At 36.2% G+C, this 57,671-nt stretch carries 59 protein-coding genes, 1 other RNA gene, 2 pseudogenes, 1 riboswitch and 1 other annotated feature (1 of these 64 running past the window's edge); of the genes and pseudogenes, 16 read left to right on the top strand and 46 right to left on the bottom strand.

What is annotated here, in order from left to right; all coding sequences use genetic code 11:
• The 3 genes from hpf to GSM_RS00385 form a co-directional block, all read right to left on the bottom strand.
• A protein-coding gene (gene hpf / locus GSM_RS00395) for a ribosome hibernation-promoting factor, HPF/YfiA family (RefSeq protein ID WP_003688830.1) crosses the window boundary here: on the bottom strand, nucleotides 1–414 show its 5' portion. It extends 132 nt beyond the left edge of the window; only the first 414 of its 546 coding nucleotides appear in the window; its start codon is at nucleotides 412–414; the stop codon falls past the left edge of the window.
• A 116-nt stretch (nucleotides 415–530) separates the two neighbouring features.
• Nucleotides 531–1,223, bottom strand: coding sequence for a ComF family protein (locus GSM_RS00390; protein ID WP_003688832.1), 693 nt, complete (start codon nucleotides 1,221–1,223; stop codon nucleotides 531–533).
• The gene (locus tag GSM_RS00385) at nucleotides 1,195–2,550 is read right to left on the bottom strand and encodes an ATP-dependent helicase ComFA (RefSeq protein ID WP_003688834.1); all 1,356 of its coding nucleotides are present in this window, start codon (nucleotides 2,548–2,550) and stop codon (nucleotides 1,195–1,197) included. The genes GSM_RS00390 and GSM_RS00385 overlap by 29 nt, the downstream gene beginning before the upstream one ends.
• Between GSM_RS00385 and GSM_RS00380 the strand changes: the two genes are divergently transcribed.
• Nucleotides 2,514–3,230 carry a YigZ family protein gene (locus GSM_RS00380; protein ID WP_003688836.1) on the top strand — a complete coding sequence of 239 codons (717 nt, stop codon included), beginning with the start codon at nucleotides 2,514–2,516 and terminating at the stop codon, nucleotides 3,228–3,230. The genes GSM_RS00385 and GSM_RS00380 overlap by 37 nt on opposite strands.
• 62 nt (nucleotides 3,231–3,292) lie before the next feature.
• Here the strand turns inward: GSM_RS00380 and GSM_RS00375 are convergent, their stop codons facing one another.
• From GSM_RS00375 to groES, 4 genes are all read right to left on the bottom strand, one after another.
• Nucleotides 3,293–4,396 carry a glycosyltransferase family 4 protein gene (locus GSM_RS00375; RefSeq protein ID WP_003688838.1) on the bottom strand — a complete coding sequence of 368 codons (1,104 nt, stop codon included), beginning with the start codon at nucleotides 4,394–4,396 and terminating at the stop codon, nucleotides 3,293–3,295.
• 123 nt (nucleotides 4,397–4,519) lie between these two features.
• Nucleotides 4,520–6,349: a potassium transporter KimA gene (gene kimA / locus GSM_RS00370; RefSeq protein ID WP_003688840.1), complete on the bottom strand. Its 1,830-nt coding sequence runs from the start codon at nucleotides 6,347–6,349 to the stop codon at nucleotides 4,520–4,522.
• 526 nt (nucleotides 6,350–6,875) lie between these two features.
• Nucleotides 6,876–8,501 (bottom strand): chaperonin GroEL, encoded by a 1,626-nt coding sequence (groL, locus tag GSM_RS00365; protein ID WP_003688842.1) that lies wholly within the window; start codon nucleotides 8,499–8,501, stop codon nucleotides 6,876–6,878.
• Nucleotides 8,502–8,538: 37 nt separating this feature from the next.
• On the bottom strand, nucleotides 8,539–8,823 hold the full coding sequence (gene groES / locus GSM_RS00360; protein ID WP_003688845.1) for a co-chaperone GroES: 285 nt from the start codon (nucleotides 8,821–8,823) through the stop codon (nucleotides 8,539–8,541).
• Between the two features lie 175 nt (nucleotides 8,824–8,998).
• Here groES and GSM_RS00355 point away from each other — a divergent pair, with 175 nt between their 5' ends.
• On the top strand, nucleotides 8,999–9,631 hold the full coding sequence (locus GSM_RS00355; RefSeq protein ID WP_003688848.1) for a CPBP family intramembrane glutamic endopeptidase: 633 nt from the start codon (nucleotides 8,999–9,001) through the stop codon (nucleotides 9,629–9,631).
• 41 nt (nucleotides 9,632–9,672) lie between these two features.
• Here GSM_RS00355 and GSM_RS00350 read toward each other — a convergent pair whose 3' ends face one another.
• The gene (locus tag GSM_RS00350) at nucleotides 9,673–10,326 is read right to left on the bottom strand and encodes a redox-sensing transcriptional repressor Rex (protein WP_003688849.1); all 654 of its coding nucleotides are present in this window, start codon (nucleotides 10,324–10,326) and stop codon (nucleotides 9,673–9,675) included.
• Between the two features lie 235 nt (nucleotides 10,327–10,561).
• On the opposite strand from GSM_RS00350, the gene GSM_RS00345 reads away from it, so the two are divergent.
• Together GSM_RS00345 and GSM_RS00335 are read left to right on the top strand one after the other, a co-directional pair.
• Nucleotides 10,562–12,499, top strand: coding sequence for an ABC-F family ATP-binding cassette domain-containing protein (locus GSM_RS00345; protein WP_003688851.1), 1,938 nt, complete (start codon nucleotides 10,562–10,564; stop codon nucleotides 12,497–12,499).
• A 288-nt stretch (nucleotides 12,500–12,787) separates the two neighbouring features.
• Nucleotides 12,788–13,486, top strand: coding sequence for an NUDIX hydrolase (locus tag GSM_RS00335; RefSeq protein WP_010077670.1), 699 nt, complete (start codon nucleotides 12,788–12,790; stop codon nucleotides 13,484–13,486).
• A 209-nt stretch (nucleotides 13,487–13,695) separates the two neighbouring features.
• Here GSM_RS00335 and tsaD read toward each other — a convergent pair whose 3' ends face one another.
• From tsaD to GSM_RS00315, 4 genes and pseudogenes are all read right to left on the bottom strand, one after another.
• Nucleotides 13,696–14,736 carry a tRNA (adenosine(37)-N6)-threonylcarbamoyltransferase complex transferase subunit TsaD gene (gene tsaD, locus GSM_RS00330; protein ID WP_003688855.1) on the bottom strand — a complete coding sequence of 347 codons (1,041 nt, stop codon included), beginning with the start codon at nucleotides 14,734–14,736 and terminating at the stop codon, nucleotides 13,696–13,698.
• Nucleotides 14,729–15,316: a ribosomal protein S18-alanine N-acetyltransferase gene (gene rimI / locus GSM_RS00325; protein ID WP_003688856.1), complete on the bottom strand. Its 588-nt coding sequence runs from the start codon at nucleotides 15,314–15,316 to the stop codon at nucleotides 14,729–14,731. The genes tsaD and rimI overlap by 8 nt, the downstream gene beginning before the upstream one ends.
• A pseudogene (gene tsaB, locus GSM_RS13770) lies at nucleotides 15,291–16,015 on the bottom strand (tRNA (adenosine(37)-N6)-threonylcarbamoyltransferase complex dimerization subunit type 1 TsaB). The gene rimI and the pseudogene tsaB overlap by 26 nt, the downstream one beginning before the upstream one ends.
• Nucleotides 16,016–16,230: 215 nt before the next feature.
• Nucleotides 16,231–16,761 carry a folate family ECF transporter S component gene (locus tag GSM_RS00315; protein WP_003688860.1) on the bottom strand — a complete coding sequence of 177 codons (531 nt, stop codon included), beginning with the start codon at nucleotides 16,759–16,761 and terminating at the stop codon, nucleotides 16,231–16,233.
• Between the two features lie 37 nt (nucleotides 16,762–16,798).
• A riboswitch (THF riboswitch) is annotated at nucleotides 16,799–16,895 on the bottom strand.
• 668 nt (nucleotides 16,896–17,563) lie between these two features.
• On the opposite strand from GSM_RS00315, the gene GSM_RS00310 reads away from it, so the two are divergent.
• The 4 genes from GSM_RS00310 to GSM_RS00295 all read left to right on the top strand — a co-directional run bounded on the left by GSM_RS00310 (nucleotide 17,564) and on the right by GSM_RS00295 (nucleotide 21,316).
• Entirely contained in the window at nucleotides 17,564–18,364 is an 801-nt protein-coding gene (locus GSM_RS00310; protein WP_235720319.1) for a hypothetical protein, read from the top strand.
• A gap of 279 nt (nucleotides 18,365–18,643) precedes the next feature.
• Nucleotides 18,644–19,414: a phosphosulfolactate synthase gene (gene comA / locus GSM_RS00305; RefSeq protein ID WP_003688864.1), complete on the top strand. Its 771-nt coding sequence runs from the start codon at nucleotides 18,644–18,646 to the stop codon at nucleotides 19,412–19,414.
• Nucleotides 19,414–20,070, top strand: coding sequence for a histidine phosphatase family protein (locus tag GSM_RS00300; RefSeq protein WP_003688866.1), 657 nt, complete (start codon nucleotides 19,414–19,416; stop codon nucleotides 20,068–20,070). The genes comA and GSM_RS00300 overlap by 1 nt, the downstream gene beginning before the upstream one ends.
• 271 nt (nucleotides 20,071–20,341) lie before the next feature.
• A complete protein-coding gene (locus tag GSM_RS00295; RefSeq protein WP_003688868.1) occupies nucleotides 20,342–21,316 on the top strand; it encodes an asparaginase in 975 nt (324 codons plus the stop codon).
• 126 nt (nucleotides 21,317–21,442) lie between these two features.
• On the opposite strand, the gene GSM_RS00290 is transcribed toward GSM_RS00295, so the two are convergent.
• From GSM_RS00290 to GSM_RS13765, 13 genes and pseudogenes are all read right to left on the bottom strand, one after another.
• Complete coding sequence (locus GSM_RS00290) at nucleotides 21,443–22,186, bottom strand: acyl-[acyl-carrier-protein] thioesterase (RefSeq protein WP_010077667.1); 744 nt, start codon at nucleotides 22,184–22,186, stop codon at nucleotides 21,443–21,445.
• 16 nt (nucleotides 22,187–22,202) lie between these two features.
• The gene (rsmI, locus tag GSM_RS00285) at nucleotides 22,203–23,096 is read right to left on the bottom strand and encodes a 16S rRNA (cytidine(1402)-2'-O)-methyltransferase (protein WP_010077666.1); all 894 of its coding nucleotides are present in this window, start codon (nucleotides 23,094–23,096) and stop codon (nucleotides 22,203–22,205) included.
• Nucleotides 23,093–23,437 carry a DNA replication initiation control protein YabA gene (locus GSM_RS00280; RefSeq protein ID WP_010077665.1) on the bottom strand — a complete coding sequence of 115 codons (345 nt, stop codon included), beginning with the start codon at nucleotides 23,435–23,437 and terminating at the stop codon, nucleotides 23,093–23,095. Before GSM_RS00280 ends, rsmI begins: the two co-directional genes overlap by 4 nt.
• A 14-nt stretch (nucleotides 23,438–23,451) precedes the next feature.
• Complete coding sequence (gene holB, locus GSM_RS00275) at nucleotides 23,452–24,447, bottom strand: DNA polymerase III subunit delta' (RefSeq protein WP_010077664.1); 996 nt, start codon at nucleotides 24,445–24,447, stop codon at nucleotides 23,452–23,454.
• A gap of 11 nt (nucleotides 24,448–24,458) precedes the next feature.
• Nucleotides 24,459–24,788, bottom strand: coding sequence for a cyclic di-AMP receptor DarA (gene darA / locus GSM_RS00270; protein ID WP_010077663.1), 330 nt, complete (start codon nucleotides 24,786–24,788; stop codon nucleotides 24,459–24,461).
• 25 nt (nucleotides 24,789–24,813) lie between these two features.
• Nucleotides 24,814–25,452, bottom strand: a complete 639-nt coding sequence (gene tmk, locus GSM_RS00265) for a dTMP kinase (RefSeq protein ID WP_010077662.1) — start codon at nucleotides 25,450–25,452, stop codon at nucleotides 24,814–24,816.
• A 79-nt stretch (nucleotides 25,453–25,531) separates the two neighbouring features.
• Nucleotides 25,532–25,771 carry a YaaL family protein gene (locus GSM_RS00260; protein WP_010077661.1) on the bottom strand — a complete coding sequence of 80 codons (240 nt, stop codon included), beginning with the start codon at nucleotides 25,769–25,771 and terminating at the stop codon, nucleotides 25,532–25,534.
• A gap of 14 nt (nucleotides 25,772–25,785) precedes the next feature.
• On the bottom strand, nucleotides 25,786–26,385 hold the full coding sequence (gene recR, locus GSM_RS00255) for a recombination mediator RecR (RefSeq protein WP_010077660.1): 600 nt from the start codon (nucleotides 26,383–26,385) through the stop codon (nucleotides 25,786–25,788).
• Between the two features lie 30 nt (nucleotides 26,386–26,415).
• Nucleotides 26,416–26,730, bottom strand: coding sequence for a YbaB/EbfC family nucleoid-associated protein (locus GSM_RS00250; protein WP_029327320.1), 315 nt, complete (start codon nucleotides 26,728–26,730; stop codon nucleotides 26,416–26,418).
• A gap of 34 nt (nucleotides 26,731–26,764) precedes the next feature.
• The gene (dnaX, locus tag GSM_RS00245; protein ID WP_010077658.1) at nucleotides 26,765–28,477 is read right to left on the bottom strand and encodes a DNA polymerase III subunit gamma/tau; all 1,713 of its coding nucleotides are present in this window, start codon (nucleotides 28,475–28,477) and stop codon (nucleotides 26,765–26,767) included.
• 68 nt (nucleotides 28,478–28,545) lie between these two features.
• An RNA gene (ffs, locus tag GSM_RS14615) (signal recognition particle sRNA small type) lies at nucleotides 28,546–28,632 on the bottom strand.
• 41 nt (nucleotides 28,633–28,673) lie between these two features.
• Complete coding sequence (gene tadA, locus GSM_RS00240) at nucleotides 28,674–29,162, bottom strand: tRNA adenosine(34) deaminase TadA (protein ID WP_029327319.1); 489 nt, start codon at nucleotides 29,160–29,162, stop codon at nucleotides 28,674–28,676.
• Nucleotides 29,163–29,179: 17 nt separating this feature from the next.
• A pseudogene (locus tag GSM_RS13765) lies at nucleotides 29,180–29,789 on the bottom strand (class I SAM-dependent methyltransferase).
• Between the two features lie 194 nt (nucleotides 29,790–29,983).
• Here GSM_RS13765 and nrdH point away from each other — a divergent pair.
• Genes nrdH through nrdF form a run of 4 tightly spaced genes read left to right on the top strand, consistent with a single transcriptional unit; the run spans nucleotide 29,984 to nucleotide 33,723 of the window.
• The gene (nrdH, locus tag GSM_RS00230; RefSeq protein ID WP_010077655.1) at nucleotides 29,984–30,214 is read left to right on the top strand and encodes a glutaredoxin-like protein NrdH; all 231 of its coding nucleotides are present in this window, start codon (nucleotides 29,984–29,986) and stop codon (nucleotides 30,212–30,214) included.
• Nucleotides 30,211–30,591: a class Ib ribonucleoside-diphosphate reductase assembly flavoprotein NrdI gene (nrdI, locus tag GSM_RS00225; protein ID WP_010077654.1), complete on the top strand. Its 381-nt coding sequence runs from the start codon at nucleotides 30,211–30,213 to the stop codon at nucleotides 30,589–30,591. The genes nrdH and nrdI overlap by 4 nt, the downstream gene beginning before the upstream one ends.
• Entirely contained in the window at nucleotides 30,563–32,740 is a 2,178-nt protein-coding gene (gene nrdE / locus GSM_RS13760) for a class 1b ribonucleoside-diphosphate reductase subunit alpha (RefSeq protein ID WP_419181921.1), read from the top strand. The genes nrdI and nrdE overlap by 29 nt, the downstream gene beginning before the upstream one ends.
• Before the next feature lie 23 nt (nucleotides 32,741–32,763).
• On the top strand, nucleotides 32,764–33,723 hold the full coding sequence (gene nrdF / locus GSM_RS00205) for a class 1b ribonucleoside-diphosphate reductase subunit beta (protein ID WP_010077652.1): 960 nt from the start codon (nucleotides 32,764–32,766) through the stop codon (nucleotides 33,721–33,723).
• A gap of 163 nt (nucleotides 33,724–33,886) precedes the next feature.
• Here the strand turns inward: nrdF and mprF are convergent, their stop codons facing one another.
• From mprF to GSM_RS00120, 17 genes are all read right to left on the bottom strand, one after another.
• Nucleotides 33,887–36,472: a bifunctional lysylphosphatidylglycerol flippase/synthetase MprF gene (mprF, locus tag GSM_RS00200; RefSeq protein WP_003688880.1), complete on the bottom strand. Its 2,586-nt coding sequence runs from the start codon at nucleotides 36,470–36,472 to the stop codon at nucleotides 33,887–33,889.
• 143 nt (nucleotides 36,473–36,615) lie between these two features.
• Nucleotides 36,616–36,984 carry a 50S ribosomal protein L7/L12 gene (gene rplL / locus GSM_RS00195; protein ID WP_003688881.1) on the bottom strand — a complete coding sequence of 123 codons (369 nt, stop codon included), beginning with the start codon at nucleotides 36,982–36,984 and terminating at the stop codon, nucleotides 36,616–36,618.
• 45 nt (nucleotides 36,985–37,029) lie between these two features.
• The gene (gene rplJ / locus GSM_RS00190; protein ID WP_003688883.1) at nucleotides 37,030–37,533 is read right to left on the bottom strand and encodes a 50S ribosomal protein L10; all 504 of its coding nucleotides are present in this window, start codon (nucleotides 37,531–37,533) and stop codon (nucleotides 37,030–37,032) included.
• A 27-nt stretch (nucleotides 37,534–37,560) separates the two neighbouring features.
• Nucleotides 37,561–37,699 (bottom strand) — a sequence feature (ribosomal protein L10 leader region).
• Between the two features lie 59 nt (nucleotides 37,700–37,758).
• The gene (gene rplA / locus GSM_RS00185) at nucleotides 37,759–38,448 is read right to left on the bottom strand and encodes a 50S ribosomal protein L1 (protein ID WP_003688884.1); all 690 of its coding nucleotides are present in this window, start codon (nucleotides 38,446–38,448) and stop codon (nucleotides 37,759–37,761) included.
• 101 nt (nucleotides 38,449–38,549) lie between these two features.
• Nucleotides 38,550–38,975 (bottom strand): 50S ribosomal protein L11, encoded by a 426-nt coding sequence (gene rplK, locus GSM_RS00180; protein WP_003688885.1) that lies wholly within the window; start codon nucleotides 38,973–38,975, stop codon nucleotides 38,550–38,552.
• Between the two features lie 114 nt (nucleotides 38,976–39,089).
• Complete coding sequence (locus tag GSM_RS00175) at nucleotides 39,090–39,824, bottom strand: alpha/beta hydrolase (protein ID WP_003688886.1); 735 nt, start codon at nucleotides 39,822–39,824, stop codon at nucleotides 39,090–39,092.
• 22 nt (nucleotides 39,825–39,846) lie between these two features.
• Nucleotides 39,847–40,398, bottom strand: a complete 552-nt coding sequence (gene nusG / locus GSM_RS00170; RefSeq protein WP_003688889.1) for a transcription termination/antitermination protein NusG — start codon at nucleotides 40,396–40,398, stop codon at nucleotides 39,847–39,849.
• A gap of 131 nt (nucleotides 40,399–40,529) precedes the next feature.
• Nucleotides 40,530–40,697, bottom strand: coding sequence for a preprotein translocase subunit SecE (gene secE, locus GSM_RS00165; RefSeq protein WP_003688890.1), 168 nt, complete (start codon nucleotides 40,695–40,697; stop codon nucleotides 40,530–40,532).
• Between the two features lie 12 nt (nucleotides 40,698–40,709).
• The gene (gene rpmG, locus GSM_RS00160) at nucleotides 40,710–40,859 is read right to left on the bottom strand and encodes a 50S ribosomal protein L33 (RefSeq protein WP_003688892.1); all 150 of its coding nucleotides are present in this window, start codon (nucleotides 40,857–40,859) and stop codon (nucleotides 40,710–40,712) included.
• A gap of 54 nt (nucleotides 40,860–40,913) precedes the next feature.
• Entirely contained in the window at nucleotides 40,914–41,450 is a 537-nt protein-coding gene (locus GSM_RS00155) for an NYN domain-containing protein (protein ID WP_003688897.1), read from the bottom strand.
• A gap of 2 nt (nucleotides 41,451–41,452) precedes the next feature.
• Nucleotides 41,453–42,202 (bottom strand): 23S rRNA (guanosine(2251)-2'-O)-methyltransferase RlmB, encoded by a 750-nt coding sequence (gene rlmB / locus GSM_RS00150; protein WP_003688899.1) that lies wholly within the window; start codon nucleotides 42,200–42,202, stop codon nucleotides 41,453–41,455.
• 1 nt (nucleotide 42,203) lies between these two features.
• A complete protein-coding gene (locus GSM_RS00145; RefSeq protein ID WP_003688900.1) occupies nucleotides 42,204–42,608 on the bottom strand; it encodes a Mini-ribonuclease 3 in 405 nt (134 codons plus the stop codon).
• Entirely contained in the window at nucleotides 42,601–44,022 is a 1,422-nt protein-coding gene (gene cysS, locus GSM_RS00140; protein WP_003688902.1) for a cysteine--tRNA ligase, read from the bottom strand. Before cysS ends, GSM_RS00145 begins: the two co-directional genes overlap by 8 nt.
• Before the next feature lie 322 nt (nucleotides 44,023–44,344).
• Complete coding sequence (gltX, locus tag GSM_RS00135) at nucleotides 44,345–45,829, bottom strand: glutamate--tRNA ligase (protein ID WP_003688904.1); 1,485 nt, start codon at nucleotides 45,827–45,829, stop codon at nucleotides 44,345–44,347.
• A gap of 127 nt (nucleotides 45,830–45,956) precedes the next feature.
• The gene (locus GSM_RS00130; RefSeq protein ID WP_003688906.1) at nucleotides 45,957–47,084 is read right to left on the bottom strand and encodes a PIN/TRAM domain-containing protein; all 1,128 of its coding nucleotides are present in this window, start codon (nucleotides 47,082–47,084) and stop codon (nucleotides 45,957–45,959) included.
• 21 nt (nucleotides 47,085–47,105) lie between these two features.
• Nucleotides 47,106–48,476, bottom strand: coding sequence for a DNA repair protein RadA (gene radA / locus GSM_RS00125; protein ID WP_003688908.1), 1,371 nt, complete (start codon nucleotides 48,474–48,476; stop codon nucleotides 47,106–47,108).
• Nucleotides 48,477–48,559: 83 nt separating this feature from the next.
• Nucleotides 48,560–49,096, bottom strand: a complete 537-nt coding sequence (locus GSM_RS00120; protein ID WP_003688910.1) for a dCTP deaminase/dUTPase family protein — start codon at nucleotides 49,094–49,096, stop codon at nucleotides 48,560–48,562.
• Between the two features lie 103 nt (nucleotides 49,097–49,199).
• Here GSM_RS00120 and GSM_RS00115 point away from each other — a divergent pair, with 103 nt between their 5' ends.
• The 3 genes from GSM_RS00115 (at nucleotide 49,200) to GSM_RS00105 (ending at nucleotide 51,599) form a co-directional block, all read left to right on the top strand.
• Nucleotides 49,200–49,493: a GNAT family N-acetyltransferase gene (locus tag GSM_RS00115; protein WP_003688912.1), complete on the top strand. Its 294-nt coding sequence runs from the start codon at nucleotides 49,200–49,202 to the stop codon at nucleotides 49,491–49,493.
• A 13-nt stretch (nucleotides 49,494–49,506) separates the two neighbouring features.
• On the top strand, nucleotides 49,507–50,190 hold the full coding sequence (rpiA, locus tag GSM_RS00110) for a ribose-5-phosphate isomerase RpiA (protein WP_003688913.1): 684 nt from the start codon (nucleotides 49,507–49,509) through the stop codon (nucleotides 50,188–50,190).
• Nucleotides 50,191–50,264: 74 nt separating this feature from the next.
• Nucleotides 50,265–51,599, top strand: coding sequence for a C1 family peptidase (locus GSM_RS00105; RefSeq protein ID WP_003688916.1), 1,335 nt, complete (start codon nucleotides 50,265–50,267; stop codon nucleotides 51,597–51,599).
• 199 nt (nucleotides 51,600–51,798) lie between these two features.
• Here GSM_RS00105 and GSM_RS00100 read toward each other — a convergent pair whose 3' ends face one another.
• The 4 genes from GSM_RS00100 to GSM_RS00085 all read right to left on the bottom strand — a co-directional run bounded on the left by GSM_RS00100 (nucleotide 51,799) and on the right by GSM_RS00085 (nucleotide 56,288).
• Nucleotides 51,799–52,473, bottom strand: a complete 675-nt coding sequence (locus GSM_RS00100) for a 2,3-bisphosphoglycerate-dependent phosphoglycerate mutase (RefSeq protein ID WP_003688917.1) — start codon at nucleotides 52,471–52,473, stop codon at nucleotides 51,799–51,801.
• Nucleotides 52,474–52,796: 323 nt separating this feature from the next.
• Nucleotides 52,797–53,996, bottom strand: coding sequence for a C40 family peptidase (locus tag GSM_RS00095; RefSeq protein WP_003688919.1), 1,200 nt, complete (start codon nucleotides 53,994–53,996; stop codon nucleotides 52,797–52,799).
• 367 nt (nucleotides 53,997–54,363) lie between these two features.
• Complete coding sequence (locus tag GSM_RS00090; RefSeq protein ID WP_003688920.1) at nucleotides 54,364–55,329, bottom strand: DMT family transporter; 966 nt, start codon at nucleotides 55,327–55,329, stop codon at nucleotides 54,364–54,366.
• A 14-nt stretch (nucleotides 55,330–55,343) separates the two neighbouring features.
• Nucleotides 55,344–56,288 (bottom strand): AEC family transporter, encoded by a 945-nt coding sequence (locus GSM_RS00085; RefSeq protein WP_003688922.1) that lies wholly within the window; start codon nucleotides 56,286–56,288, stop codon nucleotides 55,344–55,346.
• 206 nt (nucleotides 56,289–56,494) lie between these two features.
• On the opposite strand from GSM_RS00085, the gene GSM_RS00080 reads away from it, so the two are divergent.
• Nucleotides 56,495–57,652, top strand: a complete 1,158-nt coding sequence (locus GSM_RS00080) for an LCP family glycopolymer transferase (RefSeq protein WP_003688924.1) — start codon at nucleotides 56,495–56,497, stop codon at nucleotides 57,650–57,652.
• Nucleotides 57,653–57,671 lie beyond the last annotated feature (19 nt).

Raw genomic sequence — 57,671 nt, 5'->3', positions numbered from 1 at the left:
TTCGCTATCCATTGGTTTTAATGAGAAATGTTTGGAACGAACAATGTCAAAACCATTCTCAGTTTCCTCAGTATCATTTTTTTCTTGGACATTATTATTGAATCCTTTTTCACGTGACTTGCGATTAATTTTAGTTTTATGCTTGCGAATTTGACGTTCTAGCTTATCTGTCACTAAGTCAACACTGGCGTACATGTCAGGCGATGTCTCCTCGGCTCTCAGTACAAGATATGGTAATGGGATGGTAACCTCAACCTTGGCGGTCTTATCGGAATAGACCTTCAAATTTACATGAGCTGTCGAGTTAGAAGTATCTTCAAAATACTTTTCTAATTTAGTTAGTTTCTTTTGAACATAACTTCTGATTGCCTCTGTGACTTCGATATTTTCTCCACGAATATTGTACTTAAGCATAACAAACCTCTCCTTTCACAACTCAGCACCATTACTCGCTAAAATACATCAACGAACAAAGATATGCTAACTTTATTATAAAAGAAAACGTTACAATTAACAAATATTATCTCTAACTATCTTGCAAGTGTAATTGATTTTATTTTTTTGGCACCTGCATCCTTCATTATTCTTGCGGCATGATACAAGGTACCCCCTGTTGTATAGATATCGTCAAGCAACAATATGTTTGCCGCTTCTATTTCTACCCGTTTATTGCTATTCAGTACAAAGGGCTGTCTTCTCCGTAAACGTTCTCGTCTATTCAGTTTTGATTGCTTTATTTTCTCATCATTTCTAACTGCAAGCAGTTCCGTAAACGTTAAACCTGAAAACAATGCTTCTACTTGATTAAACATCCTTATCTGAAAACTTTGTTTAGAAAGTGGGACTGGTACAAACAACCATCCTTTACCATATTTCTTTTGAACGATTTCTTTTAATTCTCCATTAAAAATATTTGAATAATAGTAGTCTCCCATAAATTTAAATTTTTCAAAATATTTCTTCATCAACTCGTTATACTCATACAATGCAATATTTCCTAATAAGTCACTATATTCGCTTCCCCATTTTCTGCAGTCAATACAGGTGTCTTCTTTGTTCATTTTTCTTCCACAACCAGGGCATCTAGGATAATTGATTAATTCAACAAGGTTATTTTGGCAATTTTTGCAAAGAAATTTTTTCTTTAGCTGCTGTAGGGAAAGTACCCATTCAAGATCAAAATACTCATTAATTCTATTCTGGCACATCAAACAGTAACTCATTTTTTATTTTCCTCCCTTTCAGGTTAAGCAAAATAATCTGTTTTTTCGCATTAACAACGGTCTTTTTTTTACGACTACATAGAAAAATTGCGTCACCATCAGGTTCTTGTGCACTTCTGCCAACTCTTCCAGCAATTTGGACAAGAGATGCACTGTTAAACAACTCATCATCTGCACCCAATACTAAAATATTCAAACCAGCGAAAGTCACACCACGCTCAAGAATAGTTGTAGTTACTAAATATTGAAATGTCCCATCTCTCATCTTTTGAACTTTTTCAATTCGTTCCTTATCAGCTGAAAAAACTGTTTCTCCTTCACACCTGCCATTAATAAATTTTTTAATTACCACAATCACATCCCTTAAAAAATCAATTTGCGAAACAAAGATTAGAAACGGTTCTTTATTATCAGTCCAAGAATTTATAATCTTCTTGAGCTTATTACAAATTTTTCCACTTTGTAATTCCTTCATCCAATTTGCTCTTATAATTATCTTTGGAACAGGCAGCTCGTGTCCGTGGTATCTTGAAGGCAGATAACCAACTTCTAACTTTTTCCGCCGAACTTGTTTCATTAATGAATGAGTAGGAGTTGCTGTTAGCATAATTAGTGAACTTACAGATTTTCTAGCTGAGTTAACTGCATTCATTAGCATCACATCGTTTTTAAATGGGAAAGCATCAACCTCGTCAATAATGAGCATATCAAATGCACCTTTAAAACGTAATAACTGATGTGTAGTACAAATTACCAATTGTGTATATTCGTATTTTTCAGCCTGATAGCCATGTAAAAGAACCATTGTCACACATTCAAACGCTGCTTTTAATCTTGGATGCAGTTCATTGCAAACATCAACGCGCGGTGAGGCAATACAAACTCTTTTGCGTTTCTTAAAAGCATCGGCTAAACTCGCAAAGAGTATTTCGGTTTTCCCAGCACCAGTTACCGCCCATAATAAAAAATCCTTGTTGTCTCGTTGAATCTGAACTATTTTATTCGAACATCTCAATTGATTTTTAGACAGTTCTCCCTTCCAAGTCAATGGATCAGAGATATCCAAAAAAAGATTTGGTTCCTCTATCGTGTATAATATATGTTGTGTTGTAAGTCTTCCCAACATTATGCATGCAGGACAATAGTATTGTTGATTAGGTAAAAAAGCTCGTTCCTTTGGAGTTTTCTGTCCGCATCTATTACAAATTATTATATCCTTTTGTACTTCTAATGCAGCTTTTTTGGTAAACAAATCTCCGCCCTCAACTATAACTTGATTTGTTTCCCTTAATGCTACCCATCTTCCAAAGAAATCTTTTTTCTGCATTACCTCACCCCTCATCAAAAAATAAATACGCAAAGGAGTCGATTAACATCGAAAGTTACTTAACAATTGGGCAAGAAAATTCTGCTGACTTAATAATCAAGAAATCCACTTTTATCTGTAGTGTTGCGCGCACAGATACTGAGCAGGATGCACAAAAATTTATCGAAAAAATCAAAAAACTTAACCCAAAAGCAAACCACAATTGTTTTGCCTATGTAATTGGTTCCAAAAATGATGTTCAAAGACAAAGTGACAACGGAGAACCTTCAGGAACTGCTGGTGTTCCAATTTTAAACGTACTTCTAAAGACAAATGTTCGAAATACAACTGCTGTAGTAACAAGATATTTTGGCGGTATAAAACTTGGAACTGGTGGATTAATTAGAGCATATGGACAAGCAACGACATTGGCACTTAACAACGCAATTGTTTTGATAAAACCACAAAATATTACTGAAATAACAATCAGCTATTCCCAACTTGGGCGCTTTCAAAATTTTGCTGCCGAAAATCAATTAGTTATTGATTCTATTTCTTATCAAGAAAACATTCAGCTTTCTTTCTTAACAGAACCTTCTGAAACATCTACAAATTTATCCAAAATAAAAGACTTGCTTAATGGCCAGGTCACATTCAGACCAAACGGAACAAAATATATTGAAATACCACAAAACAAATAAAAAGGGAATCTTGGACAAAGTATTTCTCCTTGCCAAAGACTCCTATTTTTTAACGATAATTATCATTTCTTTTTTTTAGATGAAAACTTGTGTCCTTCTATCTTCAAGATTTTTCCTATCCAATTCAATACAGGTCTTCTCTCAGGTCCGACTAGCCCGATTGATTCCACAAACAATTCGAGTCCCAACAATGTTGCAATGGTCAACAAGATTGACCCCCCCAAGTTAGAAAGCGGATAAAGCAGTGAAATCATCGAAAAGATAAGTGCTATCCCATATATTACCAGAACTGTCTGTGTATGCGATAGTCCCATTTCCATTAATCTGTGGTGCAAATGGTGCTTATCAGCCTGCGCAATTGGTTTTTTATTCAAAAAGCGGCGCAATATTGCAAAAACAGTATCGGTAATTGGAACGCCAAGTATTATCACTGGAATAATTATTGAAATAAAAGTTGCATTCTTGAGCCCATAAAGAGAAAAAGTCGAAATCATAAACCCAATAAAAAGAGCTCCAGTATCTCCAAGATAAATTTTAGCCGGATGGAAATTATATGGTAAGAAGCCTAATAAGGCTGCCACCAGCATAAAAATCCAAACTGAAACATACGTACTTGTAACCGTCAAGAAGAAAAAGCCTGTAATCCCCGTCGTAAACAGAGCAATCACTGATACTCCGGTAGCAAGCCCATCAAGACCATCAATCAAATTGACCGCATTAGTAATAGCTAAAATCCAGATTAAAGTAACCGGCAGACTTAGAATTCCTAAATCGAGCGTACCCAAAAAAGGGAGTGTCAGTGTCGTCATTCTGATATTCGCAAAAAAATAAATCACTAACCCCGCAATTGTTATCCCCAATATCTTCTGTTTGGGCTTAAGTTCAAAAATATCATCGATTATACCTGTCAAAATTATTACACATTCAGCTGCTAGAAGTGGCCAAAATTGACTACTAGGATATTCTTTTCTTAAAATAAATATATTTGTTATATTAAAGGCCAAAAAAACTGCAAGGCCCCCCATTGTCGGCATTGGTGTTTTGTTGACACGCCTAGCATTCGGATTATCAACCGCGCCTATTTTGAAAGCCAATCGTCTAATAATTGGTGTCAAAAAAAACGAAAATGCCAGTGTTGCCAAAAAAGACGCAACAACTATATACATACGCCGTCCTCTTTCTTTTTCTTTAATAAATTAAAGAAGAGCTTAATTATCTACTAAAATTATAGAACCACTCTCGGTCATTATAACATAAACCCATATAGCTTTAATAGAGTCACATAAAGTCTACTTTTTTAGATGATAACTATACGTTGACACAATAATATTTTCACGCGAATTCAACACAGCACGCAACCTTAAACTGGTCTGATTGTGTAAAATGTTTTGCCATGGTTTACGCGGTACAAATTGCGGCACTAGGACTGTCATTGAATAATTCTTTTCAGCTGAGTTTTTAGCAATAACATCACAGAAGCGTAAAACAGGTGTTGCTACCGAGCGATATGAAGAATGCAAATCAACAAAACGTACATCTGGAAATGACTCCTTGAACTCCTTTGCAGTTTCATGTTCTTTTTTTGGATTCTCATCAAATGAAACATGCATTGCAATTACATAATCACCTATTGACCTTGCATAATTGATAGCTCCCGTCGTTACATGCGTTACTGAACTTACAAGGACAATTACAGTTGAGCCATCATAATCATGGAGTGTAGCCTCTTCACTCAAACGTAATTGAGAAGCAACCATGATGTAATGACTGTGAATTTTTTGAAATGCAAATAACAGAACTGGCATAATTATCAAATATGGCCATACATTTTGAAAATGCAGCAAGAACAAGAATACAACTAAAAGAAATGAAATGATTGTTCCTAACAAATTCACGAGTGCGTTCAAAATCCAATTTTTTCCTTTTTCCCTAAACCAATGGATTATCATTCCTGATTGAGAAAGTGTGAACGGTACAAAAACACCAACTGCATACAATGGAATCAGCAAGTTAGTCTGCCCATGAAAAATCAATATTAAGACAATCGCTCCAACTGCAAGCGAAATAATTCCATTTGAATATGCTAAACGGTCTCCCTTATCCATGTACATGTGAGGCATAAATTTGTCCTTTGCCAAATTATAAGCCAATATTGGAAAGGCCGAAAAACCAGTATTGGCAGCGACTGCCAGTATCATAGCTGTTGAGAATTGCAGTAAATAATAGAAGATTCCCTTACCAAAAACTGCTATCCCAATTTGAGACAGAACAGTTTCTTTAGTACTGGGAAGTACACCCAAGTAATAACTAAGGAACGTAACTCCTGTGAAAAATACACCTAAAATCAATGCCATCAAAGCTAATGTATTAGCGGCATTTCTTCTTTTCGGTTTTTTAAAGTTCGGGACTGCATTACTAATAGCTTCAACACCTGTCAAGGAAGATGATCCAGCAGAAAACGCTTTGAGAAATAGAATCAAAGACATTCCTGGAACAGCCCCGCCTATCGGTGCAGCAGCATTGTATTGAATTTTATTTGTAACAATATTGAATAGTCCCCATGCTAGCATCGAAACCAGAATGGTAATGAACAAATAAACTGGGAACGTCAAAAAAGAAGCCGACTCACGCATGCCACGCAAATTCAAAGTCATAATAAACAAAACAATGATAATTGAAATTGCGATGCTGTGCTCCCTTAAGTATGGAATAGCTGATGTAATAGCCTCAGTCCCAGAAGTTACAGAAACGGCAACAGTCAGCATATAATCAACCAGCAGCGAACCACCTGCAACTAGACCAACAGGTGTTCCCCAGTTTTTTGTTGCAACAATATATGCCCCACCACCGGATGGATAAGCATGGATAATCTGTCTATACGACAAGGTTATTGCAAACAATAGAATCAGGACAATTCCAGCAGCTGGTAAAGCATACCATGTAGCTGCAGCAGACAAAACTACTAGAACCGCTGTAATTTGTTCAGTTCCGTAAGCCACTGAAGACAATGCATCGGAAGATAACAGAGCCAAAGCCTTGAATTTTGTCAGCTGTTGATTACCTTCATCCGTTGTTTTTAAAGGCTTTCCAATTAATAATCGTTTTAAATAGTGCCACATTTAATTTCCCCTCTTTGATGACTAAGATAATCAAATTCTATGAAATAGCATCATTTTACTATCTGCTAATTCCCTATTAAAACAATTTATCACACTTTACATTCAGTTGCACCTTAAAATCAATACCAATCTGAATTTGAGCATACTTTCAGATGCATCAATAAATAAATTAGTATTCTTTCTTATACGCTTTATTTTCCATTTTTAACTACTCTAGCAAGCAAGAACTCGGTACAGATTTAGTATTTTACTCAATAAAACTTTACTTAATTATTTCAAAAATAAATATACCAAAATTCGTTTTTCACAATAGAAATTAGTAATGTAACATATGTCGGATGTCGGAAAAATTTAAGTGCTAACAAGGAATTACAAACATTGTGTGTGGATGATTTCCTACCAGTAAGTCAAGATTAGATGAAAAATTTTGGCTTATGAAACAATTCTGCACGTAATAAACAACGGAGCTAGGTCAAAAGTTAACTTTTAACCTAGCTCCGTTATTTATTATTTAATAATGTATTTATTACATCATTCCGCCCATGCCTGGTGCAGCAGGTGCGGGAGCAGCAGGTGCCTCAGGTGCTGGTACATCAGCAACAACAGCTTCTGTAGTCAGCAACAAAGCAGATACACTTGCCGCATTTTGCAAAGCAGAGCGTGTTACCTTAGTTGGATCGACTATTCCTGCCTTTACCATGTCAACCCATTCACCAGTAGCGGCGTTGTAACCAATACCTTGTTTCTGTGATTTCAGCTTTTCAACAATTACAGATCCTTCAAGACCCGCGTTTGCAGCAATTTGACGAACAGGTTCTTCCAAAGCACGTTTAACAATATTGATACCTGTTTGAACATCGCCTGTTTCCTTTAATTCAGCCACTTTACCAATGACATTAACTAATGCTGTACCACCACCAGAAACAAATCCTTCTTCAACAGCAGCTCTAGTAGCATTTAATGCATCTTCAATGCGGTACTTACGTTCCTTTAATTCTGTTTCGGTTGCTGCACCAACTTTGATTACAGCCACACCTCCAGCAAGTTTAGCAAGACGTTCTTGTAACTTTTCACGATCAAAATCTGAAGTTGTTTCAGCAATTTGCTTCTTGATTACGTTTACACGCTCAGCAATTTCTGACTTGTTGCCAGCACCCTCAACAATAGTTGTCTTTTCTTTTGTGACAGTAATCTTGCTTGCAGAACCGAGCTGATCAACCGTTGTGTCCTTCAATTGTAGACCCAAGTCCTCTGTAATAACTGTTGCACCAGTCAACGTAGCAATATCTTGGAGCATTTCCTTACGACGATCACCAAAGCCAGGAGCCTTAACGGCAACGACATTGAATGTTCCACGAATCTTGTTCAAAACGAGAGTAGGCAATGCTTCACCATCAACATCATCAGCAATAATCAATAATGGACGGCCTTGCTCTACAATTGATTGTAAAAGATTGAGAATCTCTTGGATATTTGAAATCTTTTTATCAGTAATCAAGACGTATGGATTATCCATATCAGCTTCCATCTTATCATTATCTGTAACCATATATTGTGAAAGATATCCACGATCAAATTGCATTCCTTCTACAACATCCAATGAAGTATCAATACCTTTTGATTCCTCAATTGTGATAACACCATCGTTTCCAACTTTCTCCATTGCATCGGCAATCAACTTACCAACCTCTTCATTAGCTGAAGAAATTGAAGCAACTTGAGCAATATCACTCTTTGATTCAACTTTATTTGACATCTCATGCAATTCATCAACTGCAGCTTTCGTTGCTAATTCAATACCGCGACGAATGCCCACAGGATTTGCACCAGCAGTCACATTCTTCATTCCTTCTGTAACAATCGCCTGTGCTAATACGGTAGCAGTTGTAGTACCATCACCTGCAATATCATTTGTCTTTGAAGCAACTTCCGCAACAAGTTTTGCTCCCATATTTTCAAAATGATCTTCAAGCTCGATTGCTTTTGCAATAGTTACACCATCATTTGTGATTGTTGGTGAACCGTAAGATTGTTCCAAAACAACATTTCTTCCTTTTGGACCAATTGTTGATTTAACTGTATTTGCTAACTTGTCAACACCTGCAAGCATCTTTGAACGAGCATCTTCTGAAAATTTAATTTCCTTTGCCATCAATAATTCACCTCATAGTCGATTTATATAATAATATTTAGTCTACAATTGCAACAATATCTTTTTCATGAACAACCAAATACTCTTTTTCTTCGTATTTGACCTCTGTGCCAGCATATTTATCAAACAAAACCGTTTCGCCGACTTTAACTGATAAAGCAACCTTTTCACCGTTATCTAAAACTCGGCCTGCACCAACTGCAACCACTTTTCCTGTTTGTGGCTTTTCTTGAGCATTGCTAGCAATTACTATGCCGCCAACAGTTTGTTCCTCATCTTTTTGAACTTCCAAAATAACACGATCTCCTAAAGGTTTAAGCACTGTATATCCCTCCAATATTGTTTTGTTTTTAGCACTCTACTAATTCAAGTGCTAATCACAACTATTACTATAATCAATTCGCACCAAAAATGCAAGTTTTTTATCACTCTACCTACGAGAGTGCTAATTAATGTATGTTATACTGAGTTTATTATTAAAGTGAATGGAGTAACTCATGGATATCAGAAAAAATTCTTTAGCACTGCTCATAACATATCTTGTTGTTATGCTATTTCCAAACATTTTTTTTACAGTAATCAAAAGTAACCCACTGTTGTTTATCGCAACTAGTATCATGGGAACTGCAGGAATATTTTTTATGTTCTACCTCAATCGAAAATTTCCGTTTAAAAACAACATTGAGTCAAAACAAACTTCGTTGACTTCGGTACTATTGTTAGGCCTTTTAGGAACAATTTTAGTCTTTGTTATCCAAAAAGTGACAATGCTTGCTGAAATTTATCTTCTGCATCAATCAGCTGTCTCTGAAAATACGAGCCAAATAATGACGATTATTGCTCACTATCCCTATTATTTAATATACGTGATAGTTGCTGCACCGGTGATGGAAGAATTTATTTTTCGCAAGGTGTTCTTTGGTAATCTTTCAACCTTCATCAATCCAATGGGAGCCGCGCTCTTTTCGAGTGTTCTTTTCAGCATTGCACATGCTGATGAGCATTACCTAACCTACGCTTGTTTAGGACTGGTTTTGAGCTTTATATACTACAAGGCGCACGATATTAAAGCACCAATAATTGCTCATATACTTATGAATCTTTTTGTTGTTGTATTGCAGTTAAAATAAAAAAAGCTTTACCTCAGTAAAAACTTTGGTAAAGCAGGATGTTAGTCTAATAAAGTTTCATCTTTATCACCGAACTTGTTTAAGAAATAAATCAGTGTTTGTAATTCATTTGTTAAGTCAACGTTTTGGACTCTAACAGTATTAGGTACAGTGATCCTAAGCGGTGTAAAATTAAGTATTCCCTTAATCCCGACATCAACAAGCTCATTCGTAACTTTTTGAGCAACACTAGAAGGAACGGTCAAAATTACGATTTCAATTTGTTGAACTGTTAACTGTTCCTTCATATCGGCCATATCATAAACTGGAACACTACTTTGAATCGTTCCGGTAATATCCTGATTAATATCAAAAGCCGCACTAATACGTACATTATTACTCTGATGAAAATTATAATTCAAAAGTGCATGACCTAGATTACCGACTCCAATCAGCGCTACGTTTGTTAGCTGATCTTGATTTAAAGTCTTTTTGAAGAAAGCAAGCAGGCTGTCTACATCATAACCATACCCTCGTTTTCCTAGGGCACCGAAATACGAGAAGTCTCTTCTAATTGTTGCAGAATCAACCTTAACAGCATCTGCAAGTTCGGTTGATGAAATTCTTTGTTTACCTGCATCTGATAAGAAGTGCAAATAACGATAATAGATTGGCAGTCTTTTAGCTGTCGCATGAGGAATTTTTGATGTTACCATGTTTTAGCTCCTTTCGCTAATAAATAATTCAGGCTTTTTACATAGTATAACATACTCCTTGTGAAGCTATGTGTTTAACTATCTTCACAATCATTAATGTTGTACACTATATTTTACCGTGTTTATGCTACACTAAATTACATTCACATGCAATAGAGCATACAATTACTTGCTAAATTTCACAAGGTTTGTAACTGCCTTAATTTTCATATTTTAATATTTAAGAGGTGTTTTTATGATTTTACTTCAAGCACAAAATGTCGAGCGTCTATTTGGAAGCGACGTTCTATTTGAAAAAGTTAACCTTGACGTTCAAGATAACTCTAGAATTGCCCTTGTTGGGCGAAACGGGGTTGGCAAATCAACCTTGATTAAAATGATTGTTGGTTTGCAATCTCCTGATAATGGTCAAATTACTAAAAATAAAAATATGACAATTGGCTACTTAGCACAAGACAACGGTCTAAATTCTACAAGAAGCATCTATGATGAAATGCTTACTGTCTTTGATGATTTGAAGAAGATGGAAGTAAAGATTCACAAACTAGAAAATGAGATTTCATCCTTTGATCACTCTATTCAACCACAGTCAAAGTATGAAGCTCTTCTTAGCAACTATGACCAATTATCACACAATTTCAAAGAAGCGAATGGTTATGGTTATGAGTCAGAAATTCGAGCTGTTTTGCATGGCTTTAAATTCTATGAGAAAGATTTCACTACCATTATCGGAACACTATCAGGTGGACAAAAAACTCGATTAGCCCTTGCAAAACTGTTATTAGAAAAAAATGACTTATTAATACTGGATGAACCTACAAATCATTTAGACATTCAGACTTTAAGCTGGCTAGAAGGTTACTTGCAATCATACTCAGGTGCCCTTCTAATTATTTCACATGACCGCTATTTTCTTGATAAAATTGCTAAGGAAGTTTATGAACTTACCTCAAGTGGAACAGAACATTATCAAGGAAATTATTCTTTCTATATTGAAGAAAAGGCTAAACGCTTTCAACAAAAAATGAAACAATATGAAAAACAGCAAGAAGAAATCGAAAAGCTTGAAGATTTCGTTGCGCGTAACATTGTGCGGGCATCAACAACAAAAAGGGCTCAAAGTCGGCGGAAGCAACTTGAAAAAATAGATCGGCTTGAACGACCAACTAATGGCCAACAGGGGCCACATTTTCAATTCATTTCAAACCGTCAGAGTGGAAATATTGTTTTAACTGTTAACAATGCTTTTATTGGATATGAAAGTGATCCAATATCAGGGCCAATTGATATTGATTTGCGAAAACATCAAAGGATGGCGATTGTTGGTAGCAATGGGGTTGGAAAGTCAACTTTATTGAAAAGTATCCTCAATAAAATTCCTCTGATCAGTGGTGAGTATTCATTTGGGGCAAATGTTGACACTGGGTACTACGATCAGGAGTTAAAAAACCTGCATGCTAATAAGAGTGTATTAAATGAATTATGGGATGAACATCCTACTACCCCTGAAAAAGATATCAGATCAATTTTAGGAAGTTTCCTTTTTTCTGGAGATGATGTAAAGAAAGTGGTTCACAATCTTTCGGGTGGTGAAAAAGCTCGCTTATTGCTGACAAAACTTGCATTCAACCACGATAACTTCCTAATTTTTGATGAGCCAACTAACCATTTGGATATTGATAGTAAAGAAGTACTTGAAAAGGCTCTTTTGGACTATGATGGAACCATACTCTTCATCTCACATGATCGTTATTTCATCAACAAGGTTGCGACCAATGTTCTAGAAATATCTGAGAATGGCAGTCAACTCTACTTAGGTGATTATGATTATTACGTCGATAAAAAAGAAGAACAGTTTTTGCTTGCGCAAGAAAAAGGGCAAAGTGAAGTTACAGTTGCTGAGAAACCTGAAAAAAACAACTATCAGCTTAATAAAGAACAGCAGCGCAAGGAACGAAAATTACGTCGTGAAATTGAAGAAATCGAAAATCAACTTGAGAAACTCAATACAGAAGAAGAAGAAATCCAAAAGCAGATGACTCTTCCAGAAGTCTATTCCGATCCTCAAAAAAGTACTGAATTACAAGAATTACTAAAGAAGACACAAGATAAAGTCACTAATCTGGAAGATTCCTGGGAAGAAAAAAGTATGAAACTTGAAAATCTCGATTAATATTATTTCCTATTGCTACTGTAAATTAACAAAAAATCAAAAGTAACTACTATATTTTCTAAGCACCTTTTCCACATGAAAAAATTGCATACAAGTCATATTTGTTTAAACTATTATTATGACTATTTTTAATCACAACCATAATAATTACGAAATCACAGATTATTATTAAATAACAAATTACACTGATACCTAAATTTTGAAATAGTAAAATATTAAAGAATTTAATTTCCAATAATTTATGCTTGTTCACAAATAATGGGTATCCTTCTATGCTTGGAGAAAAACATGAATAATTTAAGAATACAGAAGGTCAAGAAAAAAATTTCCGTTACCTACTCAGGTACTAGCACCGTTTTGTCCATCGAAAATCAAAGAAAAATTACCAGCAATTGGAATTTTATAAATAATAAAAAAAGATATTTTAATGGTGATATATACACTGTTAATCAGATTTGCAGTACCCAAAATGAAATTACTTTTTCGGTAAGCAGGACTGATTATGCCCACTATTTATATAGCAGTAATCATAATTTACAAGAAGAAGATTGCAAAATCATATTTACATCCGCGGTTTTGTTAACAAATGATAACAAGATCATCCTAGGTAAAATGGGAACGAACACCTCAAGTCCTAATCGAATTCAGTGCATAGGTGGTAATATTGATGCCAATGACTTAGAAGAAAATAAGTTCAACCTTCAAGATAGTATTTATAGAGAAATAAATGAAGAAATTGGAATAAGTGTGCCTAAAAATAAATTAACTCCAACATATTTAAAGACTGATTCGCATATGAAATATACGGCAATTATTTTTTGTGTTAATTTGGAGAAGAGTTGGCCTGATATTAAAAACTTATTCCAGAAACATACGAATGTTTTATCAAGTATGAATAGATCACCGGAACTGCAAAATCTGCTATCCGTTAATCTAAACAATGAAAGTATCACTGATTTTTGTAAAAAAATAAAAGTCATCTGGTAGACTATCTCCAGCCTTTACTCAACACATTAGTACTGGATAAAAAATACGAATAGTCTAATTTGAATCGTGCCTTTATAATTAAATTTATTTTAATTTTTTGCATAATAGTCTGTATTCAGATAAAACTAGGCAACCAGCTACCATCCAAATCAGGATGATAACTGATTGCCTATAAATTTAATTATTTAACTTCATTTTTTGCGCCACTGCTATTTTAGCTCTCCTTTAAGCCATTCAAATTCCAAACTTGGATCCGCGTTTAATGATAAGTCTGCAACCTCTCCATTTTTCCATGCAACATACCCAGCTGCACCAATCATTGCAGCATTATCACCACATAATTTCAATGGTGCCTTGAGTAATTCAACACCGGCATGTTTGCTTATTAGTTGGACTAATCCATCCCTTAGTCCTTGATTCGCTGCAACACCACCTGCTAAAATTAATTGCTTAATTTGGAATGTGTTAAGTGCATGTTCTGTTTTGTGCAATAACACATCAATCACACTCTGTTGAAAACTTGCAGCCAAATTATCGGAGCTTAGTTTTTCTCCAATTTGGTCTGCATGGTGGACAGTATTAATGAATGCACTCTTAAGACCACTGAAACTAAAATCAAAATTATCTTCTTTGAACATTGCCCTTGGAAATGAAAAGGTATCCTTACCCCTGTGGGCCATCTCATCAATCTGTTTCCCAGCAGGGTATGTTAATCCCAAAACACGTCCAACTTTGTCATAAGCCTCACCTGCTGCATCATCGCGTGTCTCACCAATAATCTGATACACATTTTCTTTAGGCAAATAAACCAATTCAGTATGCCCGCCTGATACTAGCAAAGCCATCGCTGGAAATTTAATCTCACTTGTAAATCTTGCGGCATAGATATGTCCTGCCATATGGTTCACTGGAATTAACGGCAAGTTATGTGAAAATGCAACTACCTTGGCGCATGCAACTCCAACAAGCAGCGCCCCCACTAATCCCGGTCCATATGTAACTGCAACTGCAGAAAGATCATCATACGTTACATTTGCTTCTATCATTGCGTCTTCCAAACACATTGTGACTTGTTCAATATGATGTCTGCTCGCAACTTCCGGTACAACTCCTCCGAATCTTTTATGACTTTTAATTTGAGTTGCGATAATGTTTGACAAAATTTTATTTCCATTTTCAATAACTGCGACACTTGTTTCATCACAACTCGACTCAAAAGCTAAGATCAATTCTCTTTTCTTATTACTCATTTACCGTTTCCTTCTTGCTTTTTATTGATAGGCGCATATCTACAGCATCTTCATGGTTAGACTGATAATAGGATTTTTTTAATCCCATATTTTTAAATCCAATTGTACTATAAAGTTTTTGAGCACGCACATTGCTCAGTCGTGTTTCAAGAGAAAGTGATAAATAGTCATTATATTTTGCACAATTAATCATCGTTCTAATCAGAAATTTACCCAACCCTCGATTTTGAAAATCTGGATGCACTGCAACATTTGAGATGTGTACATCCTTGTTTTTTTGTTTGAATGAAGCACCAATAAAAGCAATAAGACGATCATTTTGCCGCATTATTAAATACAACTTGCTTTTTTCATTACGTAACTCACTCTCAAAAACTGACTCATCCCATGAATTATCATCCGCATAGACTAACTTCTGCAGCTGAAGCATCTCAGCTATGTCAGGGACCACAGCCCTGCATAAAAGGTACTCGTTATCATGTATTACAACCCTTTTATTATCAAAAGTTAATGAGGTATCTTCAAAATAATTAAAGCAATAATCCAAAATTTTGTTAAATTTTCTCAACAAATGTTTCATCTACTCTCTCCTGATGATTTTCTAACCACTGACTTTCTGCTTGCGTTAATCTCAGATACTCTGGTACGAAACTATGAATCTCAACTGGTTTTTCTTCTATTCCCAACAAGCCCAGATGATACGCTTGTGGATAATCATCTTCATTACTCGAAAAAGCAACCTGCTGCTTTTTACCCATCTTCTCTAAGATCTGTTCTTCAAACTTATGACTGTCACTTCCAACAAAAAAATGTGCTTATAATTTTTAATTTTTTCAAGTAACTCATCCAAAGACACGTGCTGGTCTGGAATTACATTTGTGAGTCCAGTACCATCCTTGACATATCCCCCCGCAAAAACATTGCTTCGTCTCGCATCAAAAAGTGGAATTATTATTGTTTCTTCTTCATTAACCGCGTCCGCTAAAACTGCCAGACTTGAAACACCCACTAGTTCTTTCGAAAGCGTAAATGCAAATGTCTTAGCAGTTGTGACTCCTATTCGTAACCCGGTGTACGAACCTGGACCTTTTGCAACCACAAATCTATCAATATCTATTGGTTTCATCCCGACACTATTCAATAGATTAGCAATTTGTGGCATTAACGTCACACTATGATTTTTTGATTCATTTGTAGTTACTGTCGCTATTAGCTCTTTATCTTTCAATATTGCTATACTCAAAGGTTGATTTGAAGTATCAATCGCCAATACATTCATTTTTTTACCGCTCCAATTCATCTTTAAATTCCATGAATAATACTAACACAATTATAGTATAAACAAGCCCGTATGCTAATTTTTTAATCATTGTAATATTTTCTTAAGAACAATTCTAGAATATTTAGTATCCTTCTTATTTTACACTCAAAAAAATGATGGAAGTAATAGATTACCCCATCATTAATATTAATTTTTATATTTACTGTTACAAATCAATCAATTCGTTTGACTAACCCAGCCAGTGCTTTGTTCCTTCCAAGAGCATACAACAAAATAATTTGGACAGGAACCATTAACAACTCCTTAATAAATCTCGCTGGGAAAATCGCCTCAAAATCTGTATGATATAAAAGAGTTATCCAATAGGTATTCATCAATGCATCCACAAGAAAAATGTTAATCAATACCGCGATAATAACTCTCACGAGTGTAACATCCTTCTTATAGAACAAAATACCATAGACAAAGGCCCCTAAAAAGGCGGAAAGTGTAAAACCTGCAAAATATCCTCCAAGGCCTCCAAAAATCAAGGTCCCAACAACATCTGCACATGCTGCCCCAATTGCTCCTAATAACGGGCCAAACCAATATGCCATAAAAAACACAACGACGAAGGTAAAACTAATCCTCACAGACCAGATACCAAATGACAAAAACTTGGCTACAACAATATTTAGGGCAATCAATAAACCCATCAACACAATGTTGCGTACCGACAAACGTGAAACAAAACTACTATTCATATAAGACATCTCCCTTTTGGAGTTGCCACAAAAAAAATGCGGCGAATGCGAAAATAAAACCGCAGGTGTTAACCTTTCGTCTGGAAGACACATTCCGTCCTTCCAGCACTTGACGCTTTATTTCCTACCCCGAAATTTGTACTCTGCGTACTTAAAATAGTGTATCACAAATACTCAACTAGTTGTTATCATTTTCCTCAGAATAAAATAATATTTGTGTCACTAAAAAATAGGGGTTGAGCCAAAAGTGAAATTTTAACCTAGTCCCCCTACTTATTCCGGTTAAACGTGTTCCATAAATCAAAATTTTCCATCTAACCTCGAATAACTCATAGTAAATTACTCGCTATGTTCGTAATTTCTTGTTAGTACTCAAATTTTACCGACTTCTGTCACACTCCCTTTCCTGCATAAAATAAACTGACCATTTCACGTCTTAAATATTTTTACACTTCATAATGCCCTCATCCATATATTAAAATATCTGTTATTTACACTGAATCTGCTGGTTAATAAGATGTCAAATGCAATTCTTTTAGGCATTTGAAAAACGTTTTTTTTGTGAAATTCATGTAATATCTTTTTGAATATTTACTTTCTTTACGCATTTGATACTAAATTAGTGTTACCATCGACTTATGGAACAATAATAATTTATGAGATGAGGTTACATGTTGTGATAAAAAATTTTTCTAATTCATTAAAATCCTACTTTGGAGAGAATAAAACTATCTTCAAAAAAAACTGGCTTTTAGCTGGTATACTGTATGTTTTGCTTATTTTCGTAGCAGGTGTACTATTTTTGCTAGATTATGAACTTTTCGCAGTAGGTGTTTCATCAATTTCTACAAGTGTCACGCTTTTATTGTATGGACAAAGTTATCTGATTTTCATTAATCTTTTAGAAATAATTGGCAGTATTATCTTGTTCTTCATAATTGCGCTACTTTGCTTTTTTATTCGAGTCATTATTCAATATGCTATTCAAGATACTCTAAAAAATGAGCTCGCTAAAGTTTCTTTCTCCAGTGTTTTTAAAAAGTTTAAGCAATTAAACAAAAATCAAGTACTTCGTTTATTCTGCTACTTGGCATTGTTCATTTTCTTATGGCTACTACCTCTGCTTGTGATTCATATGTTCACTAGTAAGATTGAGATTGTAACATATATTTTACAATTCCTATTTTTTGTTGTAGTCCTTTGGAAGGGAATTGATTATTCACAGGCAATCTTCTTATATAGGGAAAATCAGCCACAGTTTCTTGGTCAATCCCAGCGTTACGCCTTAAAAGCAAGTAAAAGATTTATCAAAAATTTACGTTTCAAATACCTATTGTTATTAATTGGTCTGAGTATTCCAGTAGCCGTTTGGATTGCAATCTGGAGCGTAGTCACCTATTTTGGATTTTACATTTGGGAACCAATTATGATTTATGGTGGACCAATCGTTGGAATAATCGGTGGGTGCTTGTACCTACCCTTTGTTCAATTCACACTCGCATATTTCTACGAGAAAAATAACAGCAGCGATTTGCTTGAAAAATCTTTCCGTGATTGTTTCAAGCAAGTCGAGAAACTCACTGGAGAAGCTTACAAAAATTAATTATTTTATTGGATTATTGGGGACTAGGTCAAAAGTTAACATTTGATCTAGCCTCTTTATTATTCCGATTAAAGTGTGGCATAAGTTGAATTTCTAAAGCTAACCTCAAATCATTCTTAGTAAGGAAATGTGCTACTATATTAGTGATTTCGCGTTAGTTTCCATACTTTATTCACACTTTCTTTAGTTAAAGTTAATCTAGTATAAAAGTTCCTCTCTATTCAAGAATTTCTTAGAGCTGACTTTTGTAACTAATAAAATTAAAAAGGTGGTTTTTTCATGCATGCATATGAATTTTTAAATAAAGTTCCACATTCTAAGACAAGTTCAACTGGTTTAAGTATGATTCTAGATAAAGGATTAGGCTTAAATAATGCATCTGACTTAGTTCAAAGTGCTGGTGAATACATTGACTTCATTAAATTCGGTTGGGGAACTGCGGCTACAGTCGAATCTGATTTAGTAATCAAAAAAAACAAGATATATCATGACAATAAAATATTGACTTATCCTGGCGGAACCTTGCTAGAAATTGCAATCCAAGAAAAGAAACTGGATCTTTTTTTCAAAGAAACCTCTCGCCTAGGTTTTAATGCAATTGAGGTAAGTGATGGATCAACGTCACTATCTAAAAAAATTCGGGACAATGTCATTTTCTTAGCACGTGAGAAGGGATTTTTTGTTGTTTCCGAAGTTGGCAAGAAAAATCCATTGTTGGATCACAAAATCAGTATTGAAACCCGTGTCTCCCAAATCCATTCTGATATTGCCTCTGGGTCGAACTTTGTAATTATCGAAGCCCGCGAAGCAGGTAAAAATATTGGTATTTATGATGAAAGCGGCAATATCATTTCACAAGAACTTGATATTTTAGCAGAAATTGGGACTGATAAACTTATATTTGAAGCGCCCTTGAAAAAGCAACAAGTGGACTTAATTTTAAAGTTTGGACCTCAAGTCAATTTAGGTAATATTGCGTCTACCGATGCAATTTCCCTAGAAACTTTGCGCACAGGTCTTCGTGGAGATACGGTAGGTAAAGTCAAATAATGAATAAAAGAATTATTTTTGTCCGTCACGGCAAAACAGCATGGAATGTTGAGGGACGTCTACAAGGTGCGCATGGTGACAGTCCTCTTATATATACTGCAGAAATTCAATCTGATTTAAAGGCACTCGCTGCTTATTTGAAACTATTTAACATTTCGACTGTCTACTCCAGCCCGCTCAAACGAGCATATAAAACAGCATCATTACTTTCTTCACAAATTTCTGCAGATATTCAAGTGATTACTGATCCTGGTTTGGCAGAAATTTCTTTTGGTTCTTTTGAAGGACTTAAAAAAGAAAATTTACTAACAGACTATCCTGTCGAATTTGATTTATTGTCTTCCAGAACAGATGATATTCGTCTTCAGAAATTAGGAGTCGAATCCTTTTTAAGTGCTCAAAAAAGATTTTGTAAGTCAATTAAAGATATCACCGAAAAAATGGATGATAATCAGACTATTCTTATTGTCTCACATGGTGCAATCAGTCAGCTAGGTATTCAACGTTTGACTAATAATATCTATCTTGGTGGACTTTCAAATCTATCTTTATCACAAGTCGTTGAGCAAAATGGGCATTACATTATTGAAAAATATAATGAAACTGCTTTTTTAACTCATCCCATAACTCATCAAAAAAATACTTCAATTAAGTAGTAGCTTCACTAAGAAGAGATGACATAGGTCGATAAAATTTGAACCCTAACGCGAAACTACAGAACAGAGTCAATGCTCTGGGCTAAACAAAAATCATTACTCCAAGGAATAACGATATAATTTATCATGAATACAACTTTCTTTTTTCTAAATAATTAGGTTCTTACATCTATACGATTATAGCAACTATCTTAAATTATTTTTGCAGCTAGCATTTAATTCACTAAGTGTATATAATAGAAAAGTTAATTCTTATAGGAGGTCTCCGGTAATGAAAACAATACTCATATTACATACTGGTGGTACGATTGCAATGTCACAAAATGAAGATGGTGGTGTTGCTCCTAATAGTGCTAATCCACTAGATACATTTAAAAATCCCTTTATTGGTAAACTCAATCTGATTACAGAGGATGTGTTTAATCTACCCTCTCCTCATATTGGTCCTGCTGAAATGCTAATACTAGAAAAAAGAATACTGCAGGCTGCATCCGAAAACATTGATGGTGTTGTCGTTACACACGGAACAGATACACTTGAAGAAACCGCATATTTTCTTGATCTGACTGTTCCAAACGACTTTCCTGTAGTTGTGACAGGCGCAATGCGTTCTGCAAATGAAATTGGATCTGACGGACTTCATAATTTTCAAACTGCAATTCAAACTGCAGCAAGTGACGAAGCAAAAAATAAAGGTGTCTTGGTTGTAATGAATGACGAGATCCACACTGCCCGTTATGTTACAAAGACTCATACTACTAATGTCGCAACTTTCCGCACACCCACATTCGGTCCAATTGGACTAGTGACTAAAAATCGTGTTCTCTTCTATGAGCAGTTGTTGCTCAATGATTATCATCCAATTGAGCATGTTGTAAATCATGTCTATCTCATAAAGGCTTACGCTGGGATGGATCCAGAAATACTGGAGTTTATGGATAATGAAGAAACAAATGGAATTGTAATCGAGGCTTTGGGTGCCGGTAACCTGCCTCCACGCGTTCTTCCTGCAATCAAGAAATTACTTGCTCGTAAAATACCGATTGTGTTAGTATCACGCTGTTTCAACGGAATTGCTCAAGAAGTCTATTCATATAATGGCGGTGGAATCCAATTAAGCAACTTGGGAATCACATTCTGTCATGGTTTAAATGGACAAAAGGCTCGCATTAAATTATTAGTTGGTCTCAGCGCTAATCTATCAACTACTGAACTAACTGACTTTTTAAGTGATGCTGTTTCATAAATGCAAAACTTTTCTGCTAAAAATAAATTTATTACAAAAAAGTATTAGTATGCTAGGTAAAATGCTGATTTTGCCCTTCATACTAATACTTTTTATTTTTAAAGACAGAATTTCTCTATGTTGATATTATTTAGATCTCCACGTACAACAAGCATAACAGCTCTCTTCTTCACCAGCTTTAATTAAATGGTATGTTACCAACTGATTTTCTGCCATCCTTGTTTCACTGTTAACCATTTCACCATAATGCACTTCACGCTTATATTTAATATTCATTTCTGCAAGCGTATGTGTTAACAAGAACTCCTCAGTTAAACCATCTATCATCCAATCAAAATAATGGACATTATTAACATGCTGATTTGAATCGATATCCATAAAACGTACTCGGTAATTTTTTTCTGAAACCAATCGACTTTTAGGATCACCCTTAGGATCAGCCACACGTTCGATCTTATTGGTATATTCACTTTCATATGGCTCGATGAATTCTGGAAGCAACCGTGCAATCTTTCTTTTCTTGTGATCCATCAGTACAAATATACTATGCATTTTCACAATAATCTTGCCTTCTTCATCTTCGATCCAAAAATCACGATAACAAAAATATCGATTATATGAATCCGCCTTGGTACATATCTTAATATTTTCACCAAAAATGGGTAATCTTTCAACCTTCAAGACATGCTGTGTAATTACCCAGCCATATCCTCTTTCATTTAACTTTTCTTCAGTTAAACCTAATTGAATGCTTTGGTCTTGTGAAGCCAACATCAAGATATTAACCAGCATCCCTATCGTTGTCTTTTTAGTACGATCAGTCTCGTAAAACAAAATTTTGTGGGACTCGCTAAAAATATTTTCTTTCAAAAAACCGCCGTCTTTCCTACACATCAATATGATGAAAAATATTGTAAACTACTTGCTTTTTTAAATTGTTTTTCTTTGCAACTTCTTTAATTGCATCATTTGGTCGATAATTTTCCTTGTTAATCAAATTATCAACTTGTTCTTCTAATGGTAAGACATTCTCCGTCTCTGCATTATCTTCTTCTGAAGAACTATCTGGATTACCTTCCAGAATGATACAAAATTCACCACGTACCTGCTCTTCTTTGGCCCATTCAAGTGCTTCAGCAACTGTTCCTCTGATAAATTCTTCATATCTTTTGGTAAGTTCCCTACACAGAACAATTTTCCTTGTTCCACCAAAAAAAGCCTGAAAGGACTCCAATGTTTTTTTCAGGCGGTGTGGTGCTTCGTAAAAAATTAGTGTTTCTTGTTTCTTAGCAAGAAACTTCAGCTGTTCTTCTTTTTCTTTTTTTCGCCTTGAAATAAAACCAATGAATGTAAAAGGCTGAGGATTCAATCCTGAAGCTATCAATGCACTCAATCCGGCATTTGCCCCAGGTAATGGAATGACTGAAATACCTGCTTCAACACATGCCACAACCAATTCGTGCCCAGGATCACTAATTGAAGGCGTCCCTGCATCACTAACTTGCGCAATATTAATTCCTTCGGTTAATTTCTTTATTAGCTGTGGAATTCTTGCCTGTGTGTTGTGTTCATGAAAACTAATCTGAGGTGTCTTTATTTCAAAATGATTCAATAATTTTTGAGTATTGCGCGTATCTTCTGCTGCAATTAGGTCAACTTCTTTAAGCACACCGACTGCTCTATACGTCATATCTCCCAAATTGCCTATCGGTGTCGGCACCAAGTAAAGTACGCCCAATCGATCTTCTCGCCGATAACTGCTCATCTTCTTTAATGTCATTGTCGTCTCTCCCCATAAATTACATCCTGGCAGAAGACACAAGGTTCATCGTTAATTCGTCTTGTTCCATACATACTATCAACATTGCACACATGGAAACCTTCCTCGTACAACATCTCCAAATTTTTGCGTGATTTAGACAATCCGCCTTGTTCATCAGATTGTTTTTGTTCTTCTAATTCTTTAAGGTGAGCTCGCAAATGCTGATTCTCAATCTCTAATTCTGCATTTTTTTCAATAACTTTTGTCATCTCTGACTTTATGAGCTCGATTTTTTCAATCATCTTCTGAGCTTCTGCACCCAAATCGGAGAATCCATCGTATAATTCCCGCTTGTTCAAAAAATCACCTTCATCTATACGTGGTAACACTGACTCAAATCAATCGTCAATGCTTCAATAACATTCTGGAACGAGACATTTACTGCCAACTTTTTTCTTGTCTCTAGAACTAGTTCAACAGCTTGCGTAATTTTGTCGGCGGTCAATCTTTCTATTAATCCTGTGAACTCTGCTTGAAATTTCACAAAAATATTATCCTTCTTACCATAATATACAGATATTGAATTTTTAACAAGTAAGATTATTAAATTCAACAAGATAACTTCATCATCTTTGTTATTTATTAGGGGCAATAAGCTCATTTGAACTTCCACAAAACACCTTGCGTCCTCTTGTAAAATATGTAAATACCACACACATATATTCCGGACAAGTTTATCAAAATTTTCATTTGCTGCTATTTTTTCAGATTCAGCCAAACTATCTGTCAAATTACCTAAAATAACTGCCTTATCCGTCGTAATTCCTTTTTTCTTTAACATTGCAATCAACTGGGCACTAGAAGGTTTCGCAAGTTCGAACAGTTGGCAGCGTGAAACTATTGTTGGTAAAATTCGATTGACTGTTTCTGTCAGTAAAAAAGCAACAACATCACCACTGGGCTCCTCGAGAAACTTCAACAGACTGTTAGCAGCACTTATCGTCATCTTATCAGCATCTTCAATAATAAAGGCCTTCCGATTGCCTTCAACCCCGCTTTTACTAAACTCTGACTTCAAAAAACGAATTTGATCGACTTTTATCGACAAACCATCAGGTACAACATGAACTACATCAGGATGATTGCCACTCTCAATTCTCCTGCATTCTTCACAATCCAAACATGGGTTACCCGCAATCTTATTTTTGCAGAAAATTCCCTGAGTAATCCATAATGCAAGTGCGCGCTTACCTATTCCTTTTGGACCAGTTAGTAAATATGCATGCGCTAGATGACCCTGGTCTATCATATTAGCAAAATAATCAGTTAAAACTGTTTGCTGCTTCCGTATTTCATTATTATCACTCATAACTTACAAACCTAAAATTGTTGGAAGGAATCGATTGGTAACACGAAGACAGTCGCTCCTCCAACTTGAACCTCTACTGGATAAGCAGCGGACGAATCCATTGAAGCATCCAAATTAATTGGAGGTGTCATAAATTGTTTACGTGTTCTAGACGTTTCACGAATAAGATCTAGCACTTCTTCAATCCGTTCTTCTTCAATCCCAATCATAAATGTTGTATTACCTGATTTTAGAAAACCACCAGTTGTTGATAATTTTGTTGCACGAATATTAGATTCTATAAACAAATTACTTAACCGATTACTATCTTTGTCTTGGACAATCGCAATGATCATTTTCATTTTCTTTTCCTCCATCTTTGAATCCTTATTTGAAAAGATCTGGTAATTTTATTTTCATTTGATTAACCGTGAGCTTGATAACTTCGCTCAAAGGAAGAGAAGCATCGATCACAATGATCCGTTCAGGATTATCATGCGCAAGTTTTAAGTAGGCATCATGCACAGTGTTATGGAAATCCAAAGACTCTTCATCAAGTCGGTTTATTTCATTTTGCCTGTGCTTTTTAATACGATTCAATCCAATTTCCGGTAATAAATCAAAATAAAAAGTAAAATCTGGAGTAAGTCCTTCTGTGGCAAAAAGATTCATTTGCAAGACTTCTTCTTCACCCAAGCCCCGTCCGGCTCCCTGATAAACGACTGAACTATCTACATAGCGATCACAAAGAACTAATTTTCCCTGTTTTAAAGCTGGTAAAACACTTTCAATTAAATGCTGTCTTCGCGCTGCCGCATAAAGTAACGCCTCAGTTCGTGCATCCATTTCGACCAATCTTGTATCTAAAATTATATTACGAATCTCTTCAGATATTCGATTGCCCCCAGGTTCTCTCGTTAATAGATATTCCTTGTTATTCTCCTTTAACAGGCTAACTATTCCCTTCAAAACACTAGTTTTCCCAGAGCCTTCTGGACCTTCAAAAGTTACAAATTTTCCACTCACACACTTGACCTCACTAACTTACTCATAGTTCTATTTTACTTTACTAATCCCTAGCTGTCTAACAATCTTAACTCAAAACTTAATGTTCAATTATTGAAGACTGCATATGACCATGAACTTTCCTCCTGCGCGCTTCCGCATATAAAAATGCGTATTTCGCACCTTCAAGCATGGTTTGAGCAATCAACTCGCTGTCTTCTTCTCTGACCGCCCTTTGAGTCTGCTTAGCGTGCTCCCATTGAGCGGCTGATAAATCAATCGTATCAAGCAGTTTTTCATCATATTCTTTTCTCAATTTTTGTTTCTTCCTGCCAAGCATCTCAATCATCCTCCCTAAATTTCTTGCCGACCTTCAATTGCTTTAAACAGCGTCATCTCATCTGCATACTCAATATCACTGCCTACTGCTAATCCATGAGCCAATCTTGTCACCTTTATGTGTGCCGGCTTGATCAGTCGTGAAATGTACATTGCGGTTGCTTCACCTTCCGGAGTTGCATTAGTAGCAATAATTACTTCTGTCAAATCTGAATTTTTCTGCAGTCTTCTGACCAAACCAGTGATATTAATATCTTCTGGTCCTTTGCCTTCCATAGGAGATAAAACACCATGCAAAACATGATATAGTCCATGATATTCGCGCATTCTTTCAAGCGACATTACATCTTTAGGCTGTTCGACAACTATAACTTTTGTCTGATCTCGCTGCTTATCAGCACAGATAATACATGGGTCACTTTCAGTTATATTTCCGCAGATACTGCAGTAATGCAAATCCTTTTTTGCGGTTATCAATGATTGTGCAAAAGCTGTTACATCCTCTTCTTGCATATCAATCGTAAAGAAAGCTAAGCGTGTTGCAGTTTTCTCCCCAATTCCAGGTAATTTTAAGTAACTATCAATTAATTTGGCAATGGGTTCTGGATATTGCATATTAACATTCCTCTCTGCCTGGTTTGTATTTTAAAATCCTGGAATATTTTGTGTGTATTTACCCATTGTTTGTTGAGTCTGCTTGTCGATCTTCGTAATTGCGTCATTCACTGCCATTATTACTAAATCTTGGAGCATATCAATATCATCAGGATCTACGGCTTCAGGTTTAATTTGAATATCTTTCATTTCCTTTTTCCCATCAAATGTTACAACCACTAAGTCATTTGCTGAGTTTCCAGTAAACTCTTTTTTCTCAAGTTCTTCCTGTTCTTTCTTCATATTCTTCTGCATCTTTTGCATTTGTTTCATCATACCTTGCATATTTCCCATTCCACGCATCATAATTAATCTTCTCCTTAATCTTCTTTTATTTTAACTATCTGACTGAAGCCTTCACCAAAAAACTGCTTTGCAGCTGTAATTTGTGGATCTTCTGTTGTTTCTTTTTTTCTTCGACATCAGGCTTTGATTCTTTTTCAGAATTTTCTCGATGTTCTGTAAGATATTTTTCCCTGATCTCAGGCCATTTTTCCTTGGGCATAAATACCAGTTTATAATCTTGCCCTATTAGCCGTTCCAGCCCCTGAGTTAAACTATCTTTCAGTGAATCGTTTCCATCAGCTTTCTCATACAAAAAATCATAATCAAAACTAACAATTACACCCTTTGCACTAGCTGCTACAGGTTTACTAACATTCATAATAGCACGTTGAGTAATTGATAACATATTCATTAGATCTGGCCATATGTCCTTTAATTTTACCAAATCACTTCTTGTTGCCTCAGCAAGAATAGGATATACCTTTTTTAAATCAACTGTTGTATTGCTCTTCTTTCTTACAGGTACTTTCTTTTCTTTTGCCGTTTCAACCCGCTTTACCGTACCTTTTTGTAGATTATTAACAGCCTGTTTTAATTCTTTAATTTGTAACTTTAATTTTGTGATTTCTTCTTGAGACGCATCCGATAGCTCTTCATTATCCTGCTTGTTAGTCTGCACTTTATTTACCAATTGTGACAATTTGACAGTTAAAACTTCGAGATAGATGTCTGAATGTGTAGAAAAGCGCATATTTTGCTGTTGTTCATTTAAGATATCAATTGCTTCATATAATGATTGAACTGTCGTCTTACTTGCTAATCCTTTAAAATCATCATCTATATCCAACAAACTATTTTGCTCGACAATACTTGGAGAAGCTTGATATAACAGCAGGTTCCTACAATAATCGATAACATCTTCTACCAAGCGATTTGCATCTTTTCCCTCAGACATTATCTCTTGCAGGGCTTGCAAAGCTTGAGCCGTTTCGCCCTCAAAAACTAGTTTGAGATAAAGATTAAGCTGCTCATGCTTGACACTGCCTGTTACAAGCAGTGCATTTTCAAGCGTTACAACATCATTCCCAAAAGAAAGTACTTGATCTAGAATACTTAGTGCATCTCTCATCCCACCAGCAGATGCTTTTGCAACGACTCTCAAAGCTTTTTCTTCATACTTGAAATTCTTTTCTGCTAAAATATACTGCATTCTTGCAATAATATCGTCATTAGTGATTCTCTTAAAATCAAACCTTTGAGTTCTTGATATTATTGTAGCTGGAATTTTGTGTGGCTCAGTCGTTGCCAGAATAAATACTACATTACTAGGAGGCTCTTCAAGGGTCTTCAGTAATGCATTAAATGCCCCTGTCGAAAGCATATGAACTTCGTCAATAATGTATACCTTGTAATCGGCCTGTGTCGGAGCATACTTGACCTTATCTCTGATATCACGAATTTCATCTACACTATTATTAGATGCAGCATCAATTTCAATTACATCATTTAATCGTCCTTCAGTGATTGCCCGACAGGTTGCACACTCATTACAAGGTTCCCCATCCTTTTGGTTATGACAATTAATCGCTTTTGCAAAAATCTTTGCCGCCGAAGTTTTACCAGTACCACGCGGCCCTGTAAAAAGATAAGCATGACTTGTTTGCTGAGTCATAATTGCATTTTGTAAAGTTTGCGTTATCATCTTTTGACCAACTAAATCAACAAATTTTTGCGGTCGCCAGACACGATATAGGGCCTGATATCCCATGCTAACACTCCTATCTTTTGCAATTTAAAAAACTCCCGACCACAAGACGGTCGGGAGATAAATGTCATATTAACTTGAGACACATGCCGAACCGAGCTTAGTGCTGCTTCCTTCCGGACCTGACACGGTTCACAAGGACAACATTGTCCCAAGGCCTTGCGGCATATTCTATGATACATGAAATATCGAAAAAATGCTAGTCCTTTCGCTTTGATTTCTTCTTTTTTAGTCTAATATTCCTAAAAAAATCCTTAAGCAGCTGTCCGCATTCAGCCTCCATGCAACATTTTTCAACAATTACTTGATGATTAAATCTATTATCATCCAACAAGTTCATCAGCGATCCGACTGTCCCTGCTTTGGGATCCATCGCTCCATAATAGACACGCTCAATTCTTGAATTAAGAATTGCACCACTGCACATTGGGCAAGGCTCTAACGTCACGAACAGTTGAGCTTCAGGTAGGCGCCAGCTTTTGCAAAAAGCATTTGCTTCTTGAATTGCCAATATCTCAGCGTGCATAGTCGCATCTTGCGAATGCTCCCTAAGGTTATGACCCCGACCAACAATCTTACCGTCAACTACAACTACGCATCCAATCGGTACTTCACCAACTTCAGCAGCCTTTTGTGCCTCATAGATAGCTTCTTTCATGAAAAAATTCTTCTGAAGATTATTTAAAATCTAAATTCACCTCCGCTTTAGACGAGTTTGATGCTCTCTAAAATAAAATAACCCTTATCTCTTGCCACTACCTCACAATTATTAAAAACTGTTTCCATTAGTTTCTTTGCTGAGGGCGCACCTTGTTTTTTTTGAATTACCACAACTAGCCTACCGCCAATGCTAAGATGGCTAATTGCTTCTGCCAGAATTTGCGAAACAATTTTTTTCCCTGCACGAATAGGTGGATTCGATAAAATCAGATTATAATCTGTACGTTCAATCTTGTCATACACATTAGACTCCCAAATATTTACATTCTTAAGCCCGTTTAATTCCGCATTCTTTTTTGCTAATGAAAGTGCAAGTTCATTAACATCTACCATATCAACAATTAATTTTGAATTGCTTTTTGCTATTCCTAAACCGATTGGCCCATAGCCACAGCCAAGGTCCAAAATTCTGCCTTCTTGCATTGTCTCGATTTTTAAGTTGTTAATCAGTGCCCTTGAACCATAGTCAACAGTTTTTTTTCGAGAAAACACCATTATCTGTCACAAAACTAATTTTATTCCCCAAAATATCAAAACCCCATCTTTTCTCTTCGTGCACTACCTCAGGGTTTTTTGAATAATAATAATTTCCCATTTATTCCTACCTTTTCAATAATTGTTCAAAGTTTTTGAAACATTATAATTCTATCAATCTTTTAGCCTTTAGAAAAAGCACTATATATCGTATATTAGTAAAAGAAACAAACACAATATATAGTATTTGTTTCTTGCTTATTCTGATAAATGATGTATACTAATCATACAACAAATTAATGCGAGGTGCTAGTTATGAGTTTATCCATTTACACAAAAAATAATTGCATTCAATGCAAGATGACTAAAAAGTTCTTAAGTGAGCACAATATTTCTTTTGAAGAACACAATATAAATACCGAACCGCAGTATATTGATTATCTTAAGGAGAAAGGTTTTCGTTCTGTTCCAGTTATTGAAGACAATGATGATCCAATCATCAACGGTTTTCGTCCTGATCTTTTAAGAAATTTGGTCACACAATGAAAATTGTTTTTTTCAGTGTTACCGGTCAAACACGCAGATTCGTAAATAAATTAGATTTTTCAAGTGTTGAGATCACACCAACGGATCCCTTCCTTGCGGTAAATGAACCTTACATACTTGTGGTTCCTACCTATGAAAAAGAAATAACAGAATTCGTAGAAGATTTTCTTAATTATAGCTTTAATCGGCAAAATTTGCTTGGAGTTGCAGGCACAGGTAATCGAAATTTTGCCGAACTTTTTATTTTTACCGCAAAAGACATAGCGCGCGAATATCAAGTACCCTTAGTATATTCGTTCGAATTTAGTGGGACCCCTAAAGATGTTGCAAATTTTAAGAAAGTGGTGAATGAAATTGACATTAAAACAGTTAGATAGTGCTAAAGTAACCTACTATGATTTAAATAATGAAATTAATATTCCAGTAAATGGACAAATTCCACTAAATAAAGACAAAGAAGCGCTTGCTGCTTTCTTGAAAGAAAATATTGAACCGAATTCAATGAAGTTTTCTTCTTTAGAGGAACGTTTCAGTTACTTGATCGAAAATGATTATCTAGAAAAAGAATTCATCGAAAAATATGATTTTCAATTTATCAAAAAGCTGTATTCATTCTTATCGGCTCAGAACTTTACCTTCAAAACTTTTATGGCTGCATATAAATTTTATGCTCAATATGCACTTAAGACAAATGACAATGCATTGTATCTTGAAAGCTTCATCGATCGTGTCGCCGCAAATGCACTGTTTTTTGCTGATGGAGATGAAAAGTTAGCCATGGCATTGGCCGATGAAATTGTTCATCAACGTTATCAACCAGCCACCCCTTCATTCTTGAACGCTGGCCGTAAACGGCGTGGCGAACTTGTTTCTTGCTTTTTGATTCAAGTTACGGATGATATGAACTCTATTGGACGTGGGATAAACTCTGCGCTTCAATTATCACGAATTGGTGGCGGTGTTGGGATTACGCTTAGTAATTTGCGTGGTGCTGGTGCACCCATCAAGAACATTCAAGGTGCTGCTTCCGGTGTTGTACCAGTTATGAAACTTCTTGAAGACAGCTTTTCTTATTCAAACCAGCTAGGTCAGCGTCAAGGTGCTGGAGTTGTTTACTTAAACATCTTCCATCCAGATGTTGTTGCTTTCTTATCTGCAAAAAAAGAGAATGCCGATGAAAAAATTCGTGTTAAGACGCTTTCTTTGGGTTTGGTAGTACCTGATAAGTTTTATGAGCTTGCACGTAATAATGAGGAAATGTATCTTTTCGATCCTTGGGGCGTAGAACGTGAGTATGGCAAACCGTTTTCCTATATTGATATCACAAAAGAATACGACAATCTTATCGCTAATCCTAATATTCCTAAGAAAAAAGTCTTAGCACGCGATCTCGAAACCGAGATCAGCAAATTACAGCAAGAGTCTGGTTATCCTTACATTATCAATATTGATACTGCCAATCGTGAAAACCCAATTGATGGCAAAATCATTATGAGTAATCTTTGTACTGAAATTTTGCAAGTTCAAAAACCATCGATTGTCAACAATACTCAGAACTTTGACGAACTTGGTACAGACATTAGCTGCAACTTAGGTTCAACCAATATCGTTAATTTAATGGCATCGCCTGATTTTGGAAATTCTGTTGATGCAATGGTGCGTGCACTTACTTATGTTACTGATCACTCAGAAATTGATGTAGTTCCTTCAATTCAAAACGGTAATCATCTTGCACATACTATCGGGCTGGGTGCAATGGGGCTGCATGCTTTCTTTGCTAAAAACCATATCTTCTATGGGTCTGAAGAATCAATTGACTTTACAAATATTTACTTTATGCTATTAAACTACTGGACTTTGCAGTCTTCAAATCATATTGCCAAAGAACGCGGCGTTGTCTTTAATGGCTTTGAAAAGAGTTCTTATGCTGATGGTTCATACTTCAATAAATATTTGGAGGGTAATTTCCAACCAAAGACAGCAAAAGTTCAAGAGATTTTTAAAGATATTTTTATTCCCTCGAAACAAGATTGGGATAGTCTTAAAGAAGCTGTTATGAAAGATGGACTCTATCATCAAAACAGACTTGCTGTTGCTCCTAATGGTTCAATCTCGTATATTAATGATACAACCGCTAGCTTACACCCAATAATCAATCGTATTGAAGAACGACAGGAACGCAAAATCGGTAAGATTTACTATCCAGCTCCCTACCTTTCAAATGATACGATTCCATACTATCAATCTGCATACGATACAGATATGCGCAAAGTTATTGATGTATATGCTGCTGCACAGCAACATATTGATCAAGGTATGAGTATGACACTGTTTATGCGCTCCACTATTCCTGAAGGCATGTACGAATGGAAAAATGGAAAAACCAACAAGATGACCACGCGTGATCTATCAATTTTGCGTAACTACGCACATGCTAAGGGCATTAAGTCAGTTTATTATGTTCGAACATTTACAGATGATCAAAATGAAGTTGGCGCAAACGAATGTGAAAGTTGCGTTATCTAATAGTTAAGGAGCATGAATAAATAATGAAAGATTTCTATCGAGCAATTAATTGGAATAAACTTGAAGATCAGATTGATAAAGCAACTTGGGAAAAATTGACAGAACAGTTCTGGTTAGACACAAGAATTCCACTGTCGAATGATTTACCCGATTGGCGTAAATTCAACGATGAAAACAAAGAAGTTGTGGCACATGTTTTTGGAGGCTTGACACTGTTAGATACTGTTCAGTCACAAGATGGCATGGACTCTCTTATGAAAGATATCAGGACTCAACATGAACGGGCTGTTTTAAACAATATCCAATTTATGGAATCGGTTCACGCAAAAAGCTATTCTTCTATATTCTCAACTTTAAATACCCCTAGAGAAATCGAAGCAATATTTGATTGGACTCATACCAACAAATATTTACAATATAAGGCTAAAAAGATTGCTAGTATCTATCGCACAGGAACCCCATTAGAGAAAAAGGTTGCATCGGTCTTTCTTGAAACCTTCCTCTTCTATTCTGGTTTCTATACTCCTCTTTATTGGCTGGGCCACAATAAGCTAGCCAACGTTGGAGAAATCATTAAGTTGATTTTGCGTGATGAATCTGTCCATGGAACCTACATTGGATATAAATTTCAGCTTGGTTTCAACGAACTTGATGAAGAGCAGCAAAGTAAGCTGCTTTCTTGGGTCTATGAATTACTTTATGATTTGTACGACAATGAAGAAAAGTATACTCATGAATTATATGATACCGTTGGTTGGACAGAAAAAGTACTTGCTTTTTTAAGATACAATGCAAACAAAGCATTGATGAACTTAGGTTTGGATGCTCTTTTTCCTGATACAGTTGACGATGTCGACCCCGTGGTTATGAATGGAATCTCTACTTCTACTTCCAATCATGATTTCTTCTCCCAGGTTGGCAATGGTTATCTTTTAGGTGACGTTGAACCAATGTCTGATGAAGATTATAATATTGGATTATAAATTAGAATAGACTCATTACTAATTCATAAAAAAGGCTATAAGCGAAAATTATTACTTTTTCGCTTATAGCCTTTTTATTTTTATAAAACAAACCTTAATACATCGTTTGAAGTCTCAGTTCATTTGCTGTGTCACTATGCATATCGATTAATGAGTTTCATTATTACTTATTAAAGAATGTAGCGCGTGCAAAAAATCCCTTTCTTCCCTTTGAAGACTGATTTACCACGCTAGCTACTTCTGCCATTGTAATCATAACAGAACTTCTACGCCTATAGGCAGTGTATTTTGGATACCAATTTGTAACATATTTCTCTTTGTATGCTCTCAAGCCTTGGAATCCGTAAATTCGATATCCATATTCATAAATTAAGTGGGCTGCTCTTTCTTCAATGAAACTATACGAAGATTTCCCCACATTCGCTAGAGGAGCCATTCCTAAATTGAAATACTCATAATGCTCTTCGCGCCCATATTTAAACAAACTTATAAAGATCTTATCCATTATTCCAGATGGGGCGTCCTTTTTATGGCGCATTAAATCAATTGATAAAACTCTTTTACCACCTGTAGGCATCATTGAAGCGAATGCTACGGCATTGCCCTCAGAATCGCGTATTACAGCAATTGGTGCCTGGTTAAGATAGTATTCATCAAAAAATCCAAGAGAGAATCCTTTCTCAATCTGCCCATCTAGCCATTCATCTGAGATTTTCTTAAATTCCGCTAATTTTTCCTTTGAAAATGGCGGCATTTCAAAAGAAAAGGAATAATTCTCTCTCTCAAATTTATTCATTAACGCTCGCTGAGCACGTTGTTTTTTCCCAGCTAGTGTAAAAGAATCAAGTTTAACAAAACCTTCTTCACCAGTCTTTAAGAAATCAAACCCTAGGTCATGTAGTAACAGTGTCAATTCATTTCCTATCTCGTAAAAGACAAGCTGATATCCCTGTACATCAGCATCGACCATTAGCTGTGTGACAGCTTCCCTCAGATATTCACGATTACCTACTGGTTCTCCCATTACTATAATTTTATCAGCTTTCTTCCTATACATAAAAAATAACTGATCTTCTTCATTCTTTTGGAAGAAATAAAATTGCTTGTCTCTTAAATATGCTAAATGACTTGTTTCATTGCCACCATATTTTTCAACAACATTTTTTATTCTCTCCTCTGGAAAATCTATATTCGAAAAAATTGACTTATTAGCTGTAAAATATCTAAAAATAATAATCAGTATGACCGCCGCAATCACCATTCCGAGAAAGCCTGAAAACCAAATTTTTTCTGATGGAAAAAGCAGTGCAGTTGGGATCGCATGTCTTATATGATGTTGTGGGGAATTTATAATTCCCACTGTGGCATACAGACCGAAGACTGTAATAAACATTCCAATATCCACTACTACCCTGTTAAACGAATAGGTTAGATTTTCACGATATAATTCTTTTCGCGAGACAGCAACCACAAAAGTGACAAAGATTAAAAAGACTGCCGTACCAATTGAGAAGCTGCGCCATAGGGTATTTATAATTCCGATTAACAATACACATAACGTTGGCCAATATGCTTTTTTTACTTTTGCCTCGATGCCTCTAGCAACTCCTATCAGCAAAAAGGCAAAGACAGTACTTGATAATTGACTCAAAAAGAAAAAGGTATACGGATATAGTTTAACAAACACAGAATTACTAAAAACAAAATTAGGTACAGTTGACTCGAGCAATATTAAGCTACCGGATACATACAAGAATAATGTCAAAATACCATGTGCTGTTTTTTGAATAATCGACTTTGGAATTCCATCCAAAAAATGATTAAGTCGTTTCCCAGCATCCCTGACAAATAGAAATATCCCAACAAAAAATGGCAGTATGTAATAAAATAGTCGAAAGAATAACAGCCATGCTACTCCTTTTCCATTAACAACACCCAAGTTAAACAAACCAATCAACATGAATACGTCAAATGATCCTAGTCCACCGGGAACCAGTGAAACTACACCAATAATTGATGCTATAAAATATAGCACCATGACTTCACCAATATTAAACTTAACACCCATCAGAATTCCAATCAGCAGGAACATCCCTGCTGCTGAACCCCATTCAAGGACAGAACCTAATACTAATGCTAGCTCTTTCTTCCATGAAAGATCGTTGAAAAAACCAGAATCTGTCAATCTTGTAAAAATAATGATCCCGGGAAAATATAACGCTCCGCCAATTAACCAAATACTGTATTGATCAAATTTATGATCATAGCCAAAGCCAAAGATCATAACCAGAGAAACCATGCAAAATAATGATAATCCGGACAATAAAAATAAAGCAATTTTGGATAAAGCAAAAACTACCTGCTTTTTTGAAGCATTTTTACCATAAAAATTTGCGCGCAGCGTAGCCCCCAAAAAGCCACCAAAGCCGGCTATGTTTGTGAATGTGTTTGTAATCCAGCCACTTCGCAAGATTTCACGGATAGAATACTCTCCTGGAAGAAATGAAATGATCACAAAATCATATACTAGCATTGGTAAAACAGCAACAAATCCAGCTACCACCATAACTCCAATGTTACCCAGAGATTGCGAACTTAGATTGGAACTAACCTGCTCCCAGGATATCCCTTTAAGAATCCGTCCAACTTCAAAGACAACAAACCATAGTACTGAAAAAACAAATAACCCCTTAATTAAAGACCATCGTTTTTCAATAAAAGAGATAATCTTTGAAAATCCATTTTTCATTTTCCCCAACTCCCAATTCAAGAACCTTTAACTATTATGACACACCTATCAATAATCTACCTTTTTAAACTCACAAATTTAAGAGATTTGCTAAAAAAAAGATTCACTCATCTACTGAGTGAATCTTTTTGCATCAGTTGTAATTACTTAAGAGTAACTACGCCACCAACAGCTTCAAGTTTAGTCTTGATTTCTTCGGCTTCATCCTTAGAAACGCCTTCTTTAACGATTGAAGGTACACCATCAACCACACCTTTAGCGTCTTTCAAGCCAAGACCTGTAATCTCACGAACAGCCTTGATTGCTTTAATCTTTTGGTCGCCAGATTCTGTTAATTCAACATCGAATGAATCCTTTTCTGCAGCAGCTTCGCCAGCAGCTGCACCTGCAGCAGCAACTGGAGCTGCTGCTGAAACACCAAATTCTTCTTCGATAGCTTTAACTAAATCGTTTAATTCAAGAATGCTAGCTTCTTTTAAATCAGCAATGATTTTTTCTGTATCTAATGCCATTGTTAATATCCTCCATTAAATTAATATATTTTTTTAAATTGACAATTAAGCTGCGTCGCCATCTTTGCTTTCGGCAACAGCCTTAACAGCATAAGCAACATTGCGCACAGGTGCTTGCAATACTGAAAGTAACATTGAAAGCAATCCTTCGCGACTTGGTAATGTTGAAAGAGCGTTGATTTCTTCTAAAGTTGCAACCTTACCCTCAATCATACCACCCTTAATCTTCAATGCGTCGACATCCTTTGCGAATTTTGCAAGAATACGTGCAGGCGCAACAACATCTTCTTTAGAAAATGCTACAGCTGTAGGACCAGCGAAAACATCATCTAAGCCTTCATAACCAGCCTCATCAGCAGCACGCTTAAGATATGTGTTCTTAATAACACGCATCTCAACACCTGCTTCACGTAATTCCTTACGCAATTCAGTCACTTGTTCAACCGTGAGTCCACGATAATCGACAACCACACATGAAACAGCATCATTGAATTTTTCAACAACACCTGCAACAACCGCAGCCTTCTTAGTGATAATTTCTTTATTCATTTGATTCACCTCCTAGTCATTGTGTCAGGGTTTAAATAAAAAACCCTATGTCCAACCAAGACATAGAGAAAATTTCAAAGTAAAATATAGTTTCACTTAAAATCCTCGGCAGGCAATGTATTAAGGCTTTCGCCACCTGAGTCTTAGGTAGAATCATTATAAAAAATTGACCTTAATCAGTTTATCGCATAAACTAATTAAAGTCAACTATAACTTGCAAACTAATTAAAGACTTGCAACATCAACAGTTACACTTGGTCCAAATGTTGAAGCAAATGAAGCGTGTTTGATGTATTGTCCTCTAACAGAAGCAGGACGTGCCTTTGCAATTACTTCATGAATTGTGTTGAAGTTGCCAACTAGAGCATCTTCTGTAAATGAAGCTTTTCCGATAGGAACATGGACGTTACCAGCTTTATCTGTACGATAAGTTACCTTGCCGGCTTTAGATTCTGAAACAGCCTTCGTAACATCCATTGTAACTGTCCCTGTCTTAGGGTTAGGCATTAAGCCTTTTGGCCCTAACACACGACCAAGACGACCTACTTTAGCCATCATATCAGGTGTTGCAATTGCAATATCAAAGTCCAACCAACCATCAGAAATACGCTGAACCAGGTCATCGTCGCCGACAACATCTGCACCAGCAGCTTTTGCTTCCTTAGCTTTGTCGCCTTTAGCAAAAACGATAACTGTTTGATCTTTACCAGTACCATTTGGTAAAACAACAGCCCCACGTAATTGTTGGTCAGCCTGTTTCGTATCAAGATTCAAATTGTAAGCTACTTCGATTGTTGCATCAAAGTTTGCGAAATCAATTTTCTTTACCAAAGCAATTGCTTCTGCAGCATTAGAAACTTTGTTGGCTTCAACTTGTTTTAAAGCCTCAATATATTTTTTACTCTTTTTAGCCATTTGTGTTTTCCTCCTTGCAAATGTGGTGTAACGGATATACCTCCCACTTGGCACATCTACTTTCATAGAGTGCCCGACTGAGAAGCGTGGCCGTAGAAAAATTAGTCTTCTACAACAAAGCCCATGCTTCGTGCAGTACCTTCAATCATGCGCATTGCAGCTTCAACATCTGCAGCGTTTAGATCTTGCATTTTTGTTTCAGCGATTTCTTTCACTTGTGCCTTTGTAACTGTAGCAACTTTCTTAGTGTTAGGCTCGCCAGAACCATGTTCAACACCAGCAGCTTTCTTTAACAAAACCGCTGCAGGTGGTGTCTTTGTAACGAATTCGAATGAACGATCTTCGAACACTGAAATCACAACAGGGATAAGCATCCCAGCCTGATCGGCTGTACGTGCATTAAATTCCTTTGTAAATCCCATGATATTAATACCAGCTTGACCTAAAGCAGGTCCAACTGGTGGAGCTGGAGTTGCCTTCCCAGCAGGGATTTGTAGTTTAACAACATTAATTACTTTTTTAGCCACGGTACATACCTCCTTAAAGTCCGTGTGTGGTACGGATGGCCAGCTTAATTTGGCCTCCCACTCGTATGCAAAACATACTATTGTATCGTATCATGTTACTTAATCTTATTCAAGTTAATTTAGTAAAAAATCTATAATCTGCTTAAAAATATTATTATCTTCGTGCAATCTACGATGATTTACTTTTCTATTTCTTACTATCTTTTCACGATAATATCCAATATTCTCCAGTAAATATCGTAAGGACTTTGCAGAAGAAATAGATACCTTTCCATCAGAAAAGCCAGAATCACTGTCACCTATGATATTAAAAATCTCAATATCGTCATCAAGGTTTTTACTACCCTTTTTTAATAATTTATATCTATTTGTTTGCCTTAAGGGAATTCCTTCCCCGGATAGTTGAATATTCTCAACTCTCGCAGAATCAGCACCTGGTTCGACATCCGCAAACGGAGCACCAAGCATTACCATTTTCTTTATTTTCGGCAGATTCTTGATCTTCAAATTTGTTAACAAATACAGCGCACTAACTGCACCCATAGAATGTGCAATAATATCAAGCTGTTTAATACTATAATCTGCCTTCAACTTGCTAAATATTTCACCCAGCCATATTGCTTGTTGCTCAACACTTTGTTTATCGTTTCTGAAAATTATCTGAATCCCAGAATCCTTCGCGATTTTCTTATTGCGAATCTTGATAATTCCTTTGTGTGAAACCGTAATAATAATCCGATTCGAAATAAATCGTCTTTTCTTTAATTTATGTATCATACTAAAAAAAGACCAAAATCCTCCAGCATAACCATGTACAAAAACAATCGGTTCGTTAAGCCCTTTGCCCATCGTATCACTTTCTTCAAATAGACTAAACTAATTTGTCAACCTGATCATAATTTAATTCAGTTGCAGTTTCTCGACCAAACATATCGATATTGACACGCAACTTCATTTTTTCCTTATCAACTTCGGTTATTTTACCAACTAGTCCTTTAAATGCTCCTTCGATAATTGTGACTGAATCGCCGACCTCAACATCAAAGTCTTGATGTCTCGAGCTCATTCCTAATCTGCGCAGTATTAATTCTACTTCATCTGAAAGCAGTGGTGCTGGCTTGCTGCCTGCCCCATGAGATCCAACAAAACCTGTTACACCAGGAGTATTACGTGCAACATACCATGAACGATCTGTCATTACCATTTCAACTAAAACATATCCTGGAAATGTTTTTTTAGTCTCAACCTTATCTTTTCCTGACTTGGTCGTCTCAGTTTCTTCCTCTTCTGGGACCACAACTCTAAAAATATAGTCTTCCATCCCCATTGATTGTGCACGTGATTCTAAGTTTGTCCTTACTTTATTCTCATATCCTGAGTATGTGTGCAATACATACCAATTTTTTTCAAATGATTCTGCCATCAGATTATCCTCCTAAATTAATTAAAAAACAAAATAAAAAAACCTCGAACATTCGAAGTTTTCCCTACGAGAATTAGTATATCATAAAAAGTTAAGAATTATCTACTATATCGTAGCTCTTTTAAAAATTATTATGCAACAAAGCTTACTACCCACTGTACGAGAAAATCAACAATGGCAAAAAAGACTGCAAACATTACTGCAGTTGATATAACTGTTGTTGTATCGCTGGTAGCCTCTTTCTTAGTCGGCCATGTAGTGTCTTTCATGGTTTTAAAAACACTTTTAATAAATTTCACTGAAAGTCCTCCTTACCGCGTCTCTCGGTGCAAAGTATGTTTATTACAATATTTACAAAACTTCTTAACCTCTAGTCGTTCCTGTCTGGCTGGATTAGCAGCAATAGTGTAATTACGCGAACCACACTCTGAACAAGCTAAAGCTATTTTCTTCTGCGCCATAATGTTTCTCCTATCGATTATCAGACTAACTCTACCATGATAATCCTTTTTCTGTCAATTATCGTTTTTATCCTTAGACATATTGTCTCGCAAGTCGGCTAAGCGTGACAGCTGCTCTTCATTCCATGGCACTCTTCTGACTGCAGCTTCATCTTGATATTTTTTTGCCTGCTTCTTGACATCCTTCTTGGCTCTGCCAATATCTTGATACAATTCCCAAGCTGGTATACGTAATGCTCCTTGAGAAAAAATTGTCCATTGCTCTGCCTGATCACTCGTTGCGACAGTTACTTGTGTCAACCTGGTCTGCAGTTTTTTTGCCAACGATTCAATATATGAATCAGCAGTTTGCTCCTCTGCAGTCCAGATAATCTCTAACCCGTATTGTTGATAACTCTTGCTCAGACCGGGAACGTACATCGCATCAAAAACAACAATGATATGATAGTTTCTTTGTTTTTTATAATTAGACAAAACATGCAGCAACGTATCACGTGCCTCTTCCAAATGTCCTGATAATTTCAGTTTATTTAATTGAGGCCAATTGCCAATCATATTATAAGCATCGACAATTAGAATATTCTTCTTCATCTTTAATTACCCCGTGAAGAAAATCCTTGATATATCAACAAGCTTGCTGCTACACTCGCATTTAGACTTTGTACATGCCCAATCATTGGTATGGTTAACATCTCATCACACTCTTTCTTCAGGAGAGGTGAAATTCCCTTGCCTTCATTACCAATTACTAATGCAACAGCTCCAGTTGCATTCCACTTTCGAAAGTCGGTTCCATTCATATCAGTTCCAAAGACCCAAACATTTCTCTTCTTGAGCTCCTTGACAAGCTGTACTAAATTAGTAACCCGTGCAACAGGAACATGCTCAATTGCCCCCGTCGATGTCTTTGCTACCGTTGAAGTTAGCTGAACAGCGCGTCTTTTAGGAATAATGATACCGTGTACTCCAGCAGCATCAGCAGTTCGCATGATTGAGCCTAAATTATGCGGATCTTCAATTCCATCTAAAATCAAGAAAAAAGGATCTTCATTCTTGCTGGCGGCAACCTTGAATAGATCATCGATCTCAGCATACTTATAGGCAGCAATAGCAACTACCACTCCTTGATGGTTTTGCCCATCAGACAATAAATCCAGCTTGCTTTTAGGAACCTTCGAGACAATAATCTTCTTTTTCTGAGCTAGTGTAATAATATCGCGAATGGCATCCGACTTTAATTCTTCCTGTATGAAAACCTTGTTAATATCCTGATTGCTTTTGAGCGTTTCGATTGCTGGGTGCCGTCCTATAACGAACTCAGTATCTTTATTTGTATTGACCAAATTATTTTTGCTCCTTTTCAATCATTTCAATACACCATTGAGCTAGTTCAGTAACTCGGCTTTCCTGATTACTTAAAAACAAATAACCGAACAATGCCTCAAAACCAGTTGAAATACGGTAAGTAATTACTGCCGTATTCTTTGCTGAAGTATGACTCTTGGCATTTCTTCCGCGTCTAAAATATTCTAATTCCGTTTTATTCAAAATATTTTGTTTCTGCATTTTTTCAGCCAAAAATGATTGCGCCTTTGCTGAAACATAATGAGTGGCGGTCTTGTGAAGATGGTTTGGTTTTGTTAATCCCTTAGCAAGTAAATGTTTACGGACATATACCTCATAAATTGCATCGCCCATATAAGCTAGTGCAATCCCATTTACTTGTTCGAAATTATTTTTTTCATTCATCTTTCTTCCACCTTGTTCCTTGTGCAGTATCTTCCAATATAATGCCCTTTTCCTTTAACAAATCCCTAATTGTATCGCTCTTTTCAAAGTCGCGATTCTTACGCGCTTCATTACGTTGCTTAATTAGTTCCTCGATTTCTTTTACATCAACATCTACTTCTTTATGAACATTCAAAAAAACACCAAAAATATTCAGTTCTTCAACTAACGTTGCCATGAACTCTTCCAAAACACTTTTTATTACTTGAGTTTCAGAGCTGTAAACATTCAGCCTCTTAGCTAAATCATAGACAACCGTAATTGCATTTTGAACATTGAAATCATCGTCCATTGCAGCTTCAAAATCAATTTTTTGCTGCGCTAAATATTTTTTTCTTTCATCATCAATTTGGATCTCTACAGCATCTTTTAGGCGATAAGCAGCATTATCGTATGCTCCTTGCAGTTTTTTTAAATTTGCAGCCGCGTCTTCTAAGTTAGCCTGGCTGTACTTAATTGGCCGCCGATACTGAGTCGTTGCCATGAAAAATCTTAAAACTTGCGGATTGACTTTTTTGACAATATCGTGGACAGTAATGAAATTGCCCAATGATTTACTCATTTTTTCCTCGTCTTCACCAATTGTAACAAAGCCATTATGCAACCAGTAGTTTGCAAATTTCTTACCCGTCTTAGCCTCACTTTGTGCAATCTCATTTTCATGATGCGGAAACTCTAAGTCTTGTCCACCGGCATGTATATCGATTGTATCACCCAAAAACTTTGTCGCCATGACTGAGCACTCAATGTGCCAACCTGGCCGTCCTTTTCCCCAAGATGATTTCCAGAAGATTTCACCTTCTTTTGCAGACTTCCAAAGGGCAAAATCTAAAGGATCTTCCTTTTTTTGAATTTCATCATCATTGAGTCGCTGACTTGCTCCTTGCTCCAGTTCATCAATCGATTGCCCAGAAAGTTGGCCATAATTAGCAAATTTACGAGCTCGATAATAAACGTCTCCCTGTGATTCATACGCATATCCCTTAGCAATTAATACCTGAATAAAATTAATAATATCATCCATTGTATCCATTACTCGTGGATTCAAAGTTGCTCGCTTAATATTAAGTGCATCTGTATCTTCATAGAAAGCTTTAATATATTTATCAGAAACCTCACGTGGAGTAATCTTGAGTTTCTTGCTAGCAGCAATGATTTTATCATCAACATCCGTGAAATTTGAAACATAATTAACCTGGAACCCACGATACTCAAAATATCGCCGAATTGTATCAAAAGCAATTGCACTTCGCGCATTTCCAATATGGATGTAGTTATATACAGTTGGACCACATACATACATTGTAATCCGCCCCGGATTAAGGGGGATGAAATTTTCTTTTTCATTTGTGAGCGTATTATAAAGTTGAATCATTCACTGCTTCTCCTTTTTTACTCTTAATTATATACGATTATCCAATAAAGTGGTAGAAACTCCTCAAGTCTCTTGTAAGATATAAAAAGGATACATGGCATGAGTCGGTAAAACCTAACAACACAAAATTACGACCATATCATTTTTTGCATAAGTAATTTAAAGTTTGATAGAGGAGTTTAACTTATGAAACACGTTTATCCAAAAATCAATAAAAGGACTAGATCAAAATTCAACTTTTGACCCAGCCCTCTGTACAAAATTACAAATAAATGTGCCTAAAATTAATCTTCTTCAAAAATATACACAACTAAGAATACGACTACATCTCAGCTAATGTCTTTTCAAGATGCTTCAAAGCTTTCTCTTTACCCAACAGTTCGATCGAAGCTGCAAGTTCTGGGCCGTGCGTTTCACGCGTGGTTGCAATTCTAATAGGCATATAAAGTTTTCTACCCCTAATCCCAGTTTCTTTTTGAATCGCATAAATAGTATTTTGAATCTCGGTAGCATCGAAAAGTGGCAATTCTGCTACATTTTTTGCAAATTCATTCAGCACTGTCTTCGCACTCTCGTCACTCAATTCTTTCATTGCTGCTTCATCCAGTTTTGGTGGTTCGTCGAAGAATATTTCTGATAATTTTACAATTTCACCCGTATAAGACATTTGTTGCTTAAACAAACTAATCAATTTGCGAGCCCATTCAATTGTTTTAGGATCGGGATTCTTCTCGACCTTGCCCGCCTTAATAAGCTGCTTAAGTGCAGAATCAACAACACCGTCTTCTTTGGCATTTTTAACATATTGATTATTGATCCATTCAAGTTTCTTACCATCAAACGATGCAGGTGAACGACTCAAACGTTTTGGATCAAACATATTAATTAGTTCTTTGCGATTGAAGATTTCTTTTTCTCCCACCGGAGACCATCCCAATAATGTAATAAAATTGAACATTGCGTCTGGTAAATATCCTAATGCACGGTATTGCTCAATAAATTGAAGCACACTTTCATCACGCTTACTCAACTTTTTACCGGTTTCAGTATTAATGATTAATGTCATATGTCCGAACACTGGTGGTTCCCAGGCAAATGCTTCATATACAACCAACTGTTTTGGTGTATTGGCGATATGATCATCACCACGCAACACATGAGTGATTTCCATCATATGATCATCTACAACAACTGCAAAGTTATATGTAGGTACACCATCACGCTTTTGAATAACAAAATCCCCACCAATTGTGTTCGAGTCAAAGCTAATGTGGCCCTTGACCATGTCATCGAATTCATAGGTTTTGTTTTCTGGTACTCTAATTCTTACGACCGGCTTTAGTCCGGCAGCACGTGCTTCTGCTTGCTTTTTTGAAATTTCTTCATCAGACATACCTTCATATTCATAGATATATCTAGGTGCTTCGCCATTTGCCTTTTGTTCTTCACGTTGTGCATTCAGTTCATCTTCAGTCATATAAGATTCATAGGCAAGGCCCTTATCTAATAATTGCTTAATCAAAGGTAAATAAATTGCTTGTCTTTCGGACTGGCGGTATGGGCCAAAATCTCCTGGTTTATCAGGACCCTCATCCCAGTCAATTCCCAACCATGTTAAATTCTCTAACTGACTTCTTTCACCGTCTGCAATGTTTCTTTTAGAATCGGTATCTTCAATTCTTATAACCATAGTTCCGTTATTATGTCTTGCAAACAAATAGTTAAACAATGCAGTTCGTGCATTCCCTATATGCAAATGCCCTGTTGGACTTGGAGCATAACGCACACGAATTTTTTTATCTACCAATTATAGCGCCTCTTCCTTTTTCTGAATTGATTAATCAAACTAAATTTCATAGTCAAAATAATCGATACACCAGTAATTTTACAATGAATATGCAGAAAAATAAACCAACCAGATAAAAATTTCCAATTTAATTATTTTCTTTTATTCCTCTTGTTGAATGTACAGGTTTAGCAAAGATCATTCTCCCCGCATCTGTTTGCAATGCACTTGTCACTACCACTTCAATTGGATTATTCAAATAAAATCTTCCATCCTCAACAACAATCATCGTTCCATCATCTAAGTATGCAACACCTTGCTGTCTTTCTGTACCCTTCTTGATAACTGTAACCGTGAGTTTCTCCCCAGGTACTACCCTAGGCTTTAGAGCCTTTGCCAATGCATTAACATTTAATACTTCAACATTCTGAAATTCACTAACCTTGTTTAAATTATAATCATTTGTAACAATCACTGCATCCAAGAGTTTAGCCAATTTAATTAACTTGCTATCAACCTCTTGAATATCATCAAAATCGCCCTCATACATCTCAACAGGAACTTTCTTTTCATCTCGCAGCTTATTGAGAATATCAAGGCCACGTCTACCACGAACCCTCTTGATACTGTCCGCAGAATCTGCAATATACTGCAGTTCATACAAAACAAAATTAGGCACAATCAGCGTTCCCTCAATAAATCCAGTATTAACCAAATCATAAATTCGGCCATCAATCAAGATGTTCGTATCCAAGAGTTTTAAGCGATGAAAATTATCACCGGTCTTTCGCTCCAAAACGCTGGCATTATCAGCACTCTCAGCTTTTTTTTCTGTTCGTAATTTTCTGCTGTTCATAAGCTTTTTAAAGAAATCTAAATGATTTTTCCCTACGAAATATCCTAAATAACCAAATATGACCATTAAAACAATTGGAATCACTGTATTCAATAAAAATACCTGTGAACGTGAAACTAAAGTAGATATCAAAGCAGCTATCATTAAGCCTACGACAACCGAAAGACTTGTTGAAATTATTACATATGGATTTTGCTGTGCCAAGTTGTTCTCTAGTCTCTTTATTAATCTTTCCAATGGTTCAGTCACAAATATCGAGACGATGTGCATCACTGCCAACCCGATCAAAATATTTACAGCAAAATTATTAACCCACATATGATCTGAGAGACCTACCAATAACCAAATTGGCGGCATAAAGGTGTACCCTGCACCAACTCCTAATACTGCGAGTACAACTTTTATCATTATTTTTCTCATTTCCTTCTCCTTCCTGAATTATTAGTTAAAAGTTACTTTCAGTGCCTCACTTAGAGTCGAAACACCGACAACTTTTATGTTTCTTGGGGGAGTCCATCCAGCCAAATTATTTTTAGGCAAAATTACTCTTTTAAACCCCAGTTTAGCCGCCTCAGCAACTCTTTGCTCAATCCGATTAACTCTTCTGATTTCACCGGTCAATCCGAGTTCTCCAATAAAACAGTCAGTTGCTTGCGATTGAGCATCGCGATAACTTGAAACAATGCTCACTGCAATCGCCAAGTCGATGGCTGGTTCATCTAGCTTCACCCCGCCGGCGGCCTTTAAATACGCATCTTGATTTTGTAAAAGCAATCCCGCACGTTTCTCAAGAACGGCCATAATCAAAGAGATCCGGTTGTGATCTAATCCCGTTGTAGTTCGCTTAGCATTTCCAAAAGCAGTTGGTGTAACAAGTGCCTGAATTTCAACTAAAATTGGGCGTGTTCCTTCCAGAGAGACAACAATGGCAGAGCCGGTCGCTCCACTGAGTCGTTCTTCCAAAAAAATCTCAGAAGGGTTTTGAACTTCGTACAGCCCTCCTTCTTTCATTTCGAAAATTCCAATTTCATTTGTCGAGCCAAATCTATTTTTTACAGCTCTAAGAATTCGATAAGCGTGGTGCAAGTCTCCCTCAAAATATAGGACCGTATCAACCATATGTTCCAGTATTTTGGGACCAGCAATCGCTCCACCCTTGGTGACATGACCAACTATGAAAATTGTTATGCCATTAGTCTTTGCAATCTGCATTAACTCGGCTGTAACCTCCCTGATCTGTGCCACACTCCCAACTGCAGAAGACATTTCAGGTTCCTGCATGGTCTGAACTGAGTCGATAACTACAAAATTGGGTTTTAACTTATCAATGTATTGGTGAATGCTTGTCATATCAGTCTCTGGATATAAATAAAATTGCTGCCCTTTTACTCCCAAGCGCTGTGCCCGCAGTTTGATCTGCATTGCGCTTTCTTCTCCAGACACATACAAGACTGTTAATTCCTGTCTTGCCAACTGACCCGAAAGTTGAAGCAATAGCGTAGACTTACCAATTCCAGGATCACCGCCTATTAGGATAAGCGAACCCGGCACGATCCCCCCGCCTAAAACTCGATCAAGTTCAACTGATGCAGTCGTTGTTCGCGGATTATCTTGCACATTTACTTCATCAATTAATTGTGGTTTAGGACTGTTACCGCTAAAACTAACCCTCGTTTTTTTATCAGTTTTATTCGATTTCTCAACCTCTTCAACCAGAGTATTCCAGGCACCACAATTTGGACAGCGACCCAAATATCGGGGTGAAGAATACCCACAATCTTGACACACAAACTGTGTTTTAATCTTGACCACTTGCTAGCCTTCTTTCGCTTATTGAATTTATCATAGCATGTTTGCTTGTTTTTAAGCATATTTCCTTCATTCTTTAACTTTTTTTACCTACCTGATGATCCAAACCCTCCTGTTCGTTTCTTTAATGGCCCCTCTTCACTGTCAATCGTTAGAAAAGGAATAAAGATACCCTGTCCAATACGTTCATTTTTCTTGATTACTACATCCCTGATACCAAAATTCATGAGTTGAAAGAATATCTCTCCATCATTACCAGCATTGCCATAATAATCAGCATCAACAATTCCTACCCCATTTGGTAAAATCAAGTTTCTTTTTAATGGATTGCTAGAACGATTGGCAAGCATCAGAAATTCTTCGGCTCCCATATATGCTTTGATGCCTGTCGGAACTAAGAATGGCTTAAGGACCTTGTTGGCCTTTTCATAATCAATATCTGTATTCTTTTGTTTTTTTGTAATACTCCATAAAATTCTTAAAAAATTAAGTTTCCATATTGATGGCAACACAAAATCCTGTGCCGCATAAAAATCATACCCTGCCGCATTTTTTGTAGCACGCGTTGGAAGTGTGATCTCTTCTTTTTTAAACCGCTTTACTACCTCGAATCCTCTTTTCAAAATATCACTCTTTCCCTAATTTATTCTACTATTCTATCATTAATCAACAAACAGATACAGTACCTTCTCATATGCTATAATTAAACAAAAAGAGGTGTTTTATATGATTACTAAATTCACAGAAAATTCCTTTGATTATTATCGTTCAGAAAGTGATAAAAAACCTGTAGCACATATTGGTTTTTCATTGCTTGACAACTCTCAAACATACTTAGTTGAACACACTTGGGTAGATGAAAGTGCCCGTGGAACCGGATTAGCAGGGAAAATTACAAAAGATTTTCTTGCCAAGGTAACTGAAGATTCCAAGAAAGTTATCCCGTTGTGTCCCTACACAAAGAAATTCTTTGAAAACCACGCTGAGTATCAGCATCTACTCAAAGAAGAAAATAATTAATGAGGTGAATATGGTGAATCAAAATGAGTTAAAGGCTCTTGTTGGAAAAAAAGCAGTTGATTGGGTTTTTGATAATATGACCATTGGCTTAGGAACAGGTTCAACGGTTAAATATATGATAGAGGCCCTTGCAAAAAAAATTCAGAAAGAAAATCTGTCGATTACAGGTATTGTCACATCCGCAGAAACAGCCAAGCAGGCAACTTCACTGGGAATCCCCCTAAAGTCAGTTGATGAAGTTGATCACATTGATCTTACGATTGATGGAGCCGATGAGGTTAGTGCCGACTTCCAAGGTATAAAGGGTGGTGGAGCCGCACTTTTGTTCGAAAAAATAGTGGCAACTAACTCGAAAAAGAATATCTGGATTGTGGATCAAAGTAAGTTAGTAAATAAATTAGGAAGCTTTCCACTTCCAGTCGAAGTGATTCCCTACGGTAGCAAAAAAATTTTTGAACGTTTTGATTCTAGGAAATTCCACCCAACTTTCAGATTGGCTGCTGATGGTTCAAAATTACGAACTGATTCTGATAACTATATAATTGATCTGCATTTGGAACAAATAACAGATCCGTTCAAACTTGCTGATTATTTAAAAGCACAAGTTGGTGTCGTTGAGCACGGTCTCTTCTTGAATACTGTCAACACTGTTATCGTCGGTTACACCAGTGGGCCTAAAGTTCTCGAGGCTCGTTAATCAGCAACAAGGTTTACGTGTTACTTTATTTATCATATAATGTTGTTATATCTTTTTAAGGAGAGTGACAGATAGTGAGTAAAGCTATTGAGCACCAACAATTATCAAAATTTAAAAATTCTCTAGAAAACCGCGCAAATCATAAGGTCCTTGAGCGTGCAGTTACAAAAAACGGAATCTATACAACTTCTGCAGATTATCGTTCTGAAGTTAATATGACACCTGTTTTTTCTATCGACTTGGATACAGGAGATGTTGCTAATCAGAAGCAATCCGGCCGTTGTTGGATGTTTGCCGCATTAAATACAATGCGTCATGATATGAAAAATAAATTCAATATGCCAAAAGATTTCGAGCTTTCACAAAATTATACATTTTTCTGGGATAAGCTTGAAAAAGCTAATTACTTCTATGAAAATGTGATCAACACAGCTTCCTTGCCAACATCAGATCGTAAAGTTTCCTTCCTGATGACGACACCTCAACAAGACGGTGGTCAGTGGGATATGATCGTGGCAATTATTGAAAAATATGGTGTAGTTCCTCAATCAGCTATGCCTGAAACATTCAATTCTTCTGCTTCACGTGAATTTAACAGCACTTTTGACTTAAAATTACGCAAGGACGCCGTAACGTTACGTAATTTAGTTGCAAACGGAGCATCCGAAAAAGAGCTTGAGGATACAAAAGAAAAAATGTTAGATGATGCATACCGCATGCTAGCTTATAGCTTTGGTGAACCACCTGCTCACTTTGACTTTGAGTATCGCGATTCAGACAAAAAATATCATATTGACCGTAACATTACACCTATCGATTTCTTTAACAAGTATGTTGGCTGGAACTTGGATGATTATGTTTCAATCATCAACGGCCCAACTGCTGACAAACCATTCAACCATATGTATACTGTTGAAATGCTTGGTAATGTTGTGGACGGTCGTCAAGTTCGTCACTTGAACGTTGACATGGCAACATTCCGCGATGTTGCAGTAAAGCAGCTTCAAAGTGGTGAAAGTGTATGGTTTGGCTGTGATGTAGGTCAATCTTCCGACCGCCAAAAGGGAATCATGGATACTGAGTTATATCACAAAGATGAACTTTTTGATATTGATTTAAGTATTTCTAAAGCTGAAAGATTGGATTACGGCGAAAGTCTAATGACACATGCTATGGTTTTAACTGGAGTTGATCTTGTTGATGGTGAGCCAACCAAATGGAAAGTTGAAAATTCATGGGGTAAAAAAGTTGGTACTGATGGATTTTTCGTTATGAGTAACGACTGGATGAATGAATATTGCTATCAAATTGTCGTTAACAAGAAATTTCTTTCTGAAAAATTACAAGAAGTCCTCAATGAAGAACCAAAAGTACTCGCTCCTTGGGATCCAATGGGTGCTTTAGCATAAGTTAGAGAAACTCAATGTTAGATAAGGCTTTACTTACAAAAAAATATGGTTTTAATTAGTAAAGAGGAGTCAGTCAAAAATTAACCTTTGACTGACTCCTCTATTTATTCAGATAAGTGTGTGATACAAAATAATGTACCTCAACTAACCGCAAATTTTACCGACTTATGTCTGACTTTCGCTTCATTTTTTACATAACCTATCTTAATTCCCTTTTGGAAATAATCTTTAACCTGCTATCGAGCTCATAGACAATTGGGACCGCATTTTCGACTTCAACTCCGTCAATTGCTGAATCACTGATTCCCTCAATATACTTGATTAAAGCCCTCAGAGTACTACCATGTGCCACGATGATCTGATTTTTTTGATGAATTAAATTGGGAGCAATGCTATCCAGCCAATACGGAATAATTCTATCAGACGCATCCTTTAAGCTTTCCGCCAAAGGTAAAATTGTCTTTGGATAGGCAGAATATCGTCTATCTTCGTCAGGTTTATCCATTTTAGGAGGTACAGTGGTAAAGCTCCTTCTCCACAATGCAACTTCTTTTTTTCCATAAGTTTCCACCGTCCATTGCTTGTTTAAGCCACGTAAAGCTCCGTAATGCCTCTCATTTAGACGCCATGTTTTTTTTATTGGGACACTATTTTGATTAATACAATCGAGTACAATATTAGCGGTCTTAATTGCACGTGTAAGGACGGATGTGTGCAAGTCAGTAAAAATAATTTTCTCTTCATCTAAGAGCTTCCCAGCCTTTATTGCCTGCTGTTCTCCTTCTGCAGTTAATGGTGAATCTGACCAACCAGTATATTCATTTGCCAAATTTGCTGTGCTTTGTCCATGTCTTAGTAAAACTAATTTAACCATATCTTTTGTCCCCTCTGATAGTCTTGCCTAATGTCTTTATCATATCAGACTTTTTTAATCTAGAATAGTTTATTCAAAGCAAAAAAAACCAAGTCAAAATTTAATTTATGACCTAACTCACCTGTTATTTTTTATAAAAATGTTCTATAAATCAAATCTCTCCGACTTATGTTACACTTTTTAACTTCATTTCCAGTGCAACTAAAAAAATCTAGTCAGCGAGACTGAATTAATAAAGTATTTCATTAATCAGTTACTTGAACTAGATCTAATCTTAAATTGTTTCATTAATCAAATGTCAGTTTAACTAAATCAGAACATTTTTACTTTAAACGCCCTGCAAATGAAGGTGCATATCCTGAAACTGATCCAACACGAACCGTTTGACCAGTTCTTGGCGCATGTACATATTGGCCATTTCCAATATAAATTGCTACATGATATGATGCCCCTTTGCTACCCCAAAATAATAAATCGCCTGGCTGTGCTTGCGAAACAGATTCATATGTAACATATCCCTCTTGCGCAACAGTATTATGTGGCAACGATACTCCAAACTTAGCATAGACATATGCGGTCAAACCTGAGCAATCCATCCCTGATAGAGACTCACCGCCCCAAACATAAGGAATGTTCATTTTCGTCAAGGATAATGCAGCTGCAACAACTGAACTTGTATCCACACTCGAACTCGATAAAGCAGTCGCAGTTGACGTGGTTGATGCGGTCGAATATGCGGTCTGAGTTACAGTTGCTGAACTACTTGTGCTACTGTTGTTAGAATTGTTGGAACTATTTGTAGAAGTATTCGAAGTAGTCGTACCACTATTTGTATTAGTGGTGGAGGCTGCTGTTACAGCCTTTGTAGCTGTTGCTAAAGCCTTGTTAGCATCTGCACTACTCTTAGCTGCCTTGACAGCTGCAGCCGCTTTTTGGGCCGCTGCTAAAGCTGCTTCTGCTTTTTGCTTTGCGGCATCTTCTTTAGTTTTTTTAACTTTTAATTGTATCTTTTGAACAGCTAAGTCAGCCATATCATTTCTCAATTTTTCACTAGTTTTCTTTTGAGCTGCTACAGATTCATCAACTTGCTTCTTGTCAGCTGCAACTTTTTCTTGGTCATTTTTCTGATCTTGCAAAGTTTGATTATTTGCTTGGATCATAGTTGCAACTGTAGCAACACGATCAATTGCATCACTAAAGCTTTTTGAATCTGTTAAGAATTCTATTAAGCTCCCTGTATCATTTTGTTGAGCCGAACGTGCTTGCTCAGCTAAATGGGATTTCCTTGCGTTAATGTTCTTCGTCAATGAAGCAATCTCAACTGAATCGGAATATTGCTGATCTTGTAACTTTGAAAGCTTTTTTTGACTTTCATTTACCAATTTCTGAGTATCAGAAATCTTTTGATTAACCTCGTTAATTTGTGTTGCAGTATCTGAAGCTGAAACGTGTGTTCCTAAGCTGACAACTGTTACAAGTGAAGCAACTACGAGTACAGTTTTTGAAATTAAATTATGTTTCACTGACTTACACCTCTGACATTCGATTAAATATCTTTTTTAATTTTTTACGTACAATTTAACTACAAGAGTAATTCTACCACGCTTGCACAATAATGAGCATTACATTATATTTACAAAATCTGCTCAAGAATGGCAATTTCAAGCACTTTTATTACATTAAGATTTCAAAAATTACAAATAGAAATCTAGAGCATTTTTGCTCTTTTTATTCGCATATTCCAACAAAATTTACAAAATTCATACTTTTTATTATTATAACGATTCTCTTAGTGGAATTAATTAGTTAAAAACAATAAAAAAGGAGGGATTTTTGTTGCTTAAAGCAGCAATTCCCTTCCAAATTTGAAATATATAAGTCAAGTAATAATTAATTTTTGGGTAAATTTTTTGGTATGATCGTTTCTTCTTTGACTCGATTACCCACAAATGTGACAACGGAACCCAACAAAATAATTATAATTCCAATAATTGTCAATGTTGTTACTTTCTCTCCAATCAAGATTGCTGCTAAAATTGGAGCCAACCCTGGTTTTATAAAAAACACTAGGGAAGCAGTGGAAACATTTGAATTCTCCATTGCAAGAAAATAAAAAGCAAAGCCACCACCTGTAACACAGATCCCTAAATAGAGTAACATTGGCAAAGAACCAATTGTTATATTCTGCAATATTGGCAGGTATTGAAAAGATTTTAAACTTGGAATGCTTCCTAAAGCATCAGCAACAAATGGTATATGTGTAATTAGTGAAAGTACAAACAATTCAACTGTTCCAGCTATGAATGTGTAGCATGTCATAACAATCCCATTGAGTCCTCTTTTAGTAGAACCATAGCGTGAAATAATTGAATAAAAACCAAATGTTATTGCTGCCAAGACACCTAAGATGATTCCCATTGGTTTAGTAAGATGAAGTGGGTCAATGATTACAATCAGGCCTAAGATAGATATCACAACAGCAATTAAATTTGCTCTTCCTAAGCGTTCTCGCAAAATAATAAAAGCAAAGATTAACGCAAATACTGGATTACAACTAAATAAAACTGCCACTGTTGAAGCCTTTGTTGCAACAACTGCCAACTGAAAAAGCGACATGCTGACAATTACACAGAGAAATCCTGTAAGACAGAAAAGGTACCAATCTTCTTTTCTCAGCTTTCTCTTACTTACTTTCAATGCTTTATTTGCAAACGGCAGCAACACCAAGGCACCAATAAAGAAACGAATAAGATTCAATTGGATTGGATTAAAAGTGGCACCAGCTACCTTTAGCGCTATTTCCATTGAACTGAACATAAATGTTGATATTAGGACATAAACTATTGTCTTTTTCACAACTACCCCTCTTTTTAAATACTTTGTGTAACTAACATTAAAATTGGTACAACTGCTAATGACATCAATGTCGTCTCCGTGACCATCACCGCAGCGTAGTCAGAGTCTGCACCATATAAATTCGCAACAACCGGAGCATTAGTCATTACAGGCATAGCCGATTGAAGTATAAAAACTTGCTTCATCAAAACCGGCATATCTGCTGGTATAACTAGCAAGCACATTAACGCTGGCGCAAATAAGAAACGCCCCATTAGTACTAGAATATTATCTTTATGCAAAGCAAGATGGTTAAGACCAGCATGCGAAACAGAGATACCAATGAACAACATTGAAAGTGGTACGGTTAAGTTACCAATATAATCCAAATCAGATTTAACAAATACTGGTAATTGAACCTTTAATAAGACTAAGATAACACCCACTACAAAACCCATAAGTGGCGGTGAAAAAATCTTACTTAGCGTTTTTTTCCAGTCCAATTGACTCTTCAGTCCACCGTCTCGCTGTATTAAGTATGTACCCAACGTCCAAAAAATGGTAGTATTTGCCATATAATAAATCAATACGTAAGGTATGCTATCTGCTCCAAAAAGCGCCGTGTTAATTGGCAACCCAACAAAGACTGTATTCGAGTTAAAAAACATCGATGAAAACAAGCCTGCGTGACTTTTGCGGATTCTAAATATTTTTACAATTGCAAATGCAAGCGCCATCAGTATTACCATTGAGATGACCGGAAACCTTAAATCTGGCAACATTCCAGATAGATCATTGGCACTAAACCTCATCGTGATAGTGGATACCATGTAGCATGGTAACGCAATTTGTGTTACTAATCTAGCTATTAATTTAGTTGATTTTTCACCAAACCAGCCACGTTCTGCTAAAATATATCCCAGTATTATCATCACTAATATTACCAGCACACCAGAAATGCTGTGCTCAAAAACCCTCATATTCTCATCTCTTTCTCTTCATTCTTTCATATATAAACATTCACCAGTATATCACAATTTATTACAAAATTTCCTTTGGTTTTTAATTAGATTATTCCATTTAAATATCCAAAATAGTTTAAAAAAATTTAATTTTAAGTTATGCTACTCAATCTACAACTCTTAGTAGTATAATTCTTGTAATAATGTTGATTAAGGAGTTACTGATGAATAACAATAATAATGAATTTTCCACATCTTCTCCACTAAGAAGGGAAGATAGTCATGACCATCGCAAAAAACAACCGCATAAAAAACGCAGAATGTTAAGTTTGATTGGACTTATTGTGGTATTGGTTTTATTTTATGGAGCTGGTATTTATGCTCGTAGTCTGCTGGGGGCGGCCCAACAAACTCTTGATAAAACATATCAAAAAACCAAAGTTAAGAAACTAAGGAATGTCTCTCAAATTTTAAAAAAGAAAAAACCTTTCTCAATTTTACTTCTAGGAACTGACACTGGTGATCTAGGAAGAACTGACAAGGGACGTACCGATACTATCATTGTTGCTACCATCAATCCACAAACCAAAAAAGCAACCTTGACAAGTATTCCTCGTGATACTCAAGTTAAGATCACTGGTTCATCTAATGCTTATGACAAAATCAATTCGGCATATACAATTGGAGGAACGTCTGCTGCAATTTCAACCGTGCAAAAAACACTTCATATTCCGATTGATTTCTATCTACTGGTTAATATGGGAGGATTATCAAAATTGGTTAATGCAGTTGGTGGAGTTTCAATTGATCCTCTATTGACCTTCCATTATAGTTATGCCAATGTTACTAAGGGCAAAACCGTAACTTTAAATGGTAATGAGGCCCTCGCATATTCAAGAATGCGCTACTCTGATCCAGATGGTGATTATGGACGTCAGAAACGTCAAAAACAGGTAATTGAAGCTATTGTTTCTAAGCTACTGACAATTTCTTCCATATCCAATTTCCAAAAGATATTGAATACAGTTAAAGATAATATGCAAACTGACTTGACTTTCAATGATATGATGACAATTGAAACTAACTATAAAGATGCGGCAGGGACTATAAAATCTTATGTACTTCAAGGTGAGGATGCAACAATTGGCGGTTTATCATACCAAGTTGCCACTGCAGATGAAAAACGTAAAATTTCTAATAAGATTCGTTCAGAATTAGGATTGAATCCTTCAACTGCTACTTTTACTGGTCAAATATATAGTTCGTATGGTTCAAGTTCTAGCTACAGTTCAAGCTCCGGCTATGGTTCTACTTATTCATCAGGGACTGGTACTACTTATGGTACCTATTCTTCAAGTTCTCCTTCCCATTATGGTTACTAATATAATCTAAAAAGGGGCT

Source organism: Liquorilactobacillus mali KCTC 3596 = DSM 20444 (assembly GCF_000260415.1).
GTDB lineage: Bacteria > Bacillota > Bacilli > Lactobacillales > Lactobacillaceae > Liquorilactobacillus > Liquorilactobacillus mali.
Note: the sequence above shows the minus strand (reverse complement) of the source record. Positions and strands in the feature narration are given on the sequence as shown.

Coding starts and splice junctions, on each gene's coding strand:
- GSM_RS00390 (WP_003688832.1), bottom strand. CDS start 1,223: ATGAGTTACTGTTTGATGTGCCAGAATAGAATTAATGAGTATTTTGAT.
- GSM_RS00380 (WP_003688836.1), top strand. CDS start 2,514: ATGCTACCCATCTTCCAAAGAAATCTTTTTTCTGCATTACCTCACCCC.
- GSM_RS00385 (WP_003688834.1), bottom strand. CDS start 2,550: ATGCAGAAAAAAGATTTCTTTGGAAGATGGGTAGCATTAAGGGAAACA.
- GSM_RS00375 (WP_003688838.1), bottom strand. CDS start 4,396: ATGTATATAGTTGTTGCGTCTTTTTTGGCAACACTGGCATTTTCGTTT.
- kimA (WP_003688840.1), bottom strand. CDS start 6,349: ATGTGGCACTATTTAAAACGATTATTAATTGGAAAGCCTTTAAAAACA.
- groL (WP_003688842.1), bottom strand. CDS start 8,501: ATGGCAAAGGAAATTAAATTTTCAGAAGATGCTCGTTCAAAGATGCTT.
- GSM_RS00355 (WP_003688848.1), top strand. CDS start 8,999: ATGGATATCAGAAAAAATTCTTTAGCACTGCTCATAACATATCTTGTT.
- GSM_RS00350 (WP_003688849.1), bottom strand. CDS start 10,326: ATGGTAACATCAAAAATTCCTCATGCGACAGCTAAAAGACTGCCAATC.
- GSM_RS00345 (WP_003688851.1), top strand. CDS start 10,562: ATGATTTTACTTCAAGCACAAAATGTCGAGCGTCTATTTGGAAGCGAC.
- GSM_RS00335 (WP_010077670.1), top strand. CDS start 12,788: ATGAATAATTTAAGAATACAGAAGGTCAAGAAAAAAATTTCCGTTACC.
- tsaD (WP_003688855.1), bottom strand. CDS start 14,736: ATGAGTAATAAGAAAAGAGAATTGATCTTAGCTTTTGAGTCGAGTTGT.
- rimI (WP_003688856.1), bottom strand. CDS start 15,316: ATGAAACATTTGTTGAGAAAATTTAACAAAATTTTGGATTATTGCTTT.
- GSM_RS00315 (WP_003688860.1), bottom strand. CDS start 16,761: ATGAATAGTAGTTTTGTTTCACGTTTGTCGGTACGCAACATTGTGTTG.
- comA (WP_003688864.1), top strand. CDS start 18,644: ATGCATGCATATGAATTTTTAAATAAAGTTCCACATTCTAAGACAAGT.
- GSM_RS00300 (WP_003688866.1), top strand. CDS start 19,414: ATGAATAAAAGAATTATTTTTGTCCGTCACGGCAAAACAGCATGGAAT.
- GSM_RS00295 (WP_003688868.1), top strand. CDS start 20,342: ATGAAAACAATACTCATATTACATACTGGTGGTACGATTGCAATGTCA.
- rsmI (WP_010077666.1), bottom strand. CDS start 23,096: ATGACATTAAAGAAGATGAGCAGTTATCGGCGAGAAGATCGATTGGGC.
- holB (WP_010077664.1), bottom strand. CDS start 24,447: ATGAGTGATAATAATGAAATACGGAAGCAGCAAACAGTTTTAACTGAT.
- darA (WP_010077663.1), bottom strand. CDS start 24,788: ATGAAAATGATCATTGCGATTGTCCAAGACAAAGATAGTAATCGGTTA.
- GSM_RS00260 (WP_010077661.1), bottom strand. CDS start 25,771: ATGCTTGGCAGGAAGAAACAAAAATTGAGAAAAGAATATGATGAAAAA.
- recR (WP_010077660.1), bottom strand. CDS start 26,385: ATGCAATATCCAGAACCCATTGCCAAATTAATTGATAGTTACTTAAAA.
- GSM_RS00250 (WP_029327320.1), bottom strand. CDS start 26,730: ATGATGCGTGGAATGGGAAATATGCAAGGTATGATGAAACAAATGCAA.
- dnaX (WP_010077658.1), bottom strand. CDS start 28,477: ATGGGATATCAGGCCCTATATCGTGTCTGGCGACCGCAAAAATTTGTT.
- nrdH (WP_010077655.1), top strand. CDS start 29,984: ATGAGTTTATCCATTTACACAAAAAATAATTGCATTCAATGCAAGATG.
- nrdI (WP_010077654.1), top strand. CDS start 30,211: ATGAAAATTGTTTTTTTCAGTGTTACCGGTCAAACACGCAGATTCGTA.
- nrdE (WP_419181921.1), top strand. CDS start 30,563: ATGAAATTGACATTAAAACAGTTAGATAGTGCTAAAGTAACCTACTAT.
- nrdF (WP_010077652.1), top strand. CDS start 32,764: ATGAAAGATTTCTATCGAGCAATTAATTGGAATAAACTTGAAGATCAG.
- mprF (WP_003688880.1), bottom strand. CDS start 36,472: ATGAAAAATGGATTTTCAAAGATTATCTCTTTTATTGAAAAACGATGG.
- rplL (WP_003688881.1), bottom strand. CDS start 36,984: ATGGCATTAGATACAGAAAAAATCATTGCTGATTTAAAAGAAGCTAGC.
- rplJ (WP_003688883.1), bottom strand. CDS start 37,533: ATGAATAAAGAAATTATCACTAAGAAGGCTGCGGTTGTTGCAGGTGTT.
- rplA (WP_003688884.1), bottom strand. CDS start 38,448: ATGGCTAAAAAGAGTAAAAAATATATTGAGGCTTTAAAACAAGTTGAA.
- GSM_RS00175 (WP_003688886.1), bottom strand. CDS start 39,824: ATGGGCAAAGGGCTTAACGAACCGATTGTTTTTGTACATGGTTATGCT.
- nusG (WP_003688889.1), bottom strand. CDS start 40,398: ATGGCAGAATCATTTGAAAAAAATTGGTATGTATTGCACACATACTCA.
- rpmG (WP_003688892.1), bottom strand. CDS start 40,859: ATGGCGCAGAAGAAAATAGCTTTAGCTTGTTCAGAGTGTGGTTCGCGT.
- GSM_RS00155 (WP_003688897.1), bottom strand. CDS start 41,450: ATGAAGAAGAATATTCTAATTGTCGATGCTTATAATATGATTGGCAAT.
- GSM_RS00145 (WP_003688900.1), bottom strand. CDS start 42,608: ATGAATGAAAAAAATAATTTCGAACAAGTAAATGGGATTGCACTAGCT.
- cysS (WP_003688902.1), bottom strand. CDS start 44,022: ATGATTCAACTTTATAATACGCTCACAAATGAAAAAGAAAATTTCATC.
- GSM_RS00130 (WP_003688906.1), bottom strand. CDS start 47,084: ATGAGAAAAATAATGATAAAAGTTGTACTCGCAGTATTAGGAGTTGGT.
- GSM_RS00115 (WP_003688912.1), top strand. CDS start 49,200: ATGATTACTAAATTCACAGAAAATTCCTTTGATTATTATCGTTCAGAA.
- GSM_RS00100 (WP_003688917.1), bottom strand. CDS start 52,473: ATGGTTAAATTAGTTTTACTAAGACATGGACAAAGCACAGCAAATTTG.
- GSM_RS00085 (WP_003688922.1), bottom strand. CDS start 56,288: ATGAGGGTTTTTGAGCACAGCATTTCTGGTGTGCTGGTAATATTAGTG.
- GSM_RS00080 (WP_003688924.1), top strand. CDS start 56,495: ATGAATAACAATAATAATGAATTTTCCACATCTTCTCCACTAAGAAGG.